The 57,671-nt window shown below is 44.2% G+C and carries 51 protein-coding genes, 1 other RNA gene and 2 CRISPR repeat arrays (1 of these 54 running past the window's edge); of the genes, 42 read left to right on the top strand and 10 right to left on the bottom strand.

What is annotated here, in order from left to right; genetic code table 11:
• From Q0135_RS09325 to cas1, 11 genes are all read left to right on the top strand, one after another.
• A protein-coding gene (locus Q0135_RS09325) for an endonuclease/exonuclease/phosphatase family protein (RefSeq protein ID WP_297990011.1) crosses the window boundary here: on the top strand, positions 1–1,155 show its 3' portion. It extends 207 nt beyond the left edge of the window; only the last 1,155 of its 1,362 coding nucleotides appear in the window; its start codon lies off the left edge, out of view; it ends in the stop codon at positions 1,153–1,155.
• Positions 1,152–1,286 (top strand): hypothetical protein, encoded by a 135-nt coding sequence (locus Q0135_RS09320; protein ID WP_297990009.1) that lies wholly within the window; start codon positions 1,152–1,154, stop codon positions 1,284–1,286. The genes Q0135_RS09325 and Q0135_RS09320 overlap by 4 nt, the downstream gene beginning before the upstream one ends.
• A complete protein-coding gene (gene glyS / locus Q0135_RS09315; protein ID WP_297990007.1) occupies positions 1,270–3,297 on the top strand; it encodes a glycine--tRNA ligase subunit beta in 2,028 nt (675 codons plus the stop codon). The genes Q0135_RS09320 and glyS overlap by 17 nt, the downstream gene beginning before the upstream one ends.
• A gap of 72 nt (positions 3,298–3,369) precedes the next feature.
• Positions 3,370–4,101, top strand: coding sequence for a CRISPR-associated endoribonuclease Cas6 (locus tag Q0135_RS09310; RefSeq protein ID WP_297990006.1), 732 nt, complete (start codon positions 3,370–3,372; stop codon positions 4,099–4,101).
• A gap of 116 nt (positions 4,102–4,217) precedes the next feature.
• Positions 4,218–6,011, top strand: a complete 1,794-nt coding sequence (locus tag Q0135_RS09305; RefSeq protein ID WP_297990005.1) for a TM1802 family CRISPR-associated protein — start codon at positions 4,218–4,220, stop codon at positions 6,009–6,011.
• Entirely contained in the window at positions 6,011–6,928 is a 918-nt protein-coding gene (gene cas7b, locus Q0135_RS09300; protein WP_297990003.1) for a type I-B CRISPR-associated protein Cas7/Csh2, read from the top strand. The genes Q0135_RS09305 and cas7b overlap by 1 nt, the downstream gene beginning before the upstream one ends.
• The gene (gene cas5 / locus Q0135_RS09295) at positions 6,929–7,642 is read left to right on the top strand and encodes a CRISPR-associated protein Cas5 (protein ID WP_297990001.1); all 714 of its coding nucleotides are present in this window, start codon (positions 6,929–6,931) and stop codon (positions 7,640–7,642) included.
• Positions 7,632–9,809, top strand: a complete 2,178-nt coding sequence (gene cas3 / locus Q0135_RS09290; protein WP_297989999.1) for a CRISPR-associated helicase Cas3' — start codon at positions 7,632–7,634, stop codon at positions 9,807–9,809. The genes cas5 and cas3 overlap by 11 nt, the downstream gene beginning before the upstream one ends.
• Positions 9,809–10,306: a Dna2/Cas4 domain-containing protein gene (locus Q0135_RS09285; protein ID WP_297989997.1), complete on the top strand. Its 498-nt coding sequence runs from the start codon at positions 9,809–9,811 to the stop codon at positions 10,304–10,306. The genes cas3 and Q0135_RS09285 overlap by 1 nt, the downstream gene beginning before the upstream one ends.
• 8 nt (positions 10,307–10,314) lie before the next feature.
• A complete protein-coding gene (gene cas2, locus Q0135_RS09280) occupies positions 10,315–10,593 on the top strand; it encodes a CRISPR-associated endonuclease Cas2 (RefSeq protein WP_297989995.1) in 279 nt (92 codons plus the stop codon).
• A gap of 16 nt (positions 10,594–10,609) precedes the next feature.
• Positions 10,610–11,614 (top strand): CRISPR-associated endonuclease Cas1, encoded by a 1,005-nt coding sequence (gene cas1, locus Q0135_RS09275; protein WP_297989993.1) that lies wholly within the window; start codon positions 10,610–10,612, stop codon positions 11,612–11,614.
• 393 nt (positions 11,615–12,007) lie between these two features.
• Positions 12,008–14,838: direct repeats of the CRISPR family, unit length 30 nt; unit sequence GTAGAATTCCATCCCGTTGGGAATTGAAAC.
• A gap of 638 nt (positions 14,839–15,476) precedes the next feature.
• Here cas1 and Q0135_RS09270 read toward each other — a convergent pair.
• The 3 genes from Q0135_RS09270 to ppk2 all read right to left on the bottom strand — a co-directional run bounded on the left by Q0135_RS09270 (position 15,477) and on the right by ppk2 (position 17,460).
• Positions 15,477–15,611 carry a hypothetical protein gene (locus Q0135_RS09270; protein WP_297989991.1) on the bottom strand — a complete coding sequence of 45 codons (135 nt, stop codon included), beginning with the start codon at positions 15,609–15,611 and terminating at the stop codon, positions 15,477–15,479.
• 1 nt (position 15,612) lies between these two features.
• The gene (locus tag Q0135_RS09265; protein ID WP_040303199.1) at positions 15,613–15,858 is read right to left on the bottom strand and encodes a helix-turn-helix transcriptional regulator; all 246 of its coding nucleotides are present in this window, start codon (positions 15,856–15,858) and stop codon (positions 15,613–15,615) included.
• Positions 15,859–16,150: 292 nt separating this feature from the next.
• Positions 16,151–16,441: a CRISPR direct-repeat array (repeat unit 30 nt; unit sequence GTTTCAATTCCCAACGGGATGGAATTCTAC).
• A gap of 116 nt (positions 16,442–16,557) precedes the next feature.
• Positions 16,558–17,460, bottom strand: a complete 903-nt coding sequence (gene ppk2, locus Q0135_RS09260) for a polyphosphate kinase 2 (RefSeq protein WP_297989989.1) — start codon at positions 17,458–17,460, stop codon at positions 16,558–16,560.
• Positions 17,461–17,568: 108 nt separating this feature from the next.
• On the opposite strand from ppk2, the gene dsbD reads away from it, so the two are divergent.
• The 14 genes from dsbD to Q0135_RS09185 all read left to right on the top strand — a co-directional run bounded on the left by dsbD (position 17,569) and on the right by Q0135_RS09185 (position 29,339).
• On the top strand, positions 17,569–19,542 hold the full coding sequence (gene dsbD / locus Q0135_RS09255) for a protein-disulfide reductase DsbD (RefSeq protein ID WP_297989988.1): 1,974 nt from the start codon (positions 17,569–17,571) through the stop codon (positions 19,540–19,542).
• 50 nt (positions 19,543–19,592) lie between these two features.
• Positions 19,593–20,171, top strand: coding sequence for an imidazoleglycerol-phosphate dehydratase HisB (gene hisB, locus Q0135_RS09250; protein WP_297949065.1), 579 nt, complete (start codon positions 19,593–19,595; stop codon positions 20,169–20,171).
• 260 nt (positions 20,172–20,431) lie between these two features.
• Complete coding sequence (locus Q0135_RS09245; protein WP_297989987.1) at positions 20,432–20,857, top strand: hypothetical protein; 426 nt, start codon at positions 20,432–20,434, stop codon at positions 20,855–20,857.
• An 8-nt stretch (positions 20,858–20,865) separates the two neighbouring features.
• Positions 20,866–21,003 carry a hypothetical protein gene (locus Q0135_RS09240; protein WP_297881384.1) on the top strand — a complete coding sequence of 46 codons (138 nt, stop codon included), beginning with the start codon at positions 20,866–20,868 and terminating at the stop codon, positions 21,001–21,003.
• 1 nt (position 21,004) lies between these two features.
• Positions 21,005–21,952, top strand: a complete 948-nt coding sequence (locus Q0135_RS09235; protein ID WP_297989985.1) for a substrate-binding domain-containing protein — start codon at positions 21,005–21,007, stop codon at positions 21,950–21,952.
• Between the two features lie 86 nt (positions 21,953–22,038).
• Entirely contained in the window at positions 22,039–22,527 is a 489-nt protein-coding gene (locus tag Q0135_RS09230; protein ID WP_297989984.1) for an HAD family hydrolase, read from the top strand.
• A gap of 55 nt (positions 22,528–22,582) precedes the next feature.
• The gene (gene lptC / locus Q0135_RS09225) at positions 22,583–23,116 is read left to right on the top strand and encodes an LPS export ABC transporter periplasmic protein LptC (protein WP_291937575.1); all 534 of its coding nucleotides are present in this window, start codon (positions 22,583–22,585) and stop codon (positions 23,114–23,116) included.
• A complete protein-coding gene (gene lptA, locus Q0135_RS09220; protein WP_297989982.1) occupies positions 23,080–23,595 on the top strand; it encodes a lipopolysaccharide transport periplasmic protein LptA in 516 nt (171 codons plus the stop codon). The genes lptC and lptA overlap by 37 nt, the downstream gene beginning before the upstream one ends.
• Positions 23,592–24,491 carry a GTPase gene (locus Q0135_RS09215; RefSeq protein WP_297989980.1) on the top strand — a complete coding sequence of 300 codons (900 nt, stop codon included), beginning with the start codon at positions 23,592–23,594 and terminating at the stop codon, positions 24,489–24,491. The genes lptA and Q0135_RS09215 overlap by 4 nt, the downstream gene beginning before the upstream one ends.
• A 112-nt stretch (positions 24,492–24,603) precedes the next feature.
• Positions 24,604–25,407, top strand: a complete 804-nt coding sequence (locus Q0135_RS09205) for a GNAT family N-acetyltransferase (protein ID WP_367272154.1) — start codon at positions 24,604–24,606, stop codon at positions 25,405–25,407.
• Positions 25,374–25,862, top strand: a complete 489-nt coding sequence (locus tag Q0135_RS09200; RefSeq protein WP_297949053.1) for a hypothetical protein — start codon at positions 25,374–25,376, stop codon at positions 25,860–25,862. The genes Q0135_RS09205 and Q0135_RS09200 overlap by 34 nt, the downstream gene beginning before the upstream one ends.
• Positions 25,859–27,679 carry a penicillin-binding protein 2 gene (gene mrdA / locus Q0135_RS09195; RefSeq protein WP_297989977.1) on the top strand — a complete coding sequence of 607 codons (1,821 nt, stop codon included), beginning with the start codon at positions 25,859–25,861 and terminating at the stop codon, positions 27,677–27,679. The genes Q0135_RS09200 and mrdA overlap by 4 nt, the downstream gene beginning before the upstream one ends.
• Positions 27,680–27,943: 264 nt before the next feature.
• The gene (locus tag Q0135_RS09190; RefSeq protein WP_297989975.1) at positions 27,944–28,597 is read left to right on the top strand and encodes a hypothetical protein; all 654 of its coding nucleotides are present in this window, start codon (positions 27,944–27,946) and stop codon (positions 28,595–28,597) included.
• Between the two features lie 199 nt (positions 28,598–28,796).
• Positions 28,797–29,339 carry a hypothetical protein gene (locus Q0135_RS09185; RefSeq protein ID WP_297989973.1) on the top strand — a complete coding sequence of 181 codons (543 nt, stop codon included), beginning with the start codon at positions 28,797–28,799 and terminating at the stop codon, positions 29,337–29,339.
• A gap of 734 nt (positions 29,340–30,073) precedes the next feature.
• On the opposite strand, the gene Q0135_RS09180 is transcribed toward Q0135_RS09185, so the two are convergent.
• Entirely contained in the window at positions 30,074–32,683 is a 2,610-nt protein-coding gene (locus tag Q0135_RS09180; RefSeq protein WP_297989971.1) for an AAA family ATPase, read from the bottom strand.
• Positions 32,684–32,899: 216 nt separating this feature from the next.
• Here Q0135_RS09180 and Q0135_RS09175 point away from each other — a divergent pair, with 216 nt between their 5' ends.
• From Q0135_RS09175 to Q0135_RS09145, 7 genes are all read left to right on the top strand, one after another.
• Entirely contained in the window at positions 32,900–34,189 is a 1,290-nt protein-coding gene (locus Q0135_RS09175) for a S41 family peptidase (RefSeq protein ID WP_297942485.1), read from the top strand.
• 10 nt (positions 34,190–34,199) lie between these two features.
• The gene (purC, locus tag Q0135_RS09170; protein WP_297942377.1) at positions 34,200–34,919 is read left to right on the top strand and encodes a phosphoribosylaminoimidazolesuccinocarboxamide synthase; all 720 of its coding nucleotides are present in this window, start codon (positions 34,200–34,202) and stop codon (positions 34,917–34,919) included.
• A gap of 3 nt (positions 34,920–34,922) precedes the next feature.
• Positions 34,923–35,159 (top strand): phosphoribosylformylglycinamidine synthase subunit PurS, encoded by a 237-nt coding sequence (purS, locus tag Q0135_RS09165; protein ID WP_297989969.1) that lies wholly within the window; start codon positions 34,923–34,925, stop codon positions 35,157–35,159.
• Complete coding sequence (gene purQ / locus Q0135_RS09160; protein WP_297942373.1) at positions 35,156–35,821, top strand: phosphoribosylformylglycinamidine synthase subunit PurQ; 666 nt, start codon at positions 35,156–35,158, stop codon at positions 35,819–35,821. Before purS ends, purQ begins: the two co-directional genes overlap by 4 nt.
• Positions 35,815–37,107: an SH3 domain-containing protein gene (locus Q0135_RS09155; protein ID WP_297989967.1), complete on the top strand. Its 1,293-nt coding sequence runs from the start codon at positions 35,815–35,817 to the stop codon at positions 37,105–37,107. The genes purQ and Q0135_RS09155 overlap by 7 nt, the downstream gene beginning before the upstream one ends.
• Positions 37,088–37,774 (top strand): 1-acyl-sn-glycerol-3-phosphate acyltransferase, encoded by a 687-nt coding sequence (locus Q0135_RS09150; RefSeq protein ID WP_297989965.1) that lies wholly within the window; start codon positions 37,088–37,090, stop codon positions 37,772–37,774. The genes Q0135_RS09155 and Q0135_RS09150 overlap by 20 nt, the downstream gene beginning before the upstream one ends.
• Before the next feature lie 284 nt (positions 37,775–38,058).
• Positions 38,059–38,538 (top strand): hypothetical protein, encoded by a 480-nt coding sequence (locus Q0135_RS09145; RefSeq protein WP_297989963.1) that lies wholly within the window; start codon positions 38,059–38,061, stop codon positions 38,536–38,538.
• 175 nt (positions 38,539–38,713) lie between these two features.
• Here the strand turns inward: Q0135_RS09145 and Q0135_RS09140 are convergent, their stop codons facing one another.
• Complete coding sequence (locus Q0135_RS09140; protein ID WP_297989962.1) at positions 38,714–39,748, bottom strand: hypothetical protein; 1,035 nt, start codon at positions 39,746–39,748, stop codon at positions 38,714–38,716.
• 106 nt (positions 39,749–39,854) lie between these two features.
• Between Q0135_RS09140 and truD the strand changes: the two genes are divergently transcribed.
• A complete protein-coding gene (gene truD / locus Q0135_RS09135) occupies positions 39,855–40,967 on the top strand; it encodes a tRNA pseudouridine(13) synthase TruD (RefSeq protein WP_297989960.1) in 1,113 nt (370 codons plus the stop codon).
• Positions 40,968–41,371: 404 nt separating this feature from the next.
• On the opposite strand, the gene Q0135_RS09130 is transcribed toward truD, so the two are convergent.
• Complete coding sequence (locus Q0135_RS09130; RefSeq protein WP_297989958.1) at positions 41,372–41,737, bottom strand: hypothetical protein; 366 nt, start codon at positions 41,735–41,737, stop codon at positions 41,372–41,374.
• Positions 41,738–42,082: 345 nt separating this feature from the next.
• Between Q0135_RS09130 and rnpB the strand changes: the two genes are divergently transcribed.
• Together rnpB and Q0135_RS09120 are read left to right on the top strand one after the other, a co-directional pair.
• An RNA gene (gene rnpB / locus Q0135_RS09125) (RNase P RNA component class A) lies at positions 42,083–42,400 on the top strand.
• 35 nt (positions 42,401–42,435) lie between these two features.
• Positions 42,436–42,714, top strand: a complete 279-nt coding sequence (locus Q0135_RS09120; protein ID WP_297989956.1) for a hypothetical protein — start codon at positions 42,436–42,438, stop codon at positions 42,712–42,714.
• A gap of 2,062 nt (positions 42,715–44,776) precedes the next feature.
• Here the strand turns inward: Q0135_RS09120 and Q0135_RS09115 are convergent.
• The 3 genes from Q0135_RS09115 to rsmH all read right to left on the bottom strand — a co-directional run bounded on the left by Q0135_RS09115 (position 44,777) and on the right by rsmH (position 48,479).
• Positions 44,777–45,847 (bottom strand): DNA recombination protein RmuC, encoded by a 1,071-nt coding sequence (locus tag Q0135_RS09115; protein ID WP_297989954.1) that lies wholly within the window; start codon positions 45,845–45,847, stop codon positions 44,777–44,779.
• Positions 45,837–46,646 (bottom strand): hypothetical protein, encoded by an 810-nt coding sequence (locus Q0135_RS11445; RefSeq protein WP_367272153.1) that lies wholly within the window; start codon positions 46,644–46,646, stop codon positions 45,837–45,839. The genes Q0135_RS09115 and Q0135_RS11445 overlap by 11 nt, the downstream gene beginning before the upstream one ends.
• Positions 46,647–47,543: 897 nt before the next feature.
• Positions 47,544–48,479, bottom strand: coding sequence for a 16S rRNA (cytosine(1402)-N(4))-methyltransferase RsmH (rsmH, locus tag Q0135_RS09105; RefSeq protein ID WP_297989952.1), 936 nt, complete (start codon positions 48,477–48,479; stop codon positions 47,544–47,546).
• A 64-nt stretch (positions 48,480–48,543) separates the two neighbouring features.
• Here rsmH and Q0135_RS09100 point away from each other — a divergent pair, with 64 nt between their 5' ends.
• From Q0135_RS09100 to Q0135_RS09070, 7 genes are all read left to right on the top strand, one after another.
• Positions 48,544–49,104, top strand: coding sequence for a class II aldolase and adducin N-terminal domain-containing protein (locus tag Q0135_RS09100; protein ID WP_295152874.1), 561 nt, complete (start codon positions 48,544–48,546; stop codon positions 49,102–49,104).
• Positions 49,105–49,236: 132 nt separating this feature from the next.
• Entirely contained in the window at positions 49,237–50,694 is a 1,458-nt protein-coding gene (locus Q0135_RS09095; RefSeq protein WP_297989950.1) for a peptidylprolyl isomerase, read from the top strand.
• Positions 50,687–52,054, top strand: coding sequence for a cell division protein FtsA (gene ftsA / locus Q0135_RS09090; RefSeq protein WP_297989948.1), 1,368 nt, complete (start codon positions 50,687–50,689; stop codon positions 52,052–52,054). The genes Q0135_RS09095 and ftsA overlap by 8 nt, the downstream gene beginning before the upstream one ends.
• A 22-nt stretch (positions 52,055–52,076) precedes the next feature.
• Positions 52,077–53,237, top strand: a complete 1,161-nt coding sequence (gene ftsZ / locus Q0135_RS09085) for a cell division protein FtsZ (RefSeq protein WP_297989947.1) — start codon at positions 52,077–52,079, stop codon at positions 53,235–53,237.
• Positions 53,238–53,750: a pyridoxamine 5'-phosphate oxidase family protein gene (locus tag Q0135_RS09080; RefSeq protein ID WP_297989945.1), complete on the top strand. Its 513-nt coding sequence runs from the start codon at positions 53,238–53,240 to the stop codon at positions 53,748–53,750.
• Between the two features lie 184 nt (positions 53,751–53,934).
• Positions 53,935–56,097, top strand: a complete 2,163-nt coding sequence (gene bioA / locus Q0135_RS09075) for an adenosylmethionine--8-amino-7-oxononanoate transaminase (protein ID WP_297989944.1) — start codon at positions 53,935–53,937, stop codon at positions 56,095–56,097.
• Positions 56,098–56,099: 2 nt separating this feature from the next.
• Positions 56,100–57,464, top strand: a complete 1,365-nt coding sequence (locus Q0135_RS09070) for a sodium:solute symporter (RefSeq protein WP_297989943.1) — start codon at positions 56,100–56,102, stop codon at positions 57,462–57,464.
• A gap of 20 nt (positions 57,465–57,484) precedes the next feature.
• On the opposite strand, the gene Q0135_RS09065 is transcribed toward Q0135_RS09070, so the two are convergent.
• Positions 57,485–57,671 (bottom strand): hypothetical protein (locus Q0135_RS09065; protein WP_297989942.1); only part of this gene is annotated, 187 nt, incomplete at its 5' end.

The raw sequence follows: 57,671 nt of genomic DNA, 5'->3' as shown, positions 1-57,671 counted from the left end.
AATGCCGATATTTTGGGGCTGCAAGAGATCGAAAACGAAGCTGTGCTAAAAGCACTTGCTCAGAAAGCGGGCTATAAATTCTACGCTTTTTCGCGCGCACAGACTGCACCTGCGGGCGTGGCGGTGATGTCGCGCATACCGATAAAATTTCAAAAAACTTACCGCCCAGTAGAGCTTAAAACTAGAGATATTTTGCGGGCGGATTTTGCGCTTGGCGGCACTGATTTTAGCTTTTATGTCGTGCATATGCTCTCTGCGCGCAATCCGCTTAGCGAGCGCAAGCGCAATTTCGCCTTTTTACGCGAGGTTTTGCAAGGGCACCAACGCGCTATCGTAGCGGGAGATTTTAATACGAATTTCGGGCGAAATTCTTTGCTAAACGAGCTTATCGAGCGCGACGGATTTAGTGATTTATGGGCGCTACATCCCTGCTCGCAGTTAAAGCATTTTGGCTCTTGTGAGTCTCATGAAAGCGGTGCGGTGCTCGATCATATCTTGCTTAGCGACGATTTTTTTAGTAGCGAGCCGGGATATAAAAAGGGCAGCTTCGCGTTTGCCAAATCCTCTCTCACTTCCGATCATTTCCCGATTAGCTTCATTCTGACAGACGAAGGCGCTTTAAAATCTACGCCGAAAAAGCAAGAATTTTTAGCTAAAAATATCGATAGCGCCGCAAAGACCGTCACGATAGAGGAGCTTTACGGGCGCATTATAAGTGAGCCTGTGCTGATAAAAGGCGTAGTCGTGAGTTTTACAAACCGCCATGGCTTTGCGATTTCTCAAGATGGAAGTGGAGTTTTTGTCTATGGCGGCAGCGGGCTACAGCTAGGCGATAAACTCGATCTGCTAGTAAAAAAGACGAAATTTTATAAGCAAAGCTTTGAAATCGACGATTTTGAGATCGTAGCTAGAAACGGCAACGTAGGCTCTATCACACCATACGTTTTGCCTAGCGCATCGGTGCGGCAGCTGCGCGCAGGAGATGTGATAAGCACGATCAAAGGCGACGTTGAAGACGGCATAATTGATCTAAAAAGCGCGGGCGAGTTTAGAATTTTTCGCAAAAGCGCTCCTGTACAAAACGGCAAAAATTTAGAATTTAAAAATGCCTATTTTACGATTTATAAAGGGCAAAAGGAATTTATAGTAGAATGATACACGCCGTTATAACCGCACTTTTCGTGCTTTTTATGATATTTATGATCGTAGGATTTAACCGCGAAATAATGGAGAAAAACGAAAAACGAAATCAACGAAAAAAGGATAAAGATGGAACTACTCATTGAGATTGGGGTCGAGGAGCTGCCTGCGATCCCGTTTTTAAAAGAGCGTGCGAATATCGCGCCAAAATGGCGCGCGGTACTTGAGGCTAACCGCATAAATAGCGACTTTCGCTTCGAATTTAGCCCGCGTAGATTTGTGCTATTTCACGAGGATTTTCCACAACGCGGCGATGATGCGCAGATCATAAGCACGGGCGCGCCAAAATCCGTCGCGCTCAAAGACGGCGCGTGGAGCCCTGCAGCGCTAAGTTTTGCTAAAAAATGCGGCATAAGCGAAAGCGAGCTGGAATTTCGGCAGATAGGCGGCAAAGAGGTGCTCTACCACGCTGCGGTGCAAAAGGGGCGTGATAGTCGTGGAATCCTAGGCGAAATGATAGAGGAGTTTTTACGATCGCTAAATTTTGGACGCGCAATGCGCTGGGGTAGCGGCGAGTTTGAGTTTATCCGTCCGATAAGAAGCATAGCCTGCGTTTTGGGCGGTCAAAACGTAGATTTTGAAATTTATGGCGTGCGAAGCGCGGCTGCATTTTTTCCGCACAGAAAATTTGGCTATGAAGCGATTAAATTTAAAGACGCCGCAGATTATTTTGCACTGCTGGAGCGTAACGGCGTAATTTTAAGCGAGCAAAAAAGAAAAGATAAAATTCTAAGCGAGTTTGTAAAGCTCGAGAAAAAGCATGGTTTTAAGATTGAGGTCGATCCTGCGTTGCTAGATGAAGTAACGGCGATCACCGAGTATCCGACGGCGCTGCTAGGCAGCTTTGAGCGAGATTTTTTAAGCGTGCCAAAAGAGGTCATTATCACTTCGATGAAGGAGAATCAGCGCTATTTTCCCGTTTTCGAGGATAAAAACTTAAGCAATCACTTCGTTGTCGTTAGTAATGCGATAACCAATGATGACGAGCTTGTAGTACGCGGTAATGAAAAAGTTTTACGCGCGCGCCTAAGCGATGCTATGTTTTTTTGGAAAAGCGATTTGCAAGCGGAATTTAGCCCTGAAAAACTTAAGCAAATTTCCTATATGCAAGCCCTTGGCTCGGTTTATGATAAGCAGGTGCGCGAGCTAGCTGTAGCAAGGGCACTGAGCGCGGATTATGCTACGCAGATTGAGGCGGATATCGGCAAAAAGGATTTTGCGCGGGATGTGGAAAATGCCGTAATGTTTAGTAAAGCAGATCTTAGCAGCACGATGGTGGGCGAATTTAGCGAGCTTCAAGGCATTATGGGCAGCTACTATGCCGCACACGCTGGACTGACAGATCATATATGCCGCGCGATACGCGAGCAATATCTGCCTAGCGGCGAGGATAGCGAGCTGCCAAGCGGTGTATTTAGTAGCGTAATCGCTGTGGCGATGAAATTTGAAACGCTCCTGGGGCTTTTTAGTATCAATAAAGTTCCAAGCGGCAATAAAGATCCGTATGCACTTCGCCGCGCAGCTACGGGGCTAATTAAAATTTTACTAAATCAAGGATTGAGCTTTGATGCGAATGCGCTGGCGCAAAAGCTGGCGCCAAATTATAAGAAATTTGACATTTCTAAGCTATTGGATTTTATAAAAGATAGGTTATACGGAATTTTTGACGAGATAAATCCGTCCGTGATCAAGGCGTGCATCGCAAGCGGCGAAAACGATCTATTACTACTAAGCAAGGCCATAAAGGCGCTGGGCGAGATCGCAGCAGCAGCGGATTTCGGAGAGAATTTCGCAACTTTTAAGCGCCTAGCCAATATCATCAAGGACGAAAAAATAGGCGCGGTGGACGAAAGCCTATTCGAACACGACGCTGAGCGTGCGCTAAATGCGGCGTTCAGGGCGATTAAGCTCAACGAAAACGATGTGAGTGGGTATCTGCGCTCACTATTTGGGCTTAAAGACGTGATTGATAATTTTTTCGATAATGTGATGATAAACGTCCAGGATGCCGCGATACGCGCAAATCGTATCGCAAATATCGGGCAAATTTATCGCGCGTTTTTGCAGTTTGCCGATATCAAAGAGATAGGATTTTAATTTTACTTAGAGCTCATTTGCCCAAGGTTTGCGCGAACCTTGGGCAAAATTTTACCGCGCAAAGGAGCGCAAATGCTAATCATCAACGCAAAATTACCAACTAAAAATCTAAAAATCACAAAATCTCTCTCGCAGCTGATTCAGGGCTTTCTTTATCGCTATCTGCCGGCTTCAGAGCACGTAGGATATAGGCACGAATCAAGCGGTAAAATTTTTAAACGCACGGTGTTTGATTTTATCTTGCGAGGAGAGGACTTGCGCGTGCGATTTACTTCATGCGAGCCGGAGTTTGAACGTAAAATCGCGCTAGCAGTGCTAAAAGACGGGCTAAGCTTGGGTGAAATTCTATTTACGCAAACTACCGTCGAAGCAAAAAATCATAAAATTTGCGAGAACGAAGCTATTGTGCAAGGCTACGTGGCATGCGCAGTAAGCGGGCTTTTGGGGCATAAAGTCTATTTGCAGCCGCAAGATAGCAGGCATTTAGAGATGATGAAGACGAATATTTTACAGCGATTTGAAACGATTATGGGGCAAAAATATGATGGCGAAATGGAGTTAAATTTATTGTGGCAAAAGCCGGGTGAATCTGCGAAATTCTATTACGGCAACAACCGCGAGCCGGTATATGCGTGGCAAGCAAGATGGAAAATTGTAGCTAATGCAGAACTAATCAATTTGGTCCTTGGTACGGGTGCTGGAAGCGGGTGCATGAACTACGGAGTAGGGGTTTTGGAGGTTGTAAAGCAAGACTGCATTAAAGCACAAATTTCAAATCCTAAAAAGGATGATTGCTTGCTTTAAAACAGATTGTATAATAAAAATTTAAAAAAGGCAAATTATTTCATTAAAACACAATAACTATTGACAATATAATTAAAATTAGTTATAATTCACGTATATTTTAGAAAGGATAAATTTTGGGCGATATAGTTAAAATTTTTTCTAGTATCGGCGAAATTTACGACAAACAAAAAACTAAAATTAACAACAAGAGCTACGAATACGATGCTATTAAAATTTATCTTTGTGATATTAAAAGTAAAGAAATATCGGTAAATAACAATATTTCAAGAGACGATTTAATAGTTTGTAGATTTGGCATAGGCGCGAATTCTGGCAATTTGTTCCCTAATGTCCAATTCATTAGCAAAGCCGTAAAAGACGATACTCCTAAATTTATAAAAGGAATTTTAAAAGCCGTAAAAAATATGCTCTCTTGCTTCAATCCTGACGATATCAAAAATGATAAAATATTAACGGATTTATCTGGCTTAAACGAGAGCTTTTTTGATGATATTTTAAGTGAAATTACAACTCTACAAGAAGAGCCTAAGAAAAAGGGCATGAAAGTAGCTACTTTTTTTGCATTATCTTGGGAGGGTAGACCGATTTCAGCGTATTTCAAAAATATTTTTACGAGTCATTTAAGCGATAGCGATAATAGTAAAACTACCAAAATTTATGGTTATGATATGCTTACAAATAGTATGGGTATCGGTGGAGATGCGAATTTAGCGTTTTGTTCTGTAAATGAGCTACCGACTGCTTTGCAAGACATTAAAGTTAGATTACTACCTCTAAATAGCGCTAATGCAAATTTGGTTAAAAACGGTTTTATGGTAATTGATAAGGAATTATCTTTTAATTTTTATGGGGATAAAATGGCGGTCTTACCAACGTTAATGGTAAATGATACAAATTTATTAGAAAAAATAGTGGAAATTTTAAAAGATCCGAGCGAAAAGAAAAAAGATCTGCAAGGCATACAAAATATCGAAGAAAGTATTAATTACGAGTTGGAATCCGTAGCTAAAGCGCAAGCAAATATGCCCGTGCTAAATACAATTCTATTTTATAAAAAAAGCAATGCTGCAGTTAATGTATTATTGCAAATAGATGATGTATTGCCGTCTTATATTTCTAAAATTTCCGATTTAATGGGTAGATATAACATTAGGGCGATTAGGCGAAAAGATAGTAAAGATCAACAAGACGATACTATTTACATGCAAAATTTATTTCTTAAAAACATCGATATTATGGATTTTTTATTATCGCAAAATAGGATGAATTTAGATGATATGATGGAAAAATATGCTGCTTTGATTTATAAAGGCAATATTAACTCTAGTTATGCGTCAAAAATAGAGTGGGGATTTTATTTTAATTGCGTTAAGACATATCAAAATAGAAGTATAAAAAGTATCGAAAAATATCAAAATTTCTTTAATGAAATAGGTGCTTTAAATGGAAAAATATCATTTGCAAGGGAGGTTAATTTGCAAGGCTTAAGCGATAAAAAAGAGCTAATAAGCTCGATTTTGAAAAATAGCGAATTTCTAAAAGATAATGAAGTATTGCAGAGTGCATATTTGCTAGGAATGATGTCCGCAGGGTTGATAAATCGCCAATTTGCTATTAGCAAAAATAGTTCATTCGAAAAATGGCTGAATAATGCCGGCTTAATTACGAAAGAACTTTTAGAACGAATTTGGACCAAGTGCGATGAAACCAATAAAAAACTCTCCAATGTATCGCGAGGAAAAAGAAGCGCTAATATAGAAATCATGCGTGATATTTTGATTGGAATTTTACCAAGTGCGTTTTTATCTCAAAAGCGAGTTAAGAGCGCTTATGTAACGCTGGCTTTTGCTATGGGCGGAAGTGATTTTACGAAATATATTAAAGATAACACTCAAGGAGACGAGTAATGAAAAAGAAGGAAATTCTATTTCTTTGGGACGGCGAAAATTTTAATCCAAACGGCGATATGCTAAGAGATAACGCTCCTAGGATAGACGATGAGACGGGTATAGCAGAAGTTACTGATGTACGTATAAAGCGAACAATTAGAGATGAAATTATGAAAAAAGACGAAAGTACGATTTTTATTAAAGAGTATAAAAGAGATGAAAATATCTTAGATTGCAAAAGCGCAATACGTGAAGTAATTAACGTTAAGCAAGAAAAAATCGAGATTGAAAAAGAAATTTTATCTAAATTTATCGATATTCGCGCATTTGGTGGAGTTTTGCCAATATCGGATAAAGACGAGATGAAAAAAGAAGGCATAAAAACGGCAGGAATTCAATTTGTCGGACCCATTCAGTTTAGAATGAGCAGATCGCTTCATAGAGTTGCGGTAGAGCATATAAAAGGCACCGGCGCGTTTGCAAGCGGTAGCGATAAGGCAAATAAAACGTTTAGAGAAGAAGATTTTTTAAATTATGCAATGTTTACAACTTACGGAATAGTGGATAATCATAGTGCAAAGATTACAAATTTAAGTGAAGATGATGTAAAAGTGATTTTAGGCGCGCTCTGGAGCGGGACTAAAAATTTAATTACTCGCACGAAAATGGGTCAGATGCCTAGATTTATGCTAGTAATTACATATAAAAATGATACTTTCGCTGGAGATTTAAATAACTGTGTGGCTATAAATAGTAGCAAAGAAGACATAGAGATAAGAAGTATAAATGATTTTACGATTGATTTTTCTAGATTAAAAGCTAAACTTACCAGATACGCGCAAGAGATCGAAAAAATAGAGTATATGAGCGATTTTGACTTCGAGCAAAATAACAGATCACAATTTGATAGTAATTGGATAAAAATAGGATTTTAAATGGATATAATAGCTTTTGAGCTATCGGGAGATTATGCGCATTTTTCTCATCCGGCTACTATCTACTCGTCTCTTACATACCCGGTGCCGCCAAAGACTGCCATCATGGGGCTTTTGGGAGCGATTATAGGTGAAATGAATTATTTTAAACTTAACGATATAGGTTATAGCGTTATTTTAAATTCGCAATTTCACAAAAAAACTATGATTTTTAACGGTATAAAATTTGCTCTATCGTCAAGTATGCATATCGAACAAGGCTATCAAGATTCTAGCGAGAAAAAGCAGTTTTATAAAGAGCTAATAAAAGATCCTAGATATATCATATTCGTTGATTTAAGTGCTTTAAACGCTTCTTATAAAGAAAAGATAATCGACAGCTTAAAAGCTCACAAATGTGTCTTTACACCATATTTAGGTATAAATTTTTGTATAGCGGATTTTAAATATATCGAGATAAAAAATTGTGAATTGGTGCGTGAAAAGGAAAGTTTTATAGATACGTTCGTTTTGATGGACGATTTTATATTTGATGCACAAAGCTTTGATATCAGACTTACTACGGCTCGAATGGCTTGCGGATGCAAAGAGGATCGAATTTTTAAGGATTTTAAAGATTTTGTTATTAAGTTAAGTGGCAATAGTCAAATCAAAGCAAAGAATAGAGGAAATATTTATCAAATAAATGACTACAAGGTCTATTTTGCAAAGTGAGCCGCTATCGCATCCTAATAAACTGCTAATAAAGCATATAACAAATATGCTTGCTAAAACGGATAATAGGCTTTTGCAATGCGTTAAAATTTATCACGATATAGCTAAGCTAAAAACTAATTTTCAGATTTATATAAAAAATCCTACCGAAAAAATTGCAGATAAAAATCATGCTTTATTATCCGCTTACATATTTTTACTAAATTCAGAATTTAATGAGCTAGATACGGCTTTTGGGTTTTTATCCATCGTATCACACCATGGAAATGTAGAAAATTTTTGTGAGCTTACAACGCAAAATAAAAATTTCGGTAAATATTTTGAGAGCTCGAGAGAGCTAGGCTTTTGGGATGAAGTCTTAGATAAAGCTTTAGGTTTAGAAATTTACAAAGATATTAAAAGGGATAAAAATGAGCTTTTAATTAAAGCTAAACATTTAAGAGAATACTTCAAATTTGCGAAAAAGAAGTTTGATTACGATGACTTTTTAAATTTCAAAGACATATTTTCGTCGCTTATTTATAGTGATAAATATGAAGCTATTTTTAATCAAAGAATTCCTGTTTCTAAACCGGCGAATTCTAATACGATCGAAAAATATATCAAAGTCCTAGAAAATCGTAAGCCAAATGAAAAAAGAAGCGAGTTTAGAAAATTCGTTTTAAATAATTTCGATGTAAATCATAATCTTTTTACTTTAACTGCGCCTACGGGCTACGGCAAGACTTTGACTGCGCTAAATTTTGCCGCCAAATTTAATAAAGAACGTATTATTTATGTGCTGCCGTTTACGGCTATCATAAATCAAGTTTATGATGAGATAAAAGAGATTTTCAAAGACGATAAAAATATATTAATTCATAAAATTCATCACAAAACTACGATAGATGAAGGCACTCCGCAAGATCGCTATTCTAGAGTTAAATTTTTGATGGATTCCTTTAGCGGAGATATTAACGTAACTACGCTATATCAATTTATATTTGCACTCTTTGGAAACAAAAATAAAGATAGCGTAAAATTTAACCGATTAAAAAATAGTGTAATAATAATCGATGAGGCGCAGGCGGTACCGTATAAGTTTAGGGCGGATTTTATGAAACTTTGCGAGATGTTGGCGGAAAGATTTGGCTGCATTTTTATCTTTATGTCCGCTACGATGCCTATTGTTGATACGACTAAATTTAAAGAAATTTCAAATTTAGATTATTTCAAAGATCAAAATAGATACGTTTTAAAGTGGTTTGATGGCAATGAGAGTGCTTTAAAAGACAAGATTAAACAGTTAGCAAAAAGCAAAAATACACTAGTCGTCGTAAATACCATTAAAAAAGCCCAAGAGCTATTTTTGGAATTTTACGATGAATTTAAAGTTTTTTGCCTAAACGGATATATGTGCGATGATCACAAACGAAAAAATATCGAAAATATAAAAGATGCAATTGCAAAAAATAAAAGTGGGTGCGGTGATCCGATCTTGCTAATTTCTACACAGTCTATCGAAGCTGGCGTGGATTTGGATTTTGATGTCGGATTTAGAGAGATAGCGCCCATTAGCTCGATTATCCAAACCGCCGGTCGTATAAATAGAAATTTCACAGCTCTGGGAGAATTATACGTATTTAACGATATTTGCGACTATTCCGATCTCATTTACGGTGATTTAAAACGCATTAGCGATACTATTTTGGTAAAAATTCTAAAGCAAAGAGATATCATCGAAAGCGAAATTTTAGATATTTCCACTAGGTATTTCAGCGCCATAAAGCAAAGCCTAGAAAGTTTATTTTTGGCGGAGCAGATGCGAGAGCTCGGATTTTACGATATAAACGAAAAGATTAGCGAGGCGATGGATGATAGACTTAAAATTTTAGTAATAATTGAGCCAAAAGAAGATTATATTAAAAAATTTCAAAATGAAATTTTTGAAATCAATAGGCTTGATATGGACAAATTTAATAAGAAAGATATATTTACGAATACTATTAAGAAAATTAATAGATTTGGTGTAAATATCACAGAATTTGATGCAAAGCGTTTAAATATAAAGCGTATTGATGGGCTAAAAGATGTCTATTATTTACCATTCGGTGATACTTCGTACAATAATAATTTCGGGATTAAAAAGGATGCCGCCTTAAATCTCAAGAATGAGTTTTTCGACTAATGTTTTGCAAAGACCAAATCACCGGCACGCTTGTGAATTATTACATCACCTGTAAGCGCGAGGCGTGGCTTTACGCACACAATATTCACGCCAATCAGGAGGATGAAAACATGCTGATGGGCAAGGCGCTAGCGGATATCAAAGAGAACGGTTTGCAGGACTTTGCATTTTCAAATTTGAAATTTGATAAGCTTTCCAAGCAGCGCGGACATTATCTCATCACCGAATATAAAAAGAGCCTAAAAAATCCAGAAGCAGGCAAGATGCAGCTACTTTTTTATATCTATCTTTTAAAAACAGGCTTAAATTTAAAAGAGGTGAAAGGCAAGCTAATTAGCGGCAAAACCGTCATAGCCATTGAGGATAATGCCGAAAATTTCACTAAAATCGAAACAATTCTAAACGACATTATCGCCCTTGTGAACGAGTCAAAGCCGTCTAAATTTAGCCCGCAAAAGATTTGCGAGAGTTGCGCTTATCGTGATTATTGCATTTAGGAGATAGAATGTACGCTATTTTATTTTACGATATTTCAAGCAGCGGCGAAAAGGAGAAAAATAACGCCGCGCGCGTCCGAAAGGCGGTCGAGAAGTTTCTGCCTCGCGTGCAATTCAGCGTTTTTGAGGGTGAAATCAGAGCGAGCGATCTTAAAAAATTAATGGCGATTTTGCAAAAAGAATGCTCTAGCAAGCTTGATTCGGTAGTAATTTATACTTTTAATTCGCTCAAATATTCACAGCGCCTCGTCATCGGATGCGATAAAAACGAGGCAATATTCAGCTAAAATTTAAGGATAAAGTATGCAAAAATCGGATCGCACGCATTTTATTTTGAGCCCAGGCCGATTGCGCCGCAAAGATAATAATCTATACTTCGATAAATTTAACGACGAGGGCGGAATTCTAACTAGTAAAATTTTGCCGATTAACGCAATTGATGAAATTTATATTTTGGCGCGGGTAGAGCTTGACACTTATGCTATGGCGTTTTTGGCTGATAATAACATTTTGTTGCATATTTTTAGTGCCTATCAGAGCTTTCGCGGCAGTTTTTTCCCGAATACTTCAAATTCTGTAAACAAAAGCGGCTTTGTGCTTTTGGCGCAGCTGCGGGCTTTTGACGATCTTTCTAAGCGCCTTTTTATCGCTCGCGAGATTACTCGCGTTCGCATCTTAAATGCAGCCATTAATTGCAAGGCTTACGGCGTTTCGCTCGATACTGCGCCGCATCTGGATGCCCTAGCCCTAGCGCGCGCCTGCGACATAGCAGCGGTAATGGCAGTGGAAGGCGGCTTTGCCAAGCGGTATTTCGCGGCCTGGAACGAAATCATCGAGGATCAGCGCAGTTTTAAATTTACGACACGCTCCAAACGCCCGCCGGCGGATAAAATTAACGCTCTCATTAGCTATGTAAATACGCGCATTTATAACGTCTGCCTCAGCGAAATTTACAAAACCGAGCTTGATCCGCGCATCGGCTTTTTGCACGAGCCAAACTACCGTGCGCTAAGTCTGCATCTTGATCTTGCAGAGATTTTTAAGCCTATTTTAGGCGATAGATTAATTTTTGGAATGTTAAATAAACGCGAGATTGCGGCAAAAGATTTTGAAACGGATGCGGGGCGTATTCGATTTGGTCGAGAAGCGGTGCAAAAAATCGAGCTAAAAATGATTGAGAAACTATCATCTTGCGCGAACGTAGCGGGACAGAGCTTAACCTGGCGTCAAATTATCCGTCGCGAGGCTAATCAAATTAAAAAATACGTCTGTGAAGGCGTGCCTTACGAGGGGCTGGTATGGCGATAGGTCTCAGGGCTTCGAGCTTAATTTATGCTTTTTTAATCTTAACTAGAATCACTTACGCCTATAGATTACGCCCTCTTAAAATGCATGTGCTTTTGAAATAAATTTGATCTGAAGCACGGAACGGCGAACGAATTGGCTTTAAAAACGCATATGCTTTTAAAATTTCAGCTTTTTTTTGTTGTTCATACTTCGATTTTTGAATATCTTTATATTTAGATTTTAACATTTGCACTCACGATACATATAGATAGCGATAAAGTTGCTTTTAAGATTTTGAAATGCCGAAATCTTGGGCATTGAGCAATCGGCGCTTTTTTAAATTTAGTCCATTTTAAGGCATAAAAATATATACTCCTAACACTTTCTACCTAGAAAAATAGCAAAATTCGTGCTGTAGAATTCCATCCCGTTGGGAATTGAAACACAAGCCCTACAAGCTAGCCGAAATCAAATACGGGTAGAATTCCATCCCGTTGGGAATTGAAACTATCTCTGCAAGAATCCGCGCTCGATCATCTCATTGTAGAATTCCATCCCGTTGGGAATTGAAACGCTTCCTTATGCTTTCTAGGTTAATCGCGCACTTCGTAGAATTCCATCCCGTTGGGAATTGAAACAGGCAATGAGCAGCTCAAAGCAAGGCGTAATAGATTGTAGAATTCCATCCCGTTGGGAATTGAAACTTCCTTTCGGCGTATTCGTAACTAGCAAAGACGGCGTAGAATTCCATCCCGTTGGGAATTGAAACCCCAGCATTTGGCTCAATATCTGCGCTTTTGCGTAGAATTCCATCCCGTTGGGAATTGAAACGATCGCATTTTGCTACGATTTGTTTCCATTCAGCGGTAGAATTCCATCCCGTTGGGAATTGAAACAATTTTGTTGTTCTCTACCAATACCTACGTGCCTAGTAGAATTCCATCCCGTTGGGAATTGAAACAGCGAATACGACGGCGATTATAAGATCACCCAACTAAGTAGAATTCCATCCCGTTGGGAATTGAAACCTCATAAATCAAAAGGGCATAGCCCAAAAGGAGAGTAGAATTCCATCCCGTTGGGAATTGAAACGCTCCTCTACGACGTGCGTGGTTATCGCGCCGTCGTAGAATTCCATCCCGTTGGGAATTGAAACGGCGATAGGAATTTCATTTGCGAATATAAATCGAGTAGAATTCCATCCCGTTGGGAATTGAAACGAGCTTGAGGGTATCGGTGTAGTTGCCCCCGCTCTGTAGAATTCCATCCCGTTGGGAATTGAAACGAGGCTATGAGAGAAGCAAAGAAACAAAAGGAGGGTAGAATTCCATCCCGTTGGGAATTGAAACGTGAATTTGTGCCGTTTAAAAAGCTCGAGCAGCTAGTAGAATTCCATCCCGTTGGGAATTGAAACAAATTCGCTCATCCGCTTTGAACAACGCCCTAAATTGTAGAATTCCATCCCGTTGGGAATTGAAACGCCAATAACTCCTACGACGACGCCGATAAGATAGTGTAGAATTCCATCCCGTTGGGAATTGAAACTCGTTGTTCTGCGGCACAAAGGGGAGGGATTTGGGTAGAATTCCATCCCGTTGGGAATTGAAACCAATATGCGCCATACTTATGCTACGAACATGCTTTAGTAGAATTCCATCCCGTTGGGAATTGAAACTACCATATACAACGCCTACACCCACTCAAACCAAGTAGAATTCCATCCCGTTGGGAATTGAAACGGCTGCTTGGTAACTAGAGAGCTTATAAAAATCTCAGTAGAATTCCATCCCGTTGGGAATTGAAACGAAGTTGGGATCTATCCAAGAGCGAGTTAGAGTGCCCTGTAGAATTCCATCCCGTTGGGAATTGAAACCACAGAATTCTAATGATGAGCTCTTGCTCTTTTAGTAGAATTCCATCCCGTTGGGAATTGAAACTAAAAGCTATCTGTGAAAATGAAGCTGATAGCGCGTAGAATTCCATCCCGTTGGGAATTGAAACTCAAATGCCCTTGTAATGGGTGTTTGGTTGCAGAGTAGAATTCCATCCCGTTGGGAATTGAAACTACGTCTAAGAATTCAGACGTAACGATAAAACACTGTAGAATTCCATCCCGTTGGGAATTGAAACTCAAAACGGCACCGCCACTCAAAACAGCTACGAGTGTAGAATTCCATCCCGTTGGGAATTGAAACATAATAGATCCGAGAGCCAAGGACGGCGACGATGGTAGAATTCCATCCCGTTGGGAATTGAAACTAGAGCTGTAGAACCTGCTCGTCGTCTTATTACTAATGTAGAATTCCATCCCGTTGGGAATTGAAACTTGATTTTTCCCGGGAAGCCTAGTGCTAGGGTCGCGTAGAATTCCATCCCGTTGGGAATTGAAACAACAACGTTTCTCCTAAAAAATAACAAGCTTTACAAAGTAGAATTCCATCCCGTTGGGAATTGAAACTGTATTAGGGAGCATCGCATCGCCATTCGCCCGTGTAGAATTCCATCCCGTTGGGAATTGAAACTCCGCTATCCGTCCAAAGGCAATTTATAAAAGCTAGTAGAATTCCATCCCGTTGGGAATTGAAACTATTTGAAATCATTAACGTCCAAAGCCTTGATTTTGTAGAATTCCATCCCGTTGGGAATTGAAACAATTTTGAGGGGCATAGAATACATCTCTGTAAATTTTCGTAGAATTCCATCCCGTTGGGAATTGAAACGATCTCTTCCTATCGAGCAGAAGCAAAAGCTTAACGTAGAATTCCATCCCGTTGGGAATTGAAACTCATCTCTTTCTCCTTTCTAAAATTTTAAGTTTTTGTAGAATTCCATCCCGTTGGGAATTGAAACAAATTTAGTGCCAATATTTAATCAAACATAGGTATGTAGAATTCCATCCCGTTGGGAATTGAAACTTCGCTCGCGCTCCAGCTCGCTATACACCCCCATCGTAGAATTCCATCCCGTTGGGAATTGAAACCACTAAGCGCGCTTAGCTCGATCCCGCTAAGCGACAGTAGAATTCCATCCCGTTGAGAGTTGAAACAGCGTATCCATTAGCACCTTGCCGTATGTATCTACAAGTAGAATTCCATCCCGTTGAGAATTGAAACATCGTCATATCTAGGCTAGCATGACCTAGTATCTGTAGAATTCCATCTCGTTGGGAATTAAAACTTCTGCCACTGCATTTTATAGCGTCCCGCAGGAATGTCGAATAATTCTATCCTTTGGGAATTGAAACGCCTAAATGGGCTTATTGCATGATTTGCGTAGGCGGTAGGATTCATCTTGCTGAAATCAAAACGGATTTACGCGATACGACTTTCGCGGCGGAAATGTGTAGAATTCTCATCTTGATAGAAAAATTTAAAAAGATTAGTTGTGGCTGGGATATGATACAGCATGGGGCACTTATGCGAAATTCATTCGGTTTCAATTTGCCACCAAATATATTAAATTTATGAGTTACGAATGAAATTTTGGAGTTACTCACAAATTAAAATTTTAACGAACTATATATTTGCCACAATATAAATAGATTTAAATGCAACTCATTTAATAGCAATTCAAAATATTTATAAAAATGCACGCTAGGGATCTTAAAAGCTAAGTTAAAGTGAGAATTTCGCATTAATTTCAATTAAATTTACGCTACAAATTTAAGATCATGAGCCAAAGTTAGAATTTAAAATTAAATTAGATGATACCAAAGAGGCAGAAAGATGGAAAAAATTTTATAAAGCAGAATTTGCTAGCATCCTTTGAAGCTGCAAAGCAAAGAATATCGGCGCGGTCGTCCATAAAAAGGAAAAATCATCTAAATTTAATAGATACTACTGCCTTTGCTACATAAAGTATAATAATTAAATGCCTCCGCCAATTATTTTTTAAAATTTCTAAAAAATTTCTTCAAAAGCGCCTTGTAAAAGATCGCGAATTTCGACTCTTTTTTCTCATAAATCACGCGAAAGACGCCCTGTAGATCCAGCTTTTCTTGCAAAGTAATGTTTTGCACTCTACTCTCCTATAAGTTTTTTTATCTTATGCAGCACAAACGCAGCGTCGTCGCTATCGAGCTCGCACAACATCTGGCATATCGCGGTCGCGGCCTGCGGCTTGGTCGTGCCTAAACGCCAATCCTGATACGTCCGCATCGACACGCCTAACCTCTGCGCCATCGCGGCGTGCGAGATCTTTTTGCCGTTGTTTTTAGCTTCGACGGCATTGTGCAAAATGTTGAATATATCGCTCGTTTCTAACATATGAAAATTATACAAATTTATTCGTTAATTATACATAAAATCGTATAAAATGAATAAAAATCGTGTCATTCATAAGTAAAAATAGCAAAACACTTCGTTTATCCGTGTGAATTATACAGAATACTGCATAAAATAAACATAAAATTTTATAAAATTTTGCATATTATGCCGTAAAGATGAACCGGCCCACGCAAACAGGCATCTTATAGAACGGCACATTAAATTTTTAAACCGGGATATATGAAATTTTAATATCGAAGCTTTTGGGATTTGATTTTTTTGATCGATTCTGGCAGCTATTACAAACAAGATGGAATTTTACCCTATGCCGAGCCATATATGCCGACGCAAAGAGCGTTTCAATTCCCAACGGGATGGAATTCTACCGATTTTTGAAGTCCTTGGGGTTGCAGACTGAAAGCCGTTTCAATTCCCAACGGGATGGAATTCTACGTAGGCTGAATATTGGCGGCAGTCGAAAAATCAAAGTTTCAATTCCCAACGGGATGGAATTCTACTGTCACTAGCTCATACGAGTATCGCGACGTGGGTTGTTTCAATTCCCAACAGGATGGAATCTTGCTAAAGATTTTAAATGAAAAGCTGTAAAATCCAATGCGTTTCTATATATTAGGACATAAATTCCTAATGAGCAATTCCCAGTAAGCCTCCCTAGCAAGTAATCTTCATTGGCAAAATTTAGCCCTTTTTCTTATCCTTCTTGTTCTTGCGAGAGGGGCTTTCCAGCTTGCGCCAAGCCTCGCTTTTTTGGCTATCCTCCATTAGCACTATCTCCCTGGCGCCGTTTCGCACGAGGTTTGGATCCACCGCAAGTTCCTTCGCACCAATTTTTTCGGGATAGTCTATGCGCGAGAGTATGCAGCGGAAGGCGTTTAGTCGCGCGATCTTTTTGTCGTTGCTATCAAGGATCGTCCACGGCGCAAACTCGGTATTTGAAGCGAGCAGCATCGAGTATTTTGCGAGCGTGTATTGATTCCACAGCTCCTGCGATCTCGCATCCACCGGCGAGAGTTTATACTGCTTCAGCGGGTCGGTGCGGCGCGATTCGAAGCGCCTTTTTTGCTCCTCTTTAGAGACCGAAAAGTAAAATTTAAACAAAATTATCCCCGCACTTACCAAAAGCTCCTCAAATTTAGGTACTTGGCGCAGGAAATCTTTGTGCTCGGCGTGGGTGCAAAAGCCCATCACCGGCTCGACCATCGCGCGGTTGTACCAGCTGCGGTCAAATATCGTGATTTCGCCGCCGCTGGGTAGGTGCGCGACGTAGCGCTGGAAGTACCACTGCGTCTTTTCGACGTTGCTCGGCTTTTCGAGCGCCACGATGCGGCATCCGCGCGGATTTAGATGCTCGGTTAAACGCTTGATCGTACCGCCTTTGCCCGCCGCGTCGCGCCCCTCCATCAAAATCAAAATTTTTAGCCCCTTTTCTTTTACGAATTTTTGCAGCTTCAAAAGCTCGATCTGATATCTTTCAAGCAGCGTTTCGTAGTCTTTGAACGAGATTTTTTCGTACTTTGAGCTTTTAAATTCTATCTCTTTCAGTGCTATTTCGCCTGTTTCGGTTTTGATCTCTTTGCTCATATCGCCTCCTAAAAATTTTAAGGAATTTTACAAAAAAGTTCTTTAGATTACACTATAAATTCATACTTATTACGTTAGAATGTAGGAAAAAATTTCAAAGGATAAAATTTGATAAGATCACTGATTTTGGCAGCGTTTCTTCTTTTAGGCTTGGGCGCCGAGCCCCTGAAACCCTCCGATGCGTTCAAGCTTGACGCGACGGCGCAAAGCGATAGCGTAACGCTAAGCTTTGATATCGCGGACGGGGTCTATCTCTATCAAAACGAGATAAAAATTTTCATTGGCGGCGCGGAGGTGACGAATTTAATAAATCTGCCCGCCGCGACCGAATACAAGGATTATAAAATTTACGAGGGCAAATTTAGCATCACCGTGCCTTTAGGCCTCGTACTTGCAAATGCCGCAGACAGCGATGATTTCGTGCTTAACGGCGATTTTTTGGGCTGCACGAAATCGGGCTTTTGCTACCAGCCGCAGCAGTTCGGCTTTAGCTTCAAGCGCGTGGTGGAGGGCTATCAGATCAGCAAAATTTCAAACTCCGAGTTGAAAAAATATCGAAAAGGCGAAAATTCCGCGCAGATTTCTGCCGCAGACAGCGCACAAGGCGGGGCTGTAAATTTTAAAAGCAATGCCGTTGCTTCGGGCACAGAGGCAAATTCCTTGGCAAACTCGCACGCAGCGGGAAATTCCGCGGCAAGCTCGGCGGAAAGCGCTGCGGTAAATTCCGACGAAACCTCCGCGCAAAAAACTTCTCGCGGCGCAAATCCCATCTCCGAACAGGATAAAATTTTAAACGTTCTTGGCAGCAAAAGCTTCATCGCGGCGATCGCGCTGTTTTTTGGTTACGGCGTGCTGCTTTCGCTAAGCCCTTGCGTCTATCCGCTTATCCCGATCCTCTCGTCGATCATCGTGGCGAAAACTTCCTCGAAGCCGAGCGCGAAAAAAAGCCTAGCCGTAAGCCTCGCGTATATTTTCGGGATGGCGAGCTCGTATGCGATTTTAGGGGCATTCGTGGCGGTTTTTGGGCAAAATTTACAAGGCCTGCTACAAACTCCGCTCGCGCTGATCCTAACCTCGCTCATATTCGCCGCGCTCGCGTTTTCTATGTTTGGATTTTATGAGATCCGCTTGCCTGCGCACTTTCAAAGCTTCTTAAATAGCAAAAGCGAAAATGCTGACGGCCTGATCGGAGTTTTTTCGATGGGGCTTATCTCGGCGCTCGTCGTATCGCCGTGCATCTCCGCTCCGCTTGCGGGCGCGCTCGTTTATATTGCGGGCAGCGGCAACGTCTTGCTGGGCGCGGCGGCTCTTTTTGCGCTGGGGCTCGGAAGCGGCGCGCTACTGCTTGTGGTGGGGCTCGGCGGCGCACTGCCTAGACCCGGAGCTTGGATGGAGGCGGTGCCTAAAATTTTCGGCTTTTTGTTGCTTTTTACGGCAGTGTGGATTTCGCGCACGCTCATCGGCGAAAATTTAAGCCTGCTGATTTATGCGGTTTTGGGCGCGATCTTCGCAGGATTTTTGGGGCTATTTGACGGCGGCGCGGGCGGGATAAAGCGCGCTTTGGCTCTTGTGATCGCGCTATATTCGGCGCTGCTACTCGCGGGCTTTGCCAGCGGCGCGAAAGATTTTTCCAGACCGCTTGGTAATCTAATCCTGCAAAGCACGAGATATTCCAGCGGCGGCTTGGGCGGCGAGAGCTTGCAAGCGGGCGAAATTTCTAGCACTCAAAATTTTGGCGGCGTGCATTTTTCGTTTGTGCGCGATCTTGCACAGCTACAGGGCGAAATAGAAAATTCCAAAAAGCCCGTGATAGTGGATTTTTGGGCTAGCTGGTGTAAAAATTGCGAGCAGAGCGAGCGAGCGTTTGCAGATCCCGCTCTTGCTGGCGCTCTTGATAAATTTAGCCTCTTAAAGATCGATCTTAGCGAAGATAGCGAGCAAAACAGAGCGATAAAAGCGCATTTCAACGTATTCGGCCCGCCTACGATTCTATTTTTTAAAGAGGGCGCCGAGATTGCGAACCTGCGCCAGATCGGCAGCGTAAATTCCGAACAATTAGCTGAAATTTTAACCCAAATTTAGTGAAATTTCGCTAGATTTTCAGCTAAATTTCACTTCGAAGGAATTTGGCGATGATAAGTAAAAACAGAACGACGCGAGAAACGGACATCTCGCTGGATTTTGAGCTTTACGGGCGCGGCGCGGCGCAGATACAAACGGGCATCGGTTTTTTCGATCATATGCTTAGTGCATTTGCCAAGCACGCGTGGATTGATCTGAACCTGCGCTGCGAGGGCGATTTACAGGTCGATTTTCACCACAGCGTCGAGGACTGCGGCATCGTGCTCGGAAGCGCGATCAAAGAGGCGATCTATCCCGCGCAAAACATCGAGCGCTTCGGCGATAGCGTCGTCGTGATGGATGAAGCCGCCGTAAGCGCCGCGCTTGATTTTTCCAACCGCGCGTTTTTGGTATTTGATTGTCCGAGCCTAAAGCGCGGCAAGATCGGCGAATTCGATGCCGAGCTCGTGGAGGAATTTTTCCGCGCTCTGGCTTTCAACGCAAATTTAACGCTGCATCTATGCCAGATCCGCGGCGAAAATCTACATCACGTCGCAGAGGCCGCGTTTAAGGCGTTTGCCGTCGCATTCCGTCGCGCGATAAGTATCAACGAGCGCGCCGGCGTGCCTAGCACGAAGGGCGTTTTATAGCGGTAAATGCGCGCTAAATTTAGTAAATTTGGCAATTCGCGGTTTTGAAATTTTATCGGCGTTTGAAATTTTACTCTTGCCGCTGCTTGAAATTTGCAAAATTTCGCCATTACTCTGGCAAAGCGCGCCGCTTTATTAAGACTGCTTACGCTGGCGGTGCATTTGCGCCCGCCGCGAAAACCGCGAACTATGCTATATGAAATTTCGCACTGCCGGAGCGCTAAACCGCCGCTTTGCATATTAAAATTTAAAGGTAAAAGATGAATAATTTCGGATCGCTTATGGAGATTTTAAATGTGCTGTTTTTGATCTGCTTTGTTTGGCTCATCGCGTGCTTGATTAAATTTATCAGATCAAAAGACGAGCCGGAGCGCCATAAAAGAGATAAAAAATTTCTAATTATTTCGGCAGTTGCGTTTGCATGCGCTTTTACTCCACTCATATATTCTCAGTGGCTATTCGATCCTTTTTCCATGTTTATCTTGGTTTTTACTGGGCTGCCGGTAGTTTCGCTCATTTGGCTAATCGCAAGTTTAGTAAAATTTATTAAATCGGCTAAAAGTGCACCCGAGCGCCGCAGAAGAATTAGAAATCTTTTGATCCTCTCTGTGTTTTCGTTCATAATTTTTTTGAGCGTCCTAATGAGCTTTTTTTGGCTACTTAATCACGCAATCGAGCATATGTGAGGCGCAAAATGAGCGATGAAATTTTTCAAAAAACGATCGCCGTAATATTGACGGCCTGGGCGATCAGCGTTTGCGCACTAACCGCAGCGGCGCTGTATCTGCAGAGCAAATGCTCGATCATCTCCTATATCGCGAACGGCAACTAAGATGAAGCGCACATCTATCGTCATTTTGCTACTGCTTAGCTTTGCGGCTTTCGATTTTGCATTTTACAGCCTCGTCGTGAAGCGATACGTAAATCAAAGCAGCGCCGAGATGCAGGCCAAATCGATCGAGCTGCATAAATTTCTGCCGTTTGAGCAGGGTTCGCAGATCGTGCGCGCCAGCTCTAGCTTAAAACTTAGCGGCGATCTGCCGATAATCGACGGCGCAGCGGCTTTGTATCCCGTCTTTTCGGCATTCGTCGCGGCGAGCTATCCGAAGGAAAGCGTGGAATTTGACGGGCAAAATTTCACGAATGCTAGCAGGCTTAAATTTAGCAATACCCGCGGCGCATACAAGGCCATAAGCGACGGCGAGGCGGATCTGATCTTTGTCGCCGCCCCTTCGAAGCAGCAGCTTGATTATGCGCAGGAAAAGGGCGTGCGCTTGCGCTTCGTGCCGATCGGGCTGGAGGCGTTCGTCTTTATCGTAAATGCGAATAATAAAGTATCGAATTTAACTGTGGATCAGGTGCGAGGAATTTATTCGGGGCAATATAGTGACTGGTCGCAGCTCGGCGGCGAGCGTATGCGAATAGATGCCGTGCAGCGAAACGCAGGCAGCGGCAGCCAGAGCGCGTTTTTAAAATTTATGGGTGAAACGCAGCCTAAGCGCAAGATCACGGGCTTTTTCGGTAGCGCGATCGGCTTTTCGTTTCGCTACTACGTCGAGGGGATCGTGCAAAACGGCGGCGTGAAGATGCTTAGCCTAAACGGCGCGTATCCGAATAAAGAAAATATCGCTAGCCGCAAATACCCGCTCGTAGCCGAAATTTACGCGGTTTACGATGAAAACAACAAAAACGAAAATATCCGAATCTTAATAGATTGGATCCTTTCGCCGCAGGGGCAAAGCATCATCGAAAATAGCGGCTACGTGCCGATTAAGGGCTAAGATCGCAGCTTAAATTTATACGGCGTTTGCCAAAAATTCAGCCAAATTTCGTTAAAATCACAAAATTTCAAAAAACGGAAAACGAAGTGATAAAGATCATATTTTTAGACGTAGACGGCTGCCTTAGCGACGGCGGGCTGTACCATTCAAACGGCGGCGAAGAGATGAAGAAATTTAACGTAAAAGACGGGTTTGGCATCCAGGAGTGGCAGCGGCTGGGGCTAAAGGTCGCGATCATCACCGGCAAAAGCTCGCAGATCGTCGCAAACCGTGCGCGCGAGCTAAAGATCGATACGCTCTTTCAAGGCGAAAAAGACAAGCTCTCAAGGGCGGAGCAAATTTTAAAAAAATTTAACCTAAGCTTCGATGAGGCCGCTGCGATCGGCGATGATATAAATGATGCAAAGCTTTTAAATGCGGTCGCGATCAGCTTCAAGCCTGCCGATGCGCTAAGCTCGCTAAAAGCGGACGTCACGCTAAGCAAAAACGGCGGCTGCGGCGCGGTGCGCGAGATGATCGAAATGCTCGTCGATAAAAACGGCATGCGCGAAGAGTGGAATAGCAAATGGCTGTAGTTTCGCAAGCGCGCGCGAGGGGCGAAATTCTGCGCAGATCAAAAGGAGCCGAGCGATGGTGATAAAAATTTTCTACGTCGCGATTGCGATCTTTTGCGTCGCGATGGTGTTTCTAAGCGTGCAGACGCCGTATTTTAGCGATATGTTTAGGCAGGATCTAAGCATTGCGAATATGGAGATGAAAAAAATCGTCGATTATCAGATCGGCGAGCGCGTGGATGCTAAATTTACCGCGGATAGCGGCACTCGCTATAAGGATCGCGACGAGTTTGTAAATTTTAAAGCCGAGGAGATTAGTGCGGATCTGAATCACACTTTGGTTTCAAAAACCGCGACGCGCGCAGGCGAGCTGATAAAATTTAACGGCGACGCGCATTACGTAAATAGCAGAGGCTTTGATTACACTGCGCAGGAGATCATCTACGATACGAGCAGCAAGATCGTCCGCTCCGACGTGCCGTACGTGCTGCGCCAAGGCGGCGACCGCATCACGGGCGCAAGCATCAGCTACGATACTAAAACCAAACAAACAAACTCAAAAGGAATCCACGCATGGTATTTAATAAAAGATCAAAACTCCACAAACTAATACTTTCAGCCGCGCTAATTTCGGGCTTTAGTGCGTCCGTTCTCAGCGCCGCGCAGGAGCAGGTCGAGGTCACGGCGGATAATTTTTTCGCCGACGAGATCAAGCAGATCAGCGTGCTGACGGGCAACGTTCGCATCAAAAAGGGCGCTTACGATACGCTAAATTCCGACAAAGTGACGATCTACTTCGACGCCAAGCGCCAGCCTACCAAATACGTCGCGACGGGAAACGCAAATTTTAAAATTTTACTCAATCAGAAGCATTACGACGGCAAGGGCGGCGTACTGACCTACGATCCGACTATCGAGGCTTACACGCTTGAAAACAACGCCTATCTGCACGAGGCCGAGACCAAAAAAGAGGTTTACGGCGATAAGATCATCGTAAATCGCCAAAAGGGCACCTACGAAGTAAAAAGCGGCGGCGGCGAGAAAAAGCCCGTGCGTCTGATCTTTCAGGTCGAAGATCAAAACAAATGATCTATCCTAGCAGCGCGCAGTTTATCACCTCCGCCGCAAATATCGCGGGTGCGCCCGAGTTTGCGATGAGCGAAGTGGCGTTTTTGGGGCGCTCCAACGTCGGCAAAAGCAGCCTGATAAACGCTCTAGTCGGGCGCAAAAATCTAGCCAAATCAAGCTCGACGCCGGGAAAAACGCAGCTGATAAATTTCTTTGAGGTTAAATTTAAACAAAAGCTTGCCGCAGACTCGGACGGCTCGCAAAATGAAACGTCGCTCGATCTAGCAAGCAAAGAGGCTTTAAGCTCGGCTGCAAATTGTGCGCAAGATCAGGCGGAGGCTGCGGCGTCTGAGCAAAATTCCAAACAGAAATCCGTTTTAAATTTAAAAAGCGCCTCGGCGGATTTTAGATCGGATCGCGAGACAGATCTTGCGGCGGGTTTCGCGCCGAATTCCGCGCAAAGCTCCGAATTAAATTTTATAGGCAGATCCGCGCTAAGCTTAGCGGCTAACTCCTCTTTTTTGGATCTTGCGGGCTTGGGGGAAAATATCTCTTTGATCTTCGTGGATCTGCCGGGGTTTGGATACGCTAAGGTTTCTAAAAAACTGCATTATATCTGGCAAAAAAATCTCGACGAATTTATCAAAGAGCGCCTAAATATCAAGCTTTTCGTCCATCTCATTGACGCGAGGCAGTTTGATCTCGCGATAGATAAAAATTTGCAAAACTATCTCGCTAGTTTTCTGCGCGGCGATCAAAAGATCGTGAGGCTCTACACCAAAGCCGACAAGCTCAACCAAAGCGAGCGCGCAAAGCTTTTGAGGCACGATCCGCAGGCTGTTTTGGTCTCTACGCTAAAGGGCGGCGGGCTGCAAAAAGCGCGCGAGATCATCGTGCGCGGGGCGTTTGGATTATGAAATTTCTAAATTTCAATACGTTAAATTTTGCGGCGCAGAATTTCAAAATAATTAAATTTAGAGGATATAAAATGCGCCGCGAAGATCGCGCAAAGATTAGGGAAAATTTTAGATGATACGGCTAAAAAAGGCGCGCCTTTGCGACATTTCGCGTATGCAGGAGCTCGTAAAAGAGGAGGTTCAAAACGGCGTGATCTTGCCGCTTGAAAGCGATGAGATCGCTGCTAATATCCGCTCATACGTGCTGGCGTTCGGTTGCGATTCTAAGGCGGATAGGAGTTTTGATTTCAAGGAAAATTTGAGTTTCGATTCTAAAGAAAATTCCGATTTAAATTTAGCGCACGACTCGGATTTAAATTTAATCCGAAATTCCGCCGAAAATACTTCTGAAAATTCCGTCGAAGATGCCGCAGATAGTTTTACGTCGCAACGAGATACGTCTCAAAATAGCGCGCCACGAAATAACGCAGCGCAAGCCGTATCTGGGGCGGGTCGCGCACAAGCGGGCAAAGAGCAAATTTTACGGAGCAAATATTCGCAAGAAGCAAGCGTTTCTCAGACCGAACGTTCGCAGCCCCACGAATTGCAGTGCTTAAAAGAAGCCGAAATTTTAGCGGGCTTTGCTTCGCTTAAAATTTTTAACGCCGATCTTGCCGAGGTGCGCTCGCTCATCGTCGCTCCGCAGTTTCGCAGGCGAGGCATTGCCAGAGCTATCGTAAACGAGCTGCTAGGCGAGGCGAGATTTTACGGGCTAAAAAGCGTATTTACGCTCACCTATCAAAAGGAATTTTTTGGGCGCCTCGGTTTTACCGAAATCCCAAAGGATGAGCTGCCCGCGCAAAAAATTTGGGCTGATTGTATTAAATGCAAAAAGTTTCCGGTATGCAACGAAATCGCACTTATCTATACCTTATAGCGGACACGCTTTTTAGCGCAGGGGTTCTTTTCTACCTGCTTCTAAGTGCGGTGTATAGGGGGCTGCCGCCGCTGATCGGATTTTTTTTCACGGCGATGGTGGTGCAAAAATATGAAAACGACGTAAAATTTAAAAAGTTCGGCTTTACCTGGTTTTTCTCTATTTTTTATCTGTTTTGCGCCGAGCAGATCCACGGATTTAACCTATTTAGCGTGGCTATCGCGTATTGTATATTTTATTTCGTGGTCTATGAAAACTCATTTAAATATATTAAATTTAGAAATTTTTTGATCTGCTTTTACGTGATGATTAGCTATGTTTTGGTCTTTGTCACGAGCAACGCGATCTCTGCGATCAAAAAGAGCGAGTATCTGCCCCTAAGCGGCGAGTATTTAAATTATATCGTGATTGAAATTTTGCTTGCTCTGCTCTTTTTTAAGGGGCGGCTGGTATGAGGCTAAAGTTCGTATTCGTATTTGTGATACTATTTTTTAGCATGCTTTTGGTGAGAATTTATTATCTTTCGATCAAATCAAACGAATTCTACGAGCAGGTCGCTAAAAACAACGTCATCTCTACCGAATACATCCCGCCGGTGCGCGGTCAAATTTTAGATGCCAAAGGCCGCCCGCTTGCGATAAATAATCTCGGCTTTTCGCTATCCATCGCGCCGCATCTAAAAGACGCCGCGCTGCAAAGCGAGCTGAATAATATCTCGCGCTACTTCAAAGATCTCAATGTCACCGCGATGAGCAAGAGCTACAAGGACGCAAATTCCGCTTACAATCAAGATTTTATCGAAGTCGTGCCGTTTTTGGACTACAACGCCACGATACAGCATTTTGCGAGCTTGAGCCTGCACGAAAATATTAAAATTTCGCCCGCTTCGCAGCGCTTCTACCCTTACGGCGCGCTTGCTTCGCACATCATCGGCTACGTCGGCCGTGCCAATAAAAAGGATATCCAAAGTAACCCCCTAAGCGCGCTTACCGGATACAACGGCAGAAGCGGCGTCGAGGGGTATTATAACGAGCTTTTGCAGGGCAGCAAGGGCGAGCGCAAGACGAAGGTTACGGCGCTAAATCAGGTCGTGGAGGAGATCTCGATGCAAGAGCCCAGCAGCAGCGAAATTTCGCTTACCATCGATCTTGAGCTGCAAAAATACCTCGAGGAAATTTTTAAAGATAAAGACGGCGTAGCGATCGTGATGGATCTGCGCGACGGCGCCATCATCGCGGCGGGCAGCTTCCCCGAATACGATCTAAACACCTTCGTGGGTGGAATTTCGCAGACGCAGTGGGACGAGCTGATAAAAGATCCGCGCCATCCTTTTACGAATAAGCTCGTAAACGGCCTCTATCCGCCGGGCTCTGTAATCAAGATGGCGGTGGGGATGAGCTTTTTAAACAGCGGCAAGATCAACGAAAATTGGAGCGTGTTTTGCAGCGGCGCGATAGAGCTTGGAGGGCGAAAATTTCGCTGCTGGAAGAGTTGGGGTCACGGCCGCGTGAACCTAGTAGAGGCGATTAAAGGCAGCTGCGACGTGTATTTTTACGAAGGCTCGCTGCTAGTGGGGATCGACTATATGTCCGCGTATCTGCAGCGTCTGGGTTTCGGTAGCAAAACGGGCGTCGATCTGCCCAATGAGTTTGTAGGCACGATGCCTAATAAGGCCTGGAAAATGCAGAAATTTAAGCGCGCGTGGTATCAGGGTGAGACGGTCAATGCCTCGATCGGTCAAGGCGACGTGCTTGTCACCCCTATGCAGGTGGCGAAAAACACCGCGCAGATCGCCTCGGGCAAGGCTATCACGCCGCATTTTTTAAAAAGCATCGACGGCAAGCCGGTGGAATTTGCCCCTACCGAGCTTTTCACGCCGAAAGAAAAGGCGCAGCTACCGCTCGTACGACGCGGAATGTATGAGGTCGGCAACAACCCCGACGGAGGCACCGCCTACAAGCTCATCCATACCGCAGTAGTGCCTCTAGCGGTCAAGACGGGCACCGCGCAGGTCGTAGGCATCTCTCAGACCGCCAAAAAGCGAATGAAAGAAGCCGATATGGACTACTTCCACCGCTCGCACGCCTGGATGACGAGCTTTGGGCCGTACGACAAGCCGCAATACGCCGTAACCGTGCTCGTAGAACACGGCGGCGGAGGCGGAAGCGCGGCAGGACCTGTGATAATGCAAATCTACGAAAAGCTTGCCCAGATGGGCTACATCGACGCCAACGCAACGACCATCAAAGACAGCGCAAAGAAGACGAAGTAGGATGGAATTTTAAAATTATAAAATTTTAGAATTCTACTCGTGCTTTGCTTGCTTTAAATTTTAAAATTTAGCAAGCCTTTGCGGGCTTTAAATTTTGAAATTTACCCCGCTTCCGTGAGCCTGAAATTTTAAAATTTAGCGCAGTGTGGAGGCTTTGAAATTTAGATTTGTGCCCGTACTTCGCAGATTTTAAATTTTAAATGCACCATAAGAATAAGGCGGTAGAATACGCCAAAATATTTTTTATAAAAATGGGGAAATTTTATGAGGGATTATGATAAAGAGCCGATAATAGTAAAAAATGACTATTTGTTAAAAAGCAGATTAACAGTAGGAATTTTTTTCCTGATATTCGCATTAGTGTTCGCCATTAGATCTATTTTTCCTATTGAAAGTTTCTTTAGTAGTAGTTTTAGAAAAGGCGAGCTAGCTCTTTGCATATTTATATTTTTCAAAACGATTTTTGGAGATTTTGCAATGCTAAAAGGTATGCTGGTAAATGACTTACAAATTAGAATTTTTGAGAAAATAATAGAATGCGACTATGTGGATTTCGCGGGGGATTTAAAGGTTCTAAAAATCCAGCTTACGGAGCATACAAAGATAACGTATTCATACTTTCCATGTTTTGGAGAAACTGCAAAACTTGATAGTAAAACTTTGATGGATAAAATTACGTATATAACAAATCTTGCAATGGCTATCATCATAAACTTTATATTTATAATTATCTTTCAATGCTTAAATTTCTTAGGGATAAAAAAATACTATATTTTTGATGATAACGGTACTATGATATCAGTAAAACAGAATAAATTACTTGTTGATAGATTCGGTAAAGTTCCTTTTAATAAGCGAACCTTGATGATATCTTTAACTAACTACAATTCAAAATTTTTTGATGATGATAAAAAATAATTCTAATTTTAACGGTATCAAATTAGGTGAATAAGTAGAATGAAAATTTTAGATTACGATCGCAACGGGCAATATAGACAATGGCAGCGAAAGGCTTAAATTTTGATGATAAATTACGACAAAGTGTTTTTAAAAACGCCGAAATGAAACGCAATATAAAAGCCAAATTGATCTTAAAAGCTATAAATTAGGGGCTAGGGTGATAAAAGAGTTCATTAAAAAATGTTTTGAGCTAAAAGGGGTGAGGATTTTATTCTGGATCGCCTTGCTCTTTTTTACTATAGACTGCTTGGGCGTTATATTTGCCAGCATAGATGCGGTTTTTTTGGCGGAGTATAGCGGTCACGATATCGCGAATCCGTTTTCTATCGTTTTAAAAGCTTTTGAACTAATGTGGCACGAAGAGGCGAGCGATAGCGAAAGCGATATTTTCGGCGCTATGGTATTGTATCTATTTTGCGCGACGGTAATTTTGCCTTTAATCACCTGCTGCTTCGTATTTTCTAAAATAAAAGCTTTTATTCTGCTGGATAAAATATCCGCCGCATCTATATTTTTTATAAGTCTATTTTATGCCTATCCGCTAGTTGTGATAATCCTAGCAAGAGCCGATTTGACCTGGTTAGGTCATCTGTTTGATCGCTCAAATTTTAATTTTAATATAATGATGATAAGCGTTTTATCGTCGCTAATAATCGCATCTGTAACGGTTTTTATTCTAAAAAGAAGAGATAAAATTTAATGTGGATAAGTTTATGGGATCATCTTTTTTTTGACCAAATTTTGCGTAAATTAATACGTAAAATTTTGTGAATAGAGCTTGAGAAATGGAAATTTAAAAGGGGCAAATTTTGAAATGATCTTAAAATTTACCTCCGTTTCAGATTTAAAATTTTAAGTTGCGCGGTTTGGAATTTCGATCATTGATTTCAAATTTTAAAGTTCGTCGGTATTTCAAATTTTATAATATAAAATCCTTGCGCTTTTGAATCCTCAGTTCAAAGTCGCTGCTTCTTAAATTTAAAATTCTAAGCTCTGAGATGCGGAATTTCACTCGATAAATTTTAAAATCTAAGCCGGAATTTTATTTGGTAAAAATTTTATCGGGTAGGATTTGGCTCGATAAATTCTATAGAATGCTAATATGTGAGAGGGAAAAATGAAATTTTAAATAGAGCATTTTAATTCCCAACGGGATGGAATTCTACTTTCCTACGCATGAGGCGCAATATGCGACGCTGAGTTTCAATTCCCAACGGGATGGAATTCTACTTAAAGGCTCTCGTATCCACGAAAGATAGCATTATGATGTTTCAATTCCCAGTAGAATAGAATCCTGCCTACTATAAAATTTTAAAAGTAATAAAAAGACTTTTGTTTCAATTCTCTTGGGAAAGATTACCCGCCAAATTTATCGAGCCGGTTTTACTCCATCGAAGCACGGAATTTACCCTGCAGGATAAATTCCGCCCGATTTTACTTTACCCTTTTTATCTCGATTTCGCTGTCACGCGCGCCGATTTCGATCCGATCACCCGTTTTGATCTCGTCGCTTAGGATCATATCGGCGATCTTATCCTCCACCAGATCGTAGAGCGCCCTTCGTAGCGGTCTTGCGCCGTATTCGATATCAAAGCCCGCCGAGGCGATGAGCTTTTTGGCATTTTCGCTTAGGCTTGCGTTAATGCCGCGATTTGCGAGCGTTTTTTGCAGGCTCTTAAACATAATGCCCACGATTTTTATAAGATCGTCCTCGCTTAGGGCGTTGAAGATCACGATATCGTCCAGGCGGTTGATAAATTCGGGCTTGAAATAATTCTTCAGCTCGCTCTTTACCGCCTCCTCTCGCTCGGCAAGCGCGATTTCGCGCGGCTTGTTCGCATTTTTGGCGTCAAGCTCCATAATCTTAGCCGAGCCGATATTGCTCGTTAGGATGATGATCGTGTTTTTGAAATCGACCGTAACGCCCTTGTTATCGGTCGCGCGCCCGTCGTCTAAAATTCCAAGCAGGATGTTAAATACGTCCTTGTGCGCCTTTTCGATCTCATCAAAAAGCAGCACAGAGTAGGGCCTTCTGCGCACAGCTTCGGTAAGCTGTCCGCCCTCATCGTAGCCCACGTATCCAGGAGGCGCGCCGAGCAGGCGCGAGACGCTGTGTTTTTCCATATATTCGCTCATATCAAAGCGGATCATCGCTCGCTCATCGTCGAATAAAAATCTAGCTAAGCTCTTTGCGCTCTCGGTCTTGCCGACGCCGGTAGGGCCTAAAAACAAAAAGCTTCCGATAGGGCGGTTTTCGTTCACGAGACCGGCTTTGTTGCGCTTGACGGCGCGAGCGATGGCATGCAGCGCCTCGTCCTGCCCCACGACGCTTTCTTTTAAATGCTCCTCGATGTGGAGGAATTTCTCCTTTTCGGAGGAGAGCATTTTGCTTACCGAGATGCCCGTCCATTTGCTTAAAATTTCAGCCACGCTCTCCTCGTCCACGCGGTTTCGCAAAAGCACGCCGTTTTCTTTCATCGCATCCCATTTCGCCTCAAGTTCCTTGACCTTCGCCTGCGCGGCGGGGATCTTGCCGTATTCGATCTCGGCAGCCTTACTAAGATCGCCGTTGCGTCTTGCAAGGCTAGCTTCGTTTTTGAGGCTGTCGATCGCTTTTTTCTCCTCGCTGATGCCGCCGAATACGGACTTTTCGTTTTCAAATTTAGCCTGAAGCGCGTTTTTCTGCTCGGTTAAATTTTCGATCTCTTTGTCGATCTGCGCGAGCCTCTCGTCGTTTTTGCCGTCATCCTCCATCTTAAGGGCTTCCTTTTCGACCTGAAGCGTGAGGATGTCGCGCTTAGCCTTGGCAAGCTCGTTTGGCTCGCTTTCGATCTGCATTTTAAGCTCTGCCGCCGCTTCGTCAATGAGATCGATCGCCTTATCAGGTAGAAATCTATCGCTGATGTAGCGGTCGCTTAGCCTTGCGGCCGCCACAAGCGCGCTATCGGTGATGGTGACGTTGTGATGCACCTCCAGCCGCTCCTTTATGCCGCGCAGGATCGCCGTAGCCTCGCTCACGCTAGGCTCCGCGACCGTTACGGGCTGGAAACGGCGCTGAAGCGCGGCGTCTTTTTCAAAATACTTTCTGTACTCTTTCAGCGTCGTAGCGCCGATCGCGTGTAATTCGCCACGCGCAAGGGCGGGTTTTAGGATGTTTGCGGCATCCATCGAGCCTTCACTTGCGCCCGCGCCTACGATGGTGTGAATTTCGTCGATAAAAAGCACGACGTTAGCGGCTTTTACGACCTCGTTGATGACGGCTTTGAGCCTATCTTCAAACTCGCCGCGGTACTTTGCGCCCGCGATCAGCGCGCTCATATCAAGCGCTATGACGCGTTTGTTTTGCAGGCTGAGCGGTACCTCTTTTTTGGCGATTAGCTGCGCAAGACCCTCAACGACCGCGGTTTTTCCAACGCCCGGCTCACCGAGTAGGATAGGGTTATTTTTCGTCTTGCGGATTAAAATTTGCATCATTCGCGAGATCACCTCGTCGCGACCGATGACCGGATCGAGCTCGCCCGCGATTGCCTTGGCGGTGAGATCGACGCCGAATTTACTAAGCGCCTCAAGCGTCTCGTCGGCGGTTTGCGAATCGATGCTTTTGCCGCCGCGAAGCGCCTCTAGCTCTTTTTTGATCTCGCTAAGATCTGCAAATTTAGACAGAATTTTCTTTAGCGGATCGGCGTTTAAATTTGCGATCAGCCAGGTGTCTACGGCGATAAATTTATCGCCCGAGCTCGTCATCAGCCCCTTTGCGACCTCTAGCGAGTTCATCAGCTCGCGCGAGATTCGCACGTTTTCCTTCGTGACGTTTGAGCTCGTAGGCAAATTTGAAATTTCGCTTTTGATCTCAAGCTCGACCGCGGTCTTTTCGATGCTAAATTTATTAAAAATTTGATTTAGCACCGAGCCGCTGTCGGCTACCAAAGCCCAAAGCATGTGCAATACGCCCACTTCGCTATTTTTGGAATGGATCGCCAAAGAAACGCTGCTTTCGAGCAAAGAGCGCATTTTGTCGGTTAGAATTTCAATAGTTTCGTTCATAAATTTTCTCCTAAAGTTGAAGTTGATCGCATTATATAACTTTAGTGTGTTTATGTCAAGGTTTTTTAGTGAGATTTTAAAATTTTCGGCTTAAATTTATTCGTAAACGCGCAAATTTCGTATGAAATTTACCTTATTTTTAGCCAATTTTCTATAAAATTCACTCCATTTTACTTTCAAGGATAAACTTTGCGACAAAAACACCTCTTCTTCGGCTTGGGATTCATATTTTCTCTATTTTTAGGCGTTAGTTTTTTTACCGGAAATTTACAAGCCAGAGAGGTCAATGCGACTAAAAAACCAGACAGCGAAAAAACGCGTCTGGAGGCGCTAGCTAAGCTTACCAAAACGCTTGCGATCGTCGAAAACAATTATGTTGATGAGATGACATTCTCGGAGCTTGTGGACAAGACGATCTCGGGGCTTATGAATAACCTCGACGCGCACTCAAGCTATATGGACGAAAAGGCGTTTAACGATACGAAAGTCCAGACTGAGGGCGAGTTCGGTGGGCTTGGAATTCAGGTGGGTATGAAAGACGGCGCTCTGACCGTCATCTCGCCTATCGAGGGGACTCCTGCCGATAAAAAGGGCATTCAGGCTAACGATGTGATCTTGCGTATCGACGGTAACGCGACCTTCGGCATCACGATCGACGATGCGGTCTCAAAAATGCGCGGTAAGCCGAAAACTAAAATCACTCTAACGATCGTGCGCAAAGGTGTTAGCAAGCCTTTCGACGTCGAGATTATCCGCGACATAATCAAAGTAGAATCGGTCTATGCTAAGATGATCGAGGATGATAAAATTTTATATCTGCGCGTTACAAATTTCGATCAGCACGTGGTGGCGGACGCGAGCAAATTTATAAAAGAGCATAGAGACGCCAAGGGCATTATTTTGGATCTGCGAAACAACCCGGGCGGGCTTTTGGATCAGGCGATTGGGCTTGTGAATTTATTCGTCAGCAAAGGGCTTATCGTCTCTCAAAAAGGGCGTGCGAAAAACGAAACCGAGGCGCATAACGCCGATCCTAAAAAGAAGATCACCGATCTACCGCTTGTGGTTTTGGTTAATGGCGGCAGCGCAAGCGCGAGCGAGATCGTAAGCGGCTCGCTTCAGGATCTAAAGCGCGCCGTGTTGGTTGGTGAAAAAACTTTTGGTAAGGGAAGCGTGCAGGTGATCCTCCCGATCGAGGATAAAGAAGCCTTGCGACTAACCATAGCGCGTTACTATCTATCAAGCGGCCGCACTATCCAAGCGGTGGGCGTGACGCCTGATCTCATAGTGGCGCCGGGCAAGGTGCCGAGCCGCGACGAGGATGAATTTTCGCTAAAAGAAGCTGATCTTAAAAAGCACCTGCAAGGTGAGTTAGCCAAGGTCGAGACCAAGAAAAAAGATGCTCAGAAAAAGGATGAGAAAAGTTTCATCACAGCGGAGCAGATTAATAACGATATCCAGTTAAAAACCGCAATAGACGCGATAAAAATTCTAAACATCAAGTAAGGAGAGTGTGATGCAAGCTACCAAAAAAGAGCTTATCTACGAAGGCAAGGGCAAAAAGATGTGGTCGGTTAACGAAAGTGACGACCTTTTAATCTCGGAATTTAAAGATTCGCTGACAGCGTTTAACGGCGTCAAAAAAGCCGAAGAGAGCGGCAAAGGCGCGCTGAATTGTAAAATTTCGACGCTGATTTTTGATCTGCTTAAAAAGCACGGCATCGCCACCGCGCTTGTTGATACGATCAGTCCGACCGAGCAGCTCGTGAAAAAATGTAAAATTTTCCCTCTGGAGATCATCGCTCGCAATATCGCCACCGGCTCGCTTACAAAGCGCCTAGGCATCAAAGAGGGCACGAAGCTTCCGTTTACGCTGGTGGAGTTTTGCTATAAAGACGACGAGCTGGGCGATCCGATCCTAAACGACGAGCATTGCTTGCTGCTTGGCGCCGTAAAGAGCCAAAGCGAGCTTGACGAGCTCAAAAAGATCGCGCGCAAGATCAATGAAATCTTGATTAAATTTTTCGATGAGCGAAATTTAAAGCTCGTGGATTTCAAAATCGAGCTTGGCAGAGATAAGGACGGCAATATCCTGCTTGCAGATGAGATCAGCCCCGATAGCTGCCGCTTTTGGGACAAACAAACCGACAAAAAGCTCGATAAGGACGTATTCAGACAGGATCTCGGTAGCGTAAAAGTGGCCTACGAAGAGGTCTTGCGTAGAATTTTAGGATAAGCGATGAAGGTGATCGTAAACGTAAGGCTTAAGCAGGGCGTGCTCGATCCGCAGGGCAAGGCGGTCAAACACGCCCTCGCTTCGCTTGGATTTAGCGGTGTGCGAGATGTGCGCGTAGCCAAACAGATTGTCCTTGAGCTAGATGACGAGGATAGGGATAAAATTTATGCCGAAGTTGCCAAGATGTGCGATGAAATTTTGGCAAATACCGTCATCGAAGACTACGAGATCGTGATATGAAGGTAGCGATCGTAAATTTCCCCGGCACCAACTGCGAGCGCGACAGCAAATACGCCTTTGACGCGCTGGGTTGCGAAACGCAGATAATCTGGCATAAAGAAACCGACATAAACGCCGATCTGATCGTGCTTCCCGGCGGCTTTAGCCACGGAGATTATCTGCGGACGGCGGCTATTGCCAAATTTAGCCCGGTGATGAAGGCGGTTCTCGCTCATGCTGCGCGCGGCGGCTATATCTTAGGCATCTGTAATGGCTTTCAGATGCTTTTGGAGCTAGGCTTGCTCGCAGGCGCGATGAATAAAAATATAAATTTAAGCTTCATATCAAAATTCCACCATCTGCGCGTCGTTTCAAACGATAATAAATTTCTGCACTGTTGCGATAAGGGCGAAATTTTAAATATCCCGATCGCGCATGGCGAGGGCAACTACTATGCGCCTGCAGATACGCTAAAGTCGCTATACGACGAGGATTGCGTGCTGTTAAAATATTGCGACGCAAACGGCGCGGATCTAAATCCGAACGGCTCAGTGGACGCAATCGCCGGGATTTGCGATAAAAACAAAAAGATTTTCGGCCTGATGCCGCATCCTGAGCGCGCGATAGAGCCTATTTTGGGCGGCACGGACGGAGAGAAAATGCTAAAAGGCTTAATTTGCTAAAAAAATTTTTTGCCATTCTGGGCGTGTGCGCGATCGCTTTTGCGGCGCCAGAGATTGAGATCGATTCGCTTGACGATCTAAGTAAATATGCACCGAAAAAAGCTGAGGATAAGCCGGATGAGCCGCAGACGCGTGATAATTCCAAGGTGATGCTGAAGTATAATAAAAAAGAGGTTATGTCGATGGATAATCTAAGCATCGACGATCTTAAGGCTTTGGCGCCTACTAACGAAGTCGATCTTGACGTATCCGACGATAAGGTCTATCAGGACATTAAGCCCAAGGAACTTACACTAAAAGCCAGCGGGATGCCTAGGAAGGTGTATTGCAATCAAATTTTTAAGATTGATTTCGCCGTGTATTTGGGGCAGAAAATCACCGTTAAGCCAAAGCTAGAGATCAGCCGCACCAATGGTATGAAGTGGCTTAATGCCGATAATCTTACGTGGATTGAGGGCGACGAGATGTTTGAGACGACGCTGTGGTTTGCGGCAAGCGATAAGAGCGACAAGATCAATGAGCTCGTTTTGACGCTGCAGCGCAACGGAGAATTCTTTGAAAAAAGCTCTATTAAGCCTGATAATCCGGAATTTATGAAGCTTGATACGAAGCCTAATTTTTCGCATATCGTAGCCGACGAGTTGAAACTTAAAAACTACAAAACTACAAAATTTGACGACGCATCGAATTTACTTACGCTCGATCTTGGTATCCGAAACGGCGCAATCAGCGCTTTTAGCATTGATAATCCCGCCATTATCAAGCAGGGTGTGGACTCTGTGCGCGGCACATACGCAAGTCAGAGCGGATATTATTTCGCCGTCGTGGATAAAAATATCACAAATTTAGACTTCAGCTACTTCAATCTCCAGACGAAAAAATTTGAAAATTTCGGACTTGAGCTCAACCCGCGCGCCGAGGATCTTAGCACGCAGATCGGGCTAAATCCGAAAGAGAGTAAATTTGAAGCTTACAAGCAGATCGCGATCTATACCCTTGCAGCCGGGCTTTTGGTGATGTTTCTGCTTAGCAAAAATATCACGCCGCTTATCTTTGCGGTGCTGATTTTGGCGGTAAATTTCTACGCGCAAAGGCCTTACGGCACGGGCAGTATCGCGCAAAATTCCCCGGTTAGAATTCTGCCTATGCAAAGCTCCACCGTGTTTTACGTGACTAAAAATCCCGAAAAGGTTGAAATTTTAGGCACTAATAAGGAATTTTATAAAATCATGCTGGGCGGCAACAAGATCGGCTGGGTAAAAAAGGATGAGCTTGTCAAGGATTAGAGCGCTATTTTACGCGATTTGGTTTATTTTTACCGTCGTTTGCGTCGTGATCGCCATGGCGGTGAAAAACTCCTCTCATCGCCGCTTTCGCCGCATTTGGGGGCGCTTCCAGCGCTACGGCGTCGGATATGATATCGAGATCATAGGCACTCCCGATCCGCGCGCGCAGTTAGTAATCGCCAACCACCAAAGCATAATGGATATCGTCGTGCTCGAAGAAACCCATCCCGGCGATATCTGCTGGATCGCTAAAAAGGAGATCGCTGACATCCCTATCATCGGCAAAATCATCACGCTTCCGAAGATGATCCAGGTCGATCGCTCAAATCCGCGCGATCTGGTGCGGATCGTGCATGAAGTGCAGCAGCGCGTGAGCGAAGGGCGCGTCATCACGATGTTTCCCGAGGGCACTAGGCATCGCGGCACGCAGCTTTTGCAATTCCAAAGCGGTGCTAAAGCGATCGTTAGCAAGCTCGGTCTGCGAGTCCAGCCCGTGGTACTCATCGGCACGCAGCATATCGCAAACTCTCACGATTTCACCGTCCACAGCGGACACGTCAAAATCATCTACCTAGACCTGCTCGATACGAGCGATAAAGATTGGCTACAGCACGCCAGAGATACGATGCAAGCCGTAATCGACGAAAACGAAACCGCCGAAGCGTAGGCGGAATTTATAAATTTACCGATGAAATTCAAACGCGACTTTTGTTAATCCGCGCGATTTCTGTGCGCTAGCGCGTTCATTCGTCGCTTTGATTTGCGGCGTGGAATTTTAAAATTTCGTTCGTGCGCGCGGACGGCGAAATTTTAAAATTTACGCGGCGCGGAAAGATGAAATTTAGCGTATATTTAGCCATTTGCGCAAATGGCTAAACGATTTGCCGCAAGAGCAAAAGACGGCGGCAACCCGTAAGCAGTCTAAAATTTTAAATTCTTAAGGAGTGGAGAATGGCGTTTGTTACAGAGCGTATTTCAAAAGAGGATATCGAGAAATACGACTTGCTAAAACCATGCAATGAGATATGTGAAAAGTATCATCAAGTTAAGCTGGAATGGGCTATTCTAAATTCAAGAAGCTGGTGCATAGATCGAGAAAGAGGTATTTGGCTTTTTTCAGTGTGCAGTATCACTATCGGAGATCCGAGAGATATGGAATTTAGCGGTGAAGATATATGGATCTTGCACTACAAGGGCAAAGATATAGAGATTGATTTAAGGAAGATATATAATGAATATACTGGCAAAAAAGATACGGATAATCCGTTTATATTAATATATGAACTGGAATCTATAAGAAGCGATCTTGGGGATATACCAAAGCAGGAGATTGTAGATATTTTAAAAGAAATTTTAAATGAGTATAAGATAGGTGCTATAATTTCTATTCCTAGAGAGAATATTCAAGTAATTTTCAGATCTAAAATTTAAAGAAGAGGATGAAATATGAGCTATACGGCAAAACAAGCAAATGCTGAATTAAGAAAAATAGTAGAGGGAAAGTTGCCTGCGATTTAGGAAGCTATTTAGCTTCTGACGTCCATAAGTACACAGCCCGTTTAAAATTTCAACGTCGCAATATAAGTAAAATTTAACTCCCGTCCGCTTAAATCAGCGTCGGCTTTAGCTTGCGTGCCGAAAAGTCGGGCCTCTCGCCGCGAGCTAGAGCGATGAGCTCATCTGTCGTAATTAGATAAAACCCCGCGAGATCTCTGCCGAAAAGCCTTTGAATTTCATTGCTTCTGCCGTCTAAAAAATCAAGCGCGAGCTTGGAATTTACTAGCAAAAAATCGCTTCCGCTGTCAAACGCGTCAAATAAAATTTCGCCCCCCAGCCGCAGCGCGCACTCCCGCTCGCGCTCGTATATCTGCGCTCCAAGCGGCGCGCCTTCGCAGCCAAAGTGCACGATCTGCGCGCCCAACCTGCTAGCGAGCTCCTCCGCAGCCTCGTCGTACCACACGGCGACGTTAAAGCCGCTAAAATCGTGCTTCGTGCCCGCTGCGTCAAATTCCGCCATGCTCTGCGCGCTTAAAATTTTATTGCTGCGCGCGGGTTCAAATTTTAAAATGTCGCAAAACGCCCTGTATGCCGCACGGTCGTCAAACTCCATCCCCACGGCGTCGCACTTCGTAAAATACGCCATCTGCGGCTCGATGATCTCCAAAATCCTCATGCGCTCGCTCGGATGCGTCTGCATCAGGCGGTGCGCGAAGATAAAGGCGCTGTTGCCCAAAAACTCCCGTGAGCATGCGGGGATTTTCGTCGAGTAAAAATAGGGCGCGAGGCTTTTGTAAAACTCGAAATCAGAGGCGTCCGCGATGCTCTCAAAGGCTTTAAATTTATCCAAAAACGCTCGCGGCTCGCAGCGCAAATCTTTAATCGCCTCTTTTTCGCTAAGAGGCGAGATGGTTAGCTCGCTTCCAAAGTGCGCTATAAGCGTATCTAGCGGCTCTTTTACGCTCACCGTCGTGCCGCCGATTTTTACAAATTCCACTCCCTGCGCGCTGAAATAGGGATCGTGCGCGCAGATGTCGTCAAGCAGTGCCGCAAGATCGGCAAAGGGCGCGCTTTCATAAACATAGGGCTTGAAGTAGCTTGCGACGTCGCAGCGAGGATCGAAGCGAAAGAGCCTGATTAGCATTTTTCATCCTTTTTTTATGGCGAATGATACTAGAATTTGCCTTAATAATGAGTTTTTTAGGCTCAATTTTATAAAATTGCGCCTTAGATTAACGCAAAGGCCGGCTATGAAAAATTTATACACCCTAAATCACGCGCCGATAAATGCGCATTTTAGTAAAAACTCCAGCGATTTCGTCGTGCGCGAAGTGCCGCTTTACGAGCCTAGCAATGAGGGCGAGCACTGCATTTTGCTGCTGCAAAAAAAGGGCATTAGCACGCACGAGGCGTTGCGGATTTTAAGCGAACACACGGGCGCTAAGATGCGCGAGTTCGGCTACGCGGGGCTTAAGGACAAGCAAGGCCTTACGACGCAGCACGTTAGTATGCCCGCTAAATTTGAGCCCGCGCTGGACGGATTTTCGCACGAGAGCCTTAAAATTTTAAGCGTGCAAAGGCACAAAAACAAGCTTAAAATCGGGCATCTAAAGGGGAACGACTTTTTCATCCGCCTAAAAAAGGTCCTGCCGCCCGACGCCGTTAAGCTCGCAGCCGCGCTAGATACGCTAGGGCGCGAGGGCTTTGCGAACTACTTCGGCTATCAGCGCTTCGGCAAGTTTGGCGACAACGCAGCGCAGGGCGAGGAGGTGCTGCGCGGACAGAGGCGGCTTAAAAACCCCAAAATGCGCGACTTTCTAATCAGCGCCTATCAGAGCGAGCTTTTCAACCGCTGGCTCAGCAAGCGGGTCGAAATTTCAAAATTTGCGGCTGAATTTAGCCTTGGCGAGTTTGCTAAAATTTACGAACTAAGCAAAGATGAGGCACGCGAGATCGCGGCTCAACCGCAGTTTTTTAAGCTGCTAAGGGGCGAGATTTTAGGACATTTTCCGCACGGCGCGTTTTTTAGCTGCGACGATCTTGGCGCGGAGTGCGAGCGGTTTGCGAGGCGAGAAATCACGAGCGCAGGCCTTATCGCGGGGCGAGCGAAGCTGCGAGCTAGCGGGCTTGGCGGCAGATTTGAAGATGAAATTTTCGCGCCTGCTCGCGAGTTTGAGGCACAGATGAACGGCTCGCGCAGATTTGCGTGGAGCTTTATGGAGCGCGTGCAGCACGCCTACGATGCGCAAAATGCGCATTTTAGCTTCAGTTTTTACCTACCGAAAGGTTCTTACGCGACGGTCGTTTTGGAAGAAATTTTGCACCGAGATATATTCGAGGGCGCCGCGACAAACGAGGATTGAGCCGCGCCGCGCCTCGGATTAGGGCTCATGCTACGTCAAACCGCGCCGTAGGGTAGGGTTCACGCCGCACTTGCGCTACGTAGCACCGCGCCGCACCGCAGAATAGGGCTCACGTCACGCCACGCCCCACGTCAAACCTCGCCATGCCGCGCGAAATTTTACGGAATTTTAGAGCTTGCTGCGTGGATTTAAATTTATGCGGCGATGAAATTTTATGAAATTTCGTAAAATTTCATCACAGTAAGCGCGCCGCTTTGTCTAAGCCATAGAATTTAAAATTTTATTCGGCTCGGCCGTAGGTAAAATTTGCTAAATTTCACCTTTTTATAGTTGCCCAAATTCATTTTCGCCAATAACCAGCAAAATATTTTATTAAGCTTAAAATCGCTTAAGTCTTTTATCTACTATCGCTCGTTTGCCATATTTTCAAAAAAATTATTCTCTTCCCAAAAATAGCATTCTAACATTTTTAAAATTCCATTTTCTAAAAGAACCATTGCTCCTCCAATATTTTCACCAGAAAGCGTTAAATTTACATTGCCGACGAAACCGTTATTTTTGCTTTTTTCTAATATTTTTTTACACTCGAAATGGCAATAATATCCGGCTGTCGAAACCTCTCTTTTTGTAATTTTTGAATTTTCAAACTGCCTATAAAGCGCATAATCGCTTAAATCGTCACTTATTAGCTTAATAATTTCAGCTTCGATATTTGCAATATCTGTAAAATTATCGAGGGATAAACATCGTTCCGATTCTTGGTTTTCCATTTTTTATAACTCCACGTACAGTAATTTCATAGCCTTTAATATTAACTTTATGACCATTAGTAAAATTATTTGGCAACTTACCATTTGCCATATCTTTTTCAAGTTCTTTAATTATAGCATTATAAGCTTGTTGTTGATTATTTTCAAATTTATTTAAAAAATCATCTAATTTATGCCCTTTTTTGTTAAAGATATGATTTAATTTATTAACTTCTTTATCGTCGTCATCCTCCGGAGGTAATGGTGCAGGCTGGAGCTTGTACTTTGTTCATGTTCACTCCGTAAAATTTCTCTTTTAAATTCCTCAAGCCCTGAAGTTTAAGCCAAAAAAGCTATAATTGCACTCGGGTGTGGCGTGCGGTCGCTCCGTAAGGAAGAGGAAAGTCCGAGCTGCGATAAGACAAGGTTGCGTCTAACGGACGCCGGGGGCAACCCTAGGGAAAGTACAACAGAAAGCAAACCGCCGCGCAAGCGGTAAGGGTGAAAGGGCGGGGTAAGAGCCCACCGCGCGCGTGGAGACACGGGCGGCAATGCAAACCCAACCTGCAGCAAGAACGGGTGGTTTCGTCTTATATTCGAACCGTTCGCTCGAACCGATTTGCAAAAATCGGTCTAGATAAATGACCGCTGTAACGGAACTCGGCTTATAACCACACCTATTTTTACGCCGAATTTACTTATAGAATAAGGATAGAATTTTGAAAAGCTTAATTTTATGCGGTACGCTTTGCGCTGTCGTTTTAGGGCTCGAAGGCTGCGCGAGTGCAGGCGCTGATAAAGCTATAATCTTGCAAGGCGACGCTCACGATCGCGCTTGCGCAGAGGTTTATGAGCGCTACAAAGAGCTCGAAGCGGAGCTTTTAGCGGTCGAGGATCGATACGCAAACCCAAGCGTCGCGAACGATTATATACAGGCTTACGACGAGTACGAGCGCACCATCGCCTACTACAATAAAAATTGCGCGACCGATAAATAAACGGCGCAGACTGAGCGTGATTTGGTATAAGTGTGGCGTGACGCAGCAGCGCAAAGCACTTAAAATTTTATAAAATCTCTAAAAACTATTGAAAATTTTGCGCGAAGCAAAAAAATATCTAAAATTTATTACGTACGTTTGGATCTAGCGATACAAAGTCGCGGTGTGAAGCATGGGCACGATGCCTATTCATGCCCGTATTTAGCTTGGTGTATCAGCGCGTCAAGTTGCAGAATCATATGAAGGTGCCACATACTCGCGCATTGGCTAAGGAGCGCGCAATTTATTAATCAAATCGGCGCTAAGCTTTGAAGTTGCGAAGTCGCACCAAAAATTTCACCGTGTGAATTTGAATTAGTGGCTTAAAGTGGCAAAGCAATACCCCAAAATTTAGCCGCGAGGCGGTCGATGAACGATTTATTAATCGGATCGGCGTAAAGTCACACCAAAGATTCCATCAAGTGGAGTTGGTTGCTGTGCCCGTTTATGCGTCTGTCAAAGCCTCGCAGCCTCAATATAATATATTTTTCATCGATTGGATTTAAATTGGCGCCTAGGCGCTTGGATCGATCGTAAAATCAGGCCTCAAAAATCCTGTTGCTCGGTTTTGACCTACTGCGCGATTTTCGCGGCGTATAAGGGCGGTAAAACGAGATCGTTAGGGTAGCTTTAAGGTGCAGCGATTTTTTCGCTTGCGTATACGGTTTAAGGCGCTTGGTAATTTCAGTTTACTCGCAGAGTTTTAAGATGTGCGGTTTTTTGAGACCATAGCAGCGGGATTTTGGGTTTTTAGTGCGAAGGTTTTCGGCGGGTTTGCGGTGCTATGGCTTTGATTTTTGTCGAGAAATTTTAGAATTTTATTATTTTGCAGGAGAATTTTGTGTGTTTTGGCGCCGCGTCGAACTTAAAATTTCATCTTGCCGCCGCGTAAGATTGCGCGCCTAATCTTTTTGTATTTTTAAATACGGCGTATGTTTTGAGATTCGCGTCCGTTTTTAAAATTTTACTCCGAATAAACACCAGCCGCCCGGTGGATAATTTTAAAAAGCCTGCAAGCCTGCAATGCAAAAGCTAAAGCCTTATGAGAGGCAGAGTTTAAGGCCTTTGTCGATAATTTAGCCGCTCAGAATGCTACGACTTTAAAATTTCGCGAGTTAAATTTAAAATTTACGCCACTTGCTGCGGCTGATAAAATTTCGCAAGCTAAATTGCGTTGAAATTTTACGAACGGCGACAAAAAATATTCGGCGTAGAATTTTATTTGGCTTGCTTATGCGGAGCGAGGGTTTAAGCTTGCAAGTAACCGCGGTTTTTGCTTTACGCTCGTACCAACCGTCCAAAGCACCACTGCGTATTAGCGCGATGTTTATCTTGGATACGCTTTAATGCGCGAGGTTTTTGTGTCGCCGTAAAATACAAATTTATGAGCTTTCGGGATTGCAGATTAATTTTGCGCGCTTGCAGATCGTTTTTGAAATTTTATCAAAATATGAAATTATATCTGCGCAACGCCCATAAATTTCTCAGCGCTAAACGGATAATCCCGCTCGCAGCGCTATTGTCTTAAATTCGTAGTGCCTATAAGCCGCTTTTTAAAGTTTTGCCAAAATACGAAATTTCGCTCATGAATCATGGATTCCGCCTCTGAAATGTAGAATTTTGCCTGCAATTGCAAATTTACGTACGCAATAATGTGGCGTCAAATTTTGTTTCGGTATAGCAGCGCTGAATTTCTTGGGCGGAAAGCGTATCGATTGATCTTGTCACATCGTGATGAGGGCGTGCGTTTAATGCTTGAGCGGATTGAATTAGCTCGCGCGTCCATGAAATTTAGCCGATCAAATTTTATGCGCGTCAGACAGCCTTCGAATTCTGCTCGCTCGCGTAACAAATCCATTAAGCTGAGTTTTAAATTCTGTCTATCTGCCTCAAATGGAAATTTTATCTGCAAAATAGGCGAGGCGTAAATTGAATTGAATGCCGCTCGCCTGCCTGTGAAATTCCGCCGCGTTACGGCGTGCTAAGGCACCCGAAGCGCCGCATTGTGCTACGGTTTCCCTCATCACAGTTCGCTAAAACGCTCAAAGCGGGCTTTTAGAGATTTTGCATTTTTGTTTAAAAGCTCCGCTTGCGCGGCGAGCTTATCTGCGTATGTTTGAAGCGACGTCGCATACTTAGCATGCGCCTCAAAGTCCGATTTTAGCGCGTAAATTTCATCTTTTACCGATTTTATATTTTGCGCGAGCGCCTCGTCTTTTACGAAGGTGCGGATCGTGCCTAAAAGCGCCAGCAGCGTCGTGGGTGATGCCGTAAAAATGCCGATTTGCGCGCAGTATTCAAGTACCTGCGGCAGCTTCTCGCAGACATATACAAAAACTGCTTCGCTGGGTACAAATAGCACCGCAAACTCCGTGCTAAGAGGCGGTATGATGTATTTTTCCGCGATATCTGCGGCGTGCTTTTTCATATCGGAGGCGAGTTGCTTATCCGCACTAGCAAGCGCTGCGGCGTCGTTTGAGGCGGAGGCGGCGATAATTTTTTCATAGCTTTGAAGTGGGAATTTTGAGTCGATGCAAAGAATTTTTTCTTTTGCGATATGTAGCGCGCAGTCTGCGATTCTGCCGTTTGGTAGGTGCTTTTGCAGCTCGTAAAACGCGGCGTTTTGCCCATAAATCATCGATAAAATTCTCTCTAATCGGTACTCGCCGAAGTTGCCGCGTAGTTTGACATTACCTAAAATCGAGTTTAGCCTTGCGATTTCGTCACGCACCTGAAGTGAAGTTTTATTTTGCTCGCTCATTCGCGCTAGATTTTCCGCTATGTCCTTAAAGCCGCGATCCAGCGAGCTTAAATTCTCGCTAAGTGCGCTATTTTGGCGTTGCAAGCCCTCGTCCAGGGATCTATTAAGATAATAGAATTTATCACTAAAGCCGTCATTTAGGCTTTGATTTAGCTTAAAAAGCTCGGCATTTGCTCTCGCACTTTGAGCTGTGAGCCTTTCGCTTAAAAGCTCACTAAGCGCGGAGTTTGCATCGCTTATGCGGCGGTTTTGCAGCACGAGCGCGATCAGCAGGGCAAGCACTAGCGCAGCAAAAAACGCAAACGCCGCGAGCAAAATCCCATCAGTGCCCATTTTCTTGCACGCTTTGCGGATCTAAAATTTCATTTTTGTAGCGCAGATATTCGATGTCGTTGTTAAGCGCGCGATTTTCCTCAAGTAAAACCTCGTGCTTGGTACGAAGCGCGGCGATGTCGCGGCTGATGTAATAAATTTCGTTGCGGATATAAATCGCCGGCACCGTCAGTAAAAATGCAAATCCGATCAACAGATAAACGACTAAAAGCTGATAAAGCGTGAGATTTTTCTCCTTTTTTTTCTCGGCATCGTAGTTGCGTAGTAGCTCGTCTTGTGCGCCAGCAAAGCCGCCGTAGCCGCGCCCTGCAGCAAGGCTTGCATAATCATGTGCGCCCAGATCCGCGTAATTTTGATTTTGCGTGCCTGTAAAGCTTGCATCTGCAAACGCCGCATAATCCACCTTGCCGGTAAAATTGGCACCTACAAAATCGCCGTAGCTCGCTCCGCTGGAATTATCGCTGCCGCGATTGGCTGAAAGATTTGCGTCGTCGCGTCCTTTTAATTTTACTTTGTTGCTTTTATTAAATTTTGTTCCGCCGCTTTCGGAATTTAGATAGTTTTGGGTATTTGTAAAGCCTGAACTTTCGAATTCTAAGCCAGCAAAATCGTCGTAACCGCCCGCTGCGCCCGCATAGTTTCGTTTTACGGCAAGATCCGCGGCAAGCTTATCCTCTAGCTCCTCATCCGTCAGATCCTCCATAGCTCGTCTTTTCGCAAGCTCTATGCCCGCTAGATCAGATGTCCCTGCGAAGTCGTGCCCGTCATCGTCGTCGGCAAAATATTCATATTTATTCATCTAAAATCTCCATAAATTTAAAACCACAATCTTATCTTTACTCGCCGCCGAGGCGCCTGCGTCAAGATAAATTCTGCTCGAAGCCCGCAGCTCGCGTGTACCCAGCAATGAGCCGTTAAGGTAAAATTTAAAAGTCAAAGTTACGGGCAAAATTCTTCTTTGCAATTTTACCTCGGTAAATGGAATTTTATCTTAACTTGCCAAATTCTATCTTGGCCAGCAAAAACAAAATTTTACTTTAGCGGGCTATTTCGTTAATTTTGCTAGCTCTTTGCACGATATTGTATAGCAGCAGAAGCTTCAAAAGAAGCATCGCGTTAATTTTGCTCGCCTTTTGCACCGCCTGCTTGGGAAAATTCGCTTTGGTGGGTAAAAATCGAGCTCACTTTACCAAGATTGACTATTTATAAAATTTTGTCAAATAATCTGAAAAACCGCTTAAAATTTTTATCACATCTTTTACACAACTTAAAACGTTAAGTATAGATATTTATTTGCAAGATAAGCTCTATCGCCTAAAATGGCGATGAAATCAACGGCTCGCCTACAAAATTTCTTTAAAGCAAAGAATGAGATTCGACGTTACGCCGCTTGCTTTAGGCGCCAAATTTTAACTCTCACTCTGTTTTGTATCTATGCTGCCACTTAGTTTTTAAAATATGCAGCAGTCAATAAATCTCATAAAATTATACATTAAATTTAGCGTAAAATTAAACGTTAAATTTTATGATTTAGACATTGCGCGTTTGAAATAACGCTGAAAATATCATAAATTCTAAAGCGAATCTTTGAAAGCTGAATTTTAAAATTCCATAAAATTTTAAAATTTAATGCCTGCAAATCTATAAATTTTACAAAATTTCGTCAAAATTTAAAATTCATAGCAAGCAAAGACGGTTATTTCAGTCGAAAAATTCTTAGCTTTGCGCTCGCTGCTCGCGAGTTTTGCGCAAGCTCTTGCGCGTCCGCTATTATAGGGCTTTTGGTTAGGATTTTACCTAACGAATGCCCGCCGCCGCATTCGCAGCGCATAAATTCTCTAGGACAGACGCAATCGCGCTCCCACGCCCTAAATCGCTCCTTTACTATGCGGTCTTCAAGCGAATGGAATGAAATTATAGCGACAGTTGCATTAGTTAGAATTGAATCGCGCGATTTTTGCTCAATGAGCGCGAGCAGGCGTCTTAGCTCGCCAAGCTCGTCGTTTACCTCGATGCGGATCGCCTGAAATGCTAGCGTAGCCGTGCTGATGCTGCGCCCTTTAACGGGCTTCGTTCCGATTAAATTTACCAAAGCTTTGGCGCTTGTTAGTGGTGCGTTAGCCCGTGCAGTAGCTATTTTAGCAGCGATTGCGTTAGCGTTTGTTAGCTCGCCGTATTCGCGGAAAATGCGCGCCAGATCCGCTTGCGAGTAGCTGTTTACGACATACGCCGCATCTAGAGCTGTGCTCTCGTCCATTCGCATATCCAGCGCATCGCTTTTGGTGGAAAAGCCGCGCGAGTTTTTATCCAGCTGAAGAGATGAAACGCCAATGTCGGCTAAGATCCCACGAACTGCGCGGAGCTTTTGCTCGGGCAGAATTTCTAAAATTTCGCTAAATTTTGCTTTGTGGATTTCTATGCGATCTTTAAATTTACTGAGCCGCTCGCGCGAAAATTCTATCGCTTCGGCATCTCTGTCGCAAGCGATAAGCTTAAGGCGCGGATTAGCGGTCAAAATGCCATCGCTATGCCCTCCGTAGCCTAGCGTGCAGTCGATAACGTAGCCGTCCTCAATCTGCGAAAATGCTGCGATCGTTTGCGAAAAAAGCACCGGAATATGTGGAGCTTGCACCTGAATTTATCCTTTTGAAATTTCTAATCCTATATAATAGCGAAATTTTTTACAAAGGCGAGAGATGGACGAGTATTATTATGAAATTTTACGCAAAATTTCGCTTTCGATGTTTAGAGATAGGCTTTTTGGGATCTTTCACGGCTCGATTTCAGCAAAAATTAAAGAAAATCAATTTTTGATCAACAAAAAAGATGCGATTTTCGATAGCCTGGATAGAGATGATTTTATAACGCTGTTTTCAAAAAAAGACTACCGCTGGCAGGATGCTAGCATCGATAGCGACATACATATAAATATCTACAAAAATATAAAAGAGGCGAAATTCGTAACCTACGCGACACCGCCGTATCTCGTCGCATATACGCTGGAGCATGATTTTATTTTGCCACGAGATTACTTTGGGGTGAGCAAATTTAAGCGCATTGAAATTTACGATCCTAAGAACTACGACGACTGGCACGAGCGCGCGCCGTACGAAATTTGTAACTATATGATAAATGAAAATAGCGATATAATGGTGATTCGCGGTTATGGGGTTTTTGCCCATGCAAGGAGCGCGCAGCAAATGGCAAAAAAAATAGCGATTTTAGAAATGAGTTCAAAGCTGCTTTTGCTAAGCTAAGATTAATGTATACCAAATCATTTACTAACGCGTTATAATTCGCTAAAAATGCCTATTTTTCAGCCTTACATAAGGTTTTATCTGTATAATTACTAACAAAAATTTTCTTTAGTTAGCTATTTAAGGATTTAGATGATAGAATGGATGCAAAAGCATAAGAAGTCGCTTATACCGACTATTTGGATAAGCACGATAGCTTTCGTGGGCGCAGGCTTCGTCGGCTGGGGCGCATATGATATGAACGCTAACCGCGCAGGCTCAATCGCTAGAGTAGGGCAGATTTCCATAACCAATCAAGAATATAAGATAAAATCAACCGAGTTATACAATAGATTAAACGCTATGAGCGATGGGCAATTTACTCAAGAACAAGCCAAAAATATGCATCTAGATCAGATCGCAGTAGATCAGCTAATCGGCGAGGCATATTTTCTAAATTTTGCTAAAGATTTAGGCATTCAGGCTAGTGATAAAGATGTCGCGGAGTTTGTAGTAAGCTCGCCGAATTTCCAAGAAAATGGCGCATTTAGTAAGGAACTTTACGATAATGTCGTAAGGAATTCAGGACTTACTAAAAAGGAATTTGAGCGCAATCTACAAAAGGTCCTAACTTTAGAAAAGCTCGGCAAAGCACTAAAAATAACGCCTAGCCCTAAGATCGTAGAAGTATTTGCAGCATCACAGCTGATGCAAGATAAAGTATCGGCCGAGATTATCTACGCAGACACTAACGTTACGTTTAACGACGACGAGCTAAAGAAATTTTGGGAAGGCGAGAAATCGCACTTTATGACCGAGAAAAAATATAATCTAGGGGCCTATTTCGTGGCGCCTAGTAAAGCCGACGTGAATGAGACGGAACTAAGTAAATTTTATGAAGAGCACAGAGGCGAGTATAGAAGCCTGGATGATAAATTATTGGATTTTGCAGAAGCCAAACCTAATGTCTTAAAAGATTACCGAATGGATCAGGCTAAAAAAATTGCAAAAAAAGATTTTCCAGATATTAAAAAAGGCAAAATCGATACTAATGAAACCATAGTTGCTACGGCTAGCAATTTTCCAATATCTGAGATTGAGGTGGCAAAGCCAGGAGATGTCATCAAGCCTTTCGAGTACAAAGGCGGATATCTGATTGCTAAACTGAACGGCGTAGAGCAGCCTAGGCAGATGAGCTTTGAAGAGGCTAAGTCTTTAGCTTCTAAAGAATTTAAAACGAAGAAACGCAAAGAGCTACTTGAAAAAAGAGCCCAAGATGCGCTTAAAAATTTCAAAGGCGAAGATTTCGGCACCTTATCTCTAAGTAGTAAAAACAATACCAAGCTAAGCGATGACGAATTTTATAAATTTCTTATTGATATGTTTAATAAGCCTGCGAAAGAAGGGATAGTGATGTTTGATAACAAAGCCGTAGTGTATAAAATTTTACAGCAGAGCCTAGGCAGCAGCGAAGAGATAGATAAAGAAAAAGCGATCGTAGCCGATAGGATAACCGCGTTATTAAATTCCAATCTACAAGACGATCTAACCAAAATGCTAGAAAAGCGCTATAAAACCGAAAGATATTTTAAAGGTAAAGACAGTGAGTGAGTATATTTTAGGTCTAGATATAGGCTCAACTAAAATTCGCGCGATAATCGCTAAAAATGACGGCATTTTTACGGTCTTAGGCGTTGGCGGAGCCGATACTTTAGGTATCAAAAAGGGTGTTATAACAAACATAGAGCAAGCTGCGGGCTCAATAAAACAGGCGGTAAAAGCAGCGGTAAAAGGCGCTGGCAGAAGCTATGATAAAGCTATTATATCGATCTCTGGCTCATACGCCAAAAGCGTTAAATCTCGCGGTGTCATAACCATGGAAAATGAGATCGGGTTGGATGAAATAAAGCGTGCCATGCAGGTTGCCGAAGCTCAGGCTAACGTGCCTAGCGATAGCGTGATTTTACATGTGCTCCCGTATGATTTCAGAGTCAACGAGCAGGAACACATCGAAGATCCGCTCGGTATGAGCGGAACTCGCTTAGAGGTATCCACGCATATCGTTATCGCCCCTGAAAGCTCGATTAAAAATTTGAAAAAATCCGTAGAGATGGCGGGCGTAAAGGTCGATAACATCGTCCTTTCGGGCTACGCATCATCCATATCCACGCTCAGTAAAGACGAAAAAGAACTCGGCGTCGTGCTGATCGATATGGGCGGCGCTACGTGCGATATAGTCATCCACCTAGGGAATTCCTTGCGTTATAACGATGTTGTGATGTTCGGCTCTAATAACGTTACTAACGATCTATCGCGCGCTCTGCACACGCCGCTTCCATATGCGGAAAACATAAAGATCACCTACAACGATCTAATTAATCAAGGCAATAGCGAAGTTGAATTGCCTGCTTTAGGCGATAGCGAATCGGAAAATCACATAATAAGCCTTGAGATCATTTCGCAAGTAATCCTTGCTCGCGTTAAAGAGACTTTCGATATGATAGCCGATAAGATCGAAAGAAGCGGCTATAAAGACCGCATAGGCGCAGGTATCGTGATCACCGGCGGTATGGCGAAGCTAGACGATGTGCGCGATTTAGCGGCGATAGTTTTTGATAACACTTCCGTTAGGGTTGCAAGAGCAAAGAGCGTGGGCGGTCTGCACGAGATCGCCGATGATATTTCAAATTCTTGCGCACTAGGACTTTGCATGTATGGTTTCGGCGAATTCACCCCTTACGAGATGGACTCTAACGGCAAACTCCGCTACAAAGACGAAGTTATAAACAAGGCTCCGAAACGAAATGTGAACGAATATTATGAAAAAGAGGTCAGTAAGGCGATAGAAAAAGAGGGCATCAGAGCGGATAGCGGTGCGGCTAAGAAGGAGGATCTAAATATCCAACTTCCCAAAAAAGACGGACAGAATTTTTTCAGTAAAATTTGGTCGTCTATGAAAAATTGGTTTTAAATTTTAAGCTAAGGAGATACTCGTGAAAGGATACAGCATGGAAGAAAGAAAGGGCATCTACGGTGCCAAGATGAAGGTTATCGGCGTCGGCGGCGGCGGATGCAACATGATAAATCATATGATCCGCGAGGGTTTTACTAAAACAGACGTCGAACTAATGGTGGCTAACACCGATGCGCAGGCTTTAGAAAAATCGATCGCAAATACTAGAATTTTACTCGGCGAAAGCACCACCAAAGGCCTTGGCTGCGGTATGGATCCAGCGCTTGCTAAGATGGCTGCGGAGGAGAACTACGACGATCTTAAAGACCGCTTGGACTACTCCGACATCGTTTTCGTTGGCTCCGGTCTAGGCGGCGGCACCGGTACGGGCGCTGCGCCTATCGTCGCTAAAGCTGCGAAAGAGAAAAAAGCGCTAACTATCGGCGTCGTTACTACCCCTTTCGGTTTTGAGGGTAAAAAGCGCATGCGACTAGCGCAGGAAGGCCTTGAAGAGCTTAAAAAAGAGTGCGATTCCATAATCGTTATCCCAAATCAAAATTTATTGAAGATCATCGATAAAAAAACCGGCCTAAAAGATGCCTTTAAGATCGTAGATAATGTCCTATTCCAAGCCGTAAACGGTATGATCTCCGTGATCTTAGAGTCCGGCGATAGCGATATCAACGTCGATTATGCCGACGTTAAAAAGGTAATGACTCACCGCGGTTTGGCATTGATGGGTATCGGCGTTAGCGAAGGCGACGGCGCGGCAGAGGAAGCGCTAAAAAGTGCGATACAATCTCCGCTTTTGGATAATACCTCCATCCACGGCGCTATGGGCGTGTTAGTGCATTTTAAGATGTCGCCTGATTGCTCCTTGCTTGAGATTGAATCCGCGATGAATATCATCGAAGATACCGTGGATAAGGATGCCGACGTTACTTGGGGCACCACCACCGATCCTAAGATGGAAAACAACCGCGTCGAAGTTACTCTCATCGCCACCGGCTTTGAAAGGAGCATCGAGGAAAAAAAGCAGGTCGCCAGCGATAACGTAGCCGATCGCAGGAAGGCACTTTTAGAGAGCATGGGTCGAAATTCTATCTTTTCTAGACAAAAGGTAAGTAGCGGCGATTTTAACGGAGACGAAACCTACGACGAGCTCGACGAGCCCGCATTCCTACGAAACCAGATGGACTAAATGCGCAGACGAGATAGGCAGCTAAGCGAAGATGAGGCGTTAAAAATCATCGACGAGAGCGAATACGCTACGCTTAGCTGCATAGACGATAGTGGCGAAATTTTTAGCGTGCCTATCTCGCCGGTGCGCGATGCAGACGTTATTTATATCCACGGCGCGCCTGCCGGCACAAAGGCGAAACTCTTTCAAAACGGACGCGCGGTAACGGCGGTTTTTGTTAGCTACAACCGCGTTCCTACCCCAAGCGACGAAGAATACCGATCTATCGCAAACGACGCTGCCGCTTTAGGCTCTAGAGTTTATACGACAGAGTACCGCAGTGCGATCGCCGTTTGCGAAGCAAACGAAGTGTTAGATGACGAGCGTAAAATTTACGCCCTGCGGATACTATGCGAAAAATACACCCCAAACTACATGTCGCGCGTGGAATTTGCCTCCAGAGCATCCCTAAAACGCACGAAAGTGTATGAGCTTAAAATAAAATCCGTAACCGCAAAGGCTAAAATTCTATAATGCGTCCAAATTTGCGCTTCCTACGCTATGCCTTACTTTGCGGAATCTCTTCTTTTGTATGTTTTTGTCCTTTTTGTCGACCGCCCTACTTTACTTGCGATCGACATTCGCTTGGGTTTAGTGCGGTACCTCTTTTCAACGCCGCTATTTGATTTCAGCTATGATGGGCTTTAAAGGAGCGAGATTGAAATTTTTTGTAACCGCCGTGAATACGGAGGTAGGAAAGACATTCGTTACGGCTTCGCTTCTGCGGGCGTTTTTGCAAAGCGGTCGCACCGCAATCGCGCTAAAGCCCGTGCAGACGGGATGCGAGATGCGCAGTGGCGTGCCGGTTGCGCCGGATGTGAGCGAGTATGCTAAAGTAAGCGCAGATAGCGACATTGCGCCGATTTATGCGTTTAAATTTCCCGCTTCGCCGCACTACAGCGCGAGTCTAGAGTGCCGCGAGATCAAGACGGATGAAATTTTAAAATTTATCGACGCTCATTCGGCGCAGTGTGAAATCACGCTGATCGAAGGCGCAGGCGGTATTTTCGTGCCGCTAAATCCGCGCGAGAGCTTTTTGGACGTGATGAGAGCGGTAGATGCGCCGATCGTTCTGGTCTGTAAAAACGAGCTGGGCGCTATAAACAGCGCGCTTTGCAGCGTCTATGTCCTGCGCTCGCACGGGCTTAAAATCGCGGCACTGGTTCTAAATTTTACCGACGAAAAGGACGAAATTTGCATATCAAACGCAGCGTATCTGAAAAGCAAGCTCAAAGGCATACCCGTAATATCGCTACGCAAATTCCAAAAGGACGACTTTACAGCAGCAGCGCGCTCTTTTGAAAATTTTATCGCCTCGCTAAATTTTAACGATCCGTCGCAGATGGACGCGAGTGCGGCAAATTTAAACGAAACTGCTGCGGTAGCCTTGGATGCGGCGCAAAGCGGTCAGAAGGGTGCAAATTTAGATGAAAATTCCAAAGATCGCGAGGCTCACTGCACTTTAGGCGCAGCGCAGATCCGTAAACAAGAGAGCGAAATTAAAAGTAGCCGCGCCGCGCCGCCGCTCATGAGCATTTCAAACACGGGCCCCATTGATCTAAACTTCGATGCGAAGCATCTTTGGCACCCCTACACTTCCGCGACGCATCCGCTTAAGGCGCACGGCGTGCTACGCGCCGAAGGCAATAAAATTTACACGACGCAGGGCGCGCTGATCGACGGGATGAGCTCTTGGTGGTGCGCCGTTCAAGGATACGGCAGCGAGGCGTTAAATGCCGCGGCGACCGCGCAGATGAAGGAATTTTCTCATGTGATGTTCGGCGGGCTTACTCACGCGCCCGCGATAAATTTAGGCAAAAAGCTACTCTCGATGTTGCCGCAATTTGATCGTATCTTTTACGCGGACAGCGGCTCAGTAGCGGTCGAGGTGGCGTTGAAAGCGGCGATCTGCTATCAGCAAAACGTATCGCCTAAAAAGAATAAAATTTTAACCGTCAGAGGCGGGTATCACGGCGATACGTTCGGCGCGATGAGCGTTTGCGATCCGGTCACCGGCATGCATTCGCTATTTAGTGGTATCTTGGCGCGTCAAATTTTTGCACCGCGCCCGAGCTGCCGCTTCGACGCGCCGTTTGACCCATCTAGCACGGATGAAATTTCTAAAATTTTTAAAGAAAACAAAGATGAGATCGCGGCCATCATCATCGAGCCCGTCGTCCAGGGAGCCGGCGGGATGTGGTTTTACCATCCGAAATTTTTGGACCATCTCCGCGAGCTGTGCAACGAAGCGGACGCGGTGCTCATCTTTGACGAGATCGCCACCGGCTTTTGGCGTACGGGCAGGGTATTTGCATACGAATACTGCGGCGCGGCGCCCGACATAATCTGCATAGGCAAGGCGTTAAGCGGCGGATTTATGAGCTTTGCGGCTGTTTTGACGAACGAAAAGATCGCACACGGCGTGAGCAGAAACGGCGGCGTTTTGATGCACGGACCGACCTTCATGGCAAATCCTCTAGCTTGTGCCGTTTCGCTTAAAAATTTAGAAATTTTATGCGCGCAGGACACAGCGCAAAAAGTCGCGCAAATCCACTCCGACCTGCAAGAGGGCTTGAAAGAGTGCAGGAGCTTAGACGGCGTGGCGGACGTTCGCACCTTGGGCGCTATCGGCGTCGTAGAGATGAAGGAGGCGGTGGACGTAGAGGCGCTGCAGGAGTTTTTCGTAAAAAGGGGCGTTTGGATCAGACCGTTTGGCAAAAATATCTATCTCATGCCGCCGTTCATCACGCCCAGAAGCGATACGCAAGCGCTTTGCGAAGCGATCTGCGATGCGGTAAAATTAAAAATTTATAAAGGATAAATGTGCAAATTTTAATCGCATTTATAATATTTCTACTTTTGCTAGGCTTCTTGGAATTTCGCAAAAAGACCGCCCTTGAGGGTTTTTTGGTCGCAGACAGAAAGGCGAGCGCTTTTGAGATTGCATTTTCTATAGTAGCTACCTGCGTGGGCGGCGCAGCTACGATCGGCGTGGTATCGAATATGCAAAAGTACGGGTTTGCCGCGGTTTGGTGGCTTTTAAGCGGCGCGATCGGACTGATGATTTTAGCGATTTTTATTGCAAAAATTCTACGCGCGAGCAAGGCGCTGACATTCGCGCAGATAGCAGAAATTTTTATCGACAAAAGAGCCAGGCTCGTTAGCGCGGTTATCATTTGCGTGGCGTGGTGCGCTATCTTAGCGGCGCAGTTTAGCGCTAGCGCACGCATACTCTCGACGTTTGATCTAAATTTCAACTCCTCACTGCTCATCGGAGGAGCGGTCATCATCGTTTATACGATTTTGGGCGGGCAAAGAGCGGTCATTAGAAGCGATGTATATCAATACGCTATCGTGATCGCGGCGTTTTTGGCAGTTTTGCTCTGGCTAAATTTTAATTCGCCGCAGGTATTTGAAAATGTAAATTTTACGCTCAAAAATGACGCCTTCGGATACGATAAGATCGGATATTATCTGCTGGTTATCGGTACTAGCTACGTGATCGATCCGATGCTGTTTTCTAGAATTTTAAGCGCAAAGGACGAGCGCGCGGCGATCCTAGGCTCTATCTTCGGTGCTGTTGGAATCGCAATCAGCAGCATAATGATCGCTTTTATAGGTTTTGGCGCGATGAGCCTTGCGGCCGACGGCACGAGCGGCGAAAATCTGCTTAACGTAAGCCTTTTTAACGCGCTGCCTGCATCGTTGGGCTCGGTTTTGATGCTGGGGCTATTGGCGGCGATCATATCCTCTGCGGACACCTGCTTGATCACGGCTTCTAGCATCTTCGCGCACGATATTTTGCGAAGCGAGGATCTAAAAATTTACCGCATCGCTACGCTAGGCTTCGGCGCGATCGCGCTACTTTTGGCAAGCTTCGGCGGCGAAATTTTAAACTATCTCTTCGCGGCGAGCAACATCTTCGTAAGCGGCGTGGCGACGGCGCTATTTTTCGCCATCATCTTTCGCGGCAAGATCGATAAGGATCTCGTTTTGTGCGCCATGTACCTAGGCGGCGCCTTGGGGCTAGCCGCGGCTATTAGCGGTATAAATGCCTTTGCCGTAGTGGGGATCATTACGGCGTGCATTTTATGCCTGGCGGCTAGGTTTAAATTTAACGTAGCCTTTTCAAAGCCCGATCCAGACTGCGTCTGCATACCCCAAGCAAGCAAGCACGAGAAAGAGTGAGCCCGCGGTGTGATAAAATTTCACGCGAGCGGATACTGCGCGCATTTAATAAGATCGTTATCGCATAAGAGCAGAGCTACTAAATTTATCCCGTTTTGCATTGTAAGATTGATGGTCTCTTTATGCGCCGCAAACGAGATTATCTGCGTAGTATCTAAATTTAAAAAGGGGCGAGAAATCTCCCGCCCCTGAAATTTTATATAGGAT

Origin of the sequence: uncultured Campylobacter sp., from assembly GCF_937981295.1 — a bacterium.
Lineage (GTDB): Bacteria > Campylobacterota > Campylobacteria > Campylobacterales > Campylobacteraceae > Campylobacter_B.
The sequence above is the reverse complement of the archived record's forward strand: the minus strand, read 5'-3'. Positions and strand labels throughout refer to the sequence as shown.

Coding starts and splice junctions, on each gene's coding strand:
- Q0135_RS09130 (WP_297989958.1), bottom strand. CDS start 41,737: ATGGAAAACCAAGAATCGGAACGATGTTTATCCCTCGATAATTTTACA.
- purC (WP_297942377.1), top strand. CDS start 34,200: ATGCAAGCTACCAAAAAAGAGCTTATCTACGAAGGCAAGGGCAAAAAG.
- lptC (WP_291937575.1), top strand. CDS start 22,583: ATGGTGATAAAAATTTTCTACGTCGCGATTGCGATCTTTTGCGTCGCG.
- Q0135_RS09080 (WP_297989945.1), top strand. CDS start 53,238: ATGCGCAGACGAGATAGGCAGCTAAGCGAAGATGAGGCGTTAAAAATC.
- Q0135_RS09240 (WP_297881384.1), top strand. CDS start 20,866: ATGAGCGATGAAATTTTTCAAAAAACGATCGCCGTAATATTGACGGCC.
- Q0135_RS11445 (WP_367272153.1), bottom strand. CDS start 46,646: ATGAATAAATATGAATATTTTGCCGACGACGATGACGGGCACGACTTC.
- Q0135_RS09140 (WP_297989962.1), bottom strand. CDS start 39,748: ATGCTAATCAGGCTCTTTCGCTTCGATCCTCGCTGCGACGTCGCAAGC.
- cas5 (WP_297990001.1), top strand. CDS start 6,929: ATGGATATAATAGCTTTTGAGCTATCGGGAGATTATGCGCATTTTTCT.
- cas7b (WP_297990003.1), top strand. CDS start 6,011: ATGAAAAAGAAGGAAATTCTATTTCTTTGGGACGGCGAAAATTTTAAT.
- Q0135_RS09150 (WP_297989965.1), top strand. CDS start 37,088: ATGAGCTTGTCAAGGATTAGAGCGCTATTTTACGCGATTTGGTTTATT.
- Q0135_RS09190 (WP_297989975.1), top strand. CDS start 27,944: ATGAGGGATTATGATAAAGAGCCGATAATAGTAAAAAATGACTATTTG.
- mrdA (WP_297989977.1), top strand. CDS start 25,859: ATGAGGCTAAAGTTCGTATTCGTATTTGTGATACTATTTTTTAGCATG.
- Q0135_RS09265 (WP_040303199.1), bottom strand. CDS start 15,858: ATGTTAGAAACGAGCGATATATTCAACATTTTGCACAATGCCGTCGAA.
- glyS (WP_297990007.1), top strand. CDS start 1,270: ATGGAACTACTCATTGAGATTGGGGTCGAGGAGCTGCCTGCGATCCCG.
- Q0135_RS09285 (WP_297989997.1), top strand. CDS start 9,809: ATGTTTTGCAAAGACCAAATCACCGGCACGCTTGTGAATTATTACATC.
- cas2 (WP_297989995.1), top strand. CDS start 10,315: ATGTACGCTATTTTATTTTACGATATTTCAAGCAGCGGCGAAAAGGAG.
- Q0135_RS09215 (WP_297989980.1), top strand. CDS start 23,592: ATGATCTATCCTAGCAGCGCGCAGTTTATCACCTCCGCCGCAAATATC.
- lptA (WP_297989982.1), top strand. CDS start 23,080: ATGGTATTTAATAAAAGATCAAAACTCCACAAACTAATACTTTCAGCC.
- cas1 (WP_297989993.1), top strand. CDS start 10,610: ATGCAAAAATCGGATCGCACGCATTTTATTTTGAGCCCAGGCCGATTG.
- Q0135_RS09100 (WP_295152874.1), top strand. CDS start 48,544: ATGGACGAGTATTATTATGAAATTTTACGCAAAATTTCGCTTTCGATG.
- Q0135_RS09310 (WP_297990006.1), top strand. CDS start 3,370: ATGCTAATCATCAACGCAAAATTACCAACTAAAAATCTAAAAATCACA.
- Q0135_RS09245 (WP_297989987.1), top strand. CDS start 20,432: ATGAATAATTTCGGATCGCTTATGGAGATTTTAAATGTGCTGTTTTTG.
- Q0135_RS09145 (WP_297989963.1), top strand. CDS start 38,059: ATGGCGTTTGTTACAGAGCGTATTTCAAAAGAGGATATCGAGAAATAC.
- Q0135_RS09205 (WP_367272154.1), top strand. CDS start 24,604: ATGATACGGCTAAAAAAGGCGCGCCTTTGCGACATTTCGCGTATGCAG.
- Q0135_RS09235 (WP_297989985.1), top strand. CDS start 21,005: ATGAAGCGCACATCTATCGTCATTTTGCTACTGCTTAGCTTTGCGGCT.
- ppk2 (WP_297989989.1), bottom strand. CDS start 17,460: ATGAGCAAAGAGATCAAAACCGAAACAGGCGAAATAGCACTGAAAGAG.
- Q0135_RS09200 (WP_297949053.1), top strand. CDS start 25,374: ATGCAACGAAATCGCACTTATCTATACCTTATAGCGGACACGCTTTTT.
- Q0135_RS09180 (WP_297989971.1), bottom strand. CDS start 32,683: ATGAACGAAACTATTGAAATTCTAACCGACAAAATGCGCTCTTTGCTC.
- purQ (WP_297942373.1), top strand. CDS start 35,156: ATGAAGGTAGCGATCGTAAATTTCCCCGGCACCAACTGCGAGCGCGAC.
- Q0135_RS09095 (WP_297989950.1), top strand. CDS start 49,237: ATGATAGAATGGATGCAAAAGCATAAGAAGTCGCTTATACCGACTATT.
- truD (WP_297989960.1), top strand. CDS start 39,855: ATGAAAAATTTATACACCCTAAATCACGCGCCGATAAATGCGCATTTT.
- Q0135_RS09115 (WP_297989954.1), bottom strand. CDS start 45,847: ATGGGCACTGATGGGATTTTGCTCGCGGCGTTTGCGTTTTTTGCTGCG.
- purS (WP_297989969.1), top strand. CDS start 34,923: ATGAAGGTGATCGTAAACGTAAGGCTTAAGCAGGGCGTGCTCGATCCG.
- Q0135_RS09320 (WP_297990009.1), top strand. CDS start 1,152: ATGATACACGCCGTTATAACCGCACTTTTCGTGCTTTTTATGATATTT.
- hisB (WP_297949065.1), top strand. CDS start 19,593: ATGATAAGTAAAAACAGAACGACGCGAGAAACGGACATCTCGCTGGAT.